Raw genomic sequence first — 57,671 nt, 5'->3', positions numbered from 1 at the left:
TAGCATGAATGTAGTGATTGGGATTGACACCGGGGGAACTTATACGGATGCAGCTGTCCTGAACGAAGAGACCAGAGAGGTTCTGGCGTCGGCAAAGGCACTGACCACAAAGGATAACCTGGAAACGGGAATTGAAAACGCGCTGGGGCAGGTACCGGAGGAATACCTCAGAGACTGTAAAATGGTGGCTTTATCCACAACGCTGGCCACAAATGCATGTGTGGAGAAGAAATATGGAAAGGCAAAACTGATTCTCTTTGGAACAGATAAGGAGTCTGCCTTAAGAATTACGGCTCAACTGGGGGCAATACCTCCGGGAGATCTGCTCTGCATTGATACGAAGACAAAGTTTTCCGGGGAGATCCCCTGCATGCCGGACTGGGAGGAATTTGCCGGGATGGTACGGGAGGAGTGCGGCGGCTGTGATGTAATAGCAGTCAGCGAAGTTTATACCGCACAGACCGGTTCGGTTCTGGAACGGAAGGCCAGGGATATCATCCAGTCAGTTCTGGGGAAAACCGTTGTCTGCGGATATGAGCTTTTCGAAGAGCTGGGATTTATAAAGCGGGGGCTGGGCGCATATCTGAACGGTAAATTAATTCCTTTGATTGACGAGTTTCTGAGGGCAGTAAAGGGTGTTATGGGAAGACTGGGGATTGACTGTCCCGTTTCCATTGTGCGCAGCGACGGGACGCTGATGTCGGTGGAGTACACCAGACTTCATCCTATTGAAACGCTTCTGTGCGGCCCTGTGGCAAGTGTAACGGGGGCTGGGGGGCTGACAAGAGAGAAGGATGCCTATGTGATTGACATGGGAGGGACAACTTCAGATATCGCAATCCTAAGAGGCGGTGCCCCGTCCATTGTGCGCGGGGGAATTACTATCGGGGACTGGAAGACGTTTGTGAAGGGCGTGTACATAGACACCTTCGGACTGGGAGGGGACAGCGAAGTCAAGTTTCAGGATAACGAGCCGGTGATCATGGATGGCAGAGTAATCCCTATCTGCATTCTGGCATCGGAATATCCCCAGATTTGTGAGGAATTGAGTGCCCTGAGAAACAGTGAGTGGCAGATATCCAATCATGCTCATGAGTATTATAAGCTTACAAAACCAGTGCAAAGCATCAGCAGCTTTCCGACTCATGAAAGAGATATAATCTGCGCACTGGAGACAAAGCCTATGTCTATGAGACAGCTTGCCAGGACGCTAAAGATGAGTGTCAGTGATCTGCGTCTTGGCAGTCTTGAAAGCAGAGGAATCATTATGAAGTCAGGGCTTACCCCTACGGATATTATGCATGTGAGAGGGGAGTTTACAGACCACGATACCCAGGCTGCTCAGAACCTGGCAGTTTATCTGGCTCATATTCACGGCTGGACGCTGGATGATCTCTGTGAAAAGATTTACGACAGGGTAAAGTTTAAAATGTACCGGAATATAGTCAGGGCGGCCATGGTGAGAAAATACAGTGAGGCGGCAAGAGATGGTCTGGGCGGGGTGCTGGAACAGATGATAGCCTGTCAGTGGGAGGAGGCAAAAGGGGAGAAAAAAGGACAGGAATGTCCCGGCGGCATGGAATTCAGAGCTCTCTTCCGGCTGGAGTATCCGCTCATAGGAATTGGCGGTCCTGTCAAGGTATTCACAGAGGATGTGGCAAAAGCACTCCAGACCCGGGCGGTGATTCCTGAGAATTTCAGAGTTGCCAATGCTATAGGGGCAGCAATCTGTAATATGGAAGTAACGGCTCAGGCTATGGTGACTTACGTGTATGACAACGGGGGCGCTGTGACCCACCTTCGGGTCAGCTCCAAAGGAGAGGCAGTTATCTTCGAACCCAAAGAGGACGAAAAGGCCTGTGCGCTGGCAGAAAAGCTTGCGGTAAGACGAGCGGAGGAGGAGGCTTTGGAGCGTGGGTATGAAAAGGAAAGACTTGAGATCCAGGTAGAACGTACGGACAAATACTTTATCGGCTTTGGAGGCATTATGGAAACTCTTTTTGTGGCATGTGCTAAATAATAAAGGCGTAAGTATTGACAAAGCCGGATATTTTTCATAAGATATATAAAATACTCTTTGCACTGCATAAATCTACAGTACAAACTGAGCAGGCGATAAATGGATATTCCATTTGTGGGGCCGGGTCGCGTGTATGCGACAGCAGATGTAAGCAGCATCTGTGGGACAGTAGTTTACTAATATTGTTCCGCAGGTGTTTTTTTATTACATAGGAAACTTCGTTCCGTATGTAATAAAAAAAACTCCGGGGGAACACACTGCGGCGGAAAGGAAGATGCTGCATGCGACAGCCCGCCGCAGGCGGAGATTGCGCTTTCGCGCAATCTTTCTTGTACCCTCGCGGTGAACAAAGCAACAGGTTTTTGCGTGGCGGCTCAGCCGCCGGTGCCATAGAGCTATCTTATTCACAAAGAGAATGGAGGTAACTATTATGGAACGAAGGAATAAGGGAAACACTAACGAAGGTTCAAAAGAAAAAGGGATAGCAATGAAAGTATCCAGGGTCAGTATCGGGGTTAATGTGATCCTGTCCCTTTTTAAATTATTGGCTGGAATTGCCGCCCACTCAGGGGCCATGATCTCAGACGCCGTGCACTCCGCATCCGATGTATTCGGAACCTTTATCGTGATGATAGGCGTTACTGTAGCAGATAAGAAATCAGACAAAGAACACCCTTACGGACATGAACGTCTGGAGTGTGTGGCATCTATTCTGCTTGCTGTGATTCTTATGCTTATAGGGCTGGGCATCGGAATCGGGGGGATACAGAAAATCATACACCGTGACAAAGGAACTCTGGTGGTGCCCGGCGTTTTGGCACTGATCGCAGCAGTGCTTTCCATTATCGTGAAAGAATGGATGTACTGGTACACCAGAGCTGCCGCCAAAAAGATTAATTCAGGGGCACTTATGGCAGAGGCCTGGCATCACAGATCCGATGCGCTCTCCTCGGTAGGCGCATTCATCGGCATACTTGGCGCCAGGCTGGGGGCACCCATTCTGGATCCCATTGTCAGCGTGGGAATTTGTATCTGTATAGGAAAGGCCGCAGTCGACATCTTCAGAGATGCCATGGATAAAATGGTAGACAAATCCTGCGACGAGGAAACCATCCGAAACATGGAGTCCGCCATCATCTCTACTCCGGGGGTAGAGGGCATCGATCTCCTCCGCACCAGAATGTTTGGCGCCAAAGTATACGTGGATATCGAGATCTCTGCCAACGGAGATATGACCCTGAACGACTCCCACAAAATTGCGGAATCTGTCCACGACACCATAGAGCAGGAATTTCCCCAGGTAAAACACTGCATGGTCCATGTAAATCCAACCAATCCCACCAATCAAATAGCAGCCATGCACTTAATCTAGTGCTGGCTGCTAATCTACAAAAGAACATTCCCTACGCCCTGCTCCACAGGATGATACCATTGGCCTTCAGCCAATACTCCTGATACTCATATTCAGGCATCATACTTTCCAATACTTCCCTTGTGGAATACATTCCCTTCAGGAGCTGTGCCAGTTCCAGAATCACCACATAATCCTGCACAGGCTCCGGCGCCAGAAGAAGCCGCCAGTTAAACTGCAATTCCCCTTTTTTGCTGCAGCTTCCCCATTTGGAACGCTTCTCCATGATCGTGATTCTGTTATATGTAACTCCCATGATTTCCGCATAATAGCTGGATTTCTCCTCAAAGAGCTCTGCCGCGGCTTCGTAGTAATAAGAACGCTCTTTTCTGGTAAAGGGCTGGGCATTGATATACCAGGCCTCTGCCTTTTTCTGCTCCGTTTTCCTGGTAATCCAGCCTTCTTTAAAACGGACAAACTGCCGGATTCTTCGTCTTGAGTATTTTTTAGGCGCTTTTACAAGGACAGTGCCTTCTTCTGTGGTCTGTATGGCCAGAGTTGTCCTGTTGCTGTAAATCAATTGGTATTCCATTTTTATTTCCCCTTTATCTAATCTTATCCTCCTTATATTGTCCAGATTCTTAGACCTGTATCTTAAGTAATAAATGGTCTGCATTTATTATACTGAAAAAGGCCGGAATTTGCCATAGAAACTTATGCAATATCATGTATAAAAGTCCCGAACCGGGTGATATTTACTATATTATATTAGTATGGACATGTCTATACTTTTTGTGTGAGACGGGGAATTCCTCTTGACGTACAGGTAAAAATGGTTATAATAATCTGAGAGCCCGAGATACTTTACAAGAAATGGACAGCACCTGCCATGAAAAGAATCATAAGTAAAAGAGAAAACAGAAGCCTATACTGGACAGGGTGGGCGTTGCTGGCGGCGTGTACCGGAATCGTTCTGGCCGCAAGATGGCTGCATATCAGCTATTCGGATTATAGTCTTCCCTGCATTTTTCACAGATATACGGGATATTACTGTCCTGGGTGCGGGGGAACAAGGGCTGCAATTGCTCTGTCTCACGGAAGGCTGGTACAGGCGTTATGGTACCATCCTCTGGTGCCTTATGCGGCAGTATTGTATGTTTGGTTTATGGTATCCAATACCATAGAGATACTGTCGGGGAACAGGTGGAAGATTGGGATGAGGTTCAGAGAGGGATATCTGTATACTGCACTGGGTATCCTTGCTGTGAACTGGATTTTTAAAAATATTCTGCTGGCTGTGTGGGGTATACAGCTGTAATACAAAAGGGAAAGGACACCGTCCTTTCCCTTTTTGAAATCACTCTATATCTCATGTTCCTTGTACTGGTGATAATACTCTTCGCCGTTATCGTAATACTCTCCGCCGTCAAAGAAGTCATCATAATAATCATAGTAGTCGTCATAGGCTCCATCCCCGTCAGGTACGCCGTAGGTATCTGGGGGAGTGGAGGATCCGCCGCCTGCTTCCGGAACCGTCCCTTTGCCATTGTTGTAGAAGTAATCGTACAGATATTGCTCCATCTCCTGCTGAGAGTCAAAGGTTAGGTCTCCGTTCATTAGCTGCTCCATAACCGTAAAGAACTTCTGACCGTCGGTGGTGGTTAAGAAGCTGGTGACAGAGACAAAAACAAGGATTAGGCAGAGACTGAAGCCGCCGATGGACAGACCAAGTCCTACTTTTGCATTGCTGGCCATGCGGGATCCGCCCCTTGAGAGCAGGGCCAGAATAATTCCCAGGGCTCCGAAGAACAGGGAACCGCCGCAGCAGGCAAATACGATAGAACATATGCCCAGAACCAATGCGGCCGTGGCCAGGCCTTCTGAATGATTTTGAAGCCCGGACATCTGCTGGCTGGAGTTGGAATAAGAAGGGCCGTTTTGAAAGCCGCCGGGCATATGATTGTAATCCATGAAAAGGACCTCTCTTTCGTTTCTAATCCCATTTATTGTATCATGTTACTTTCATTGTATCAAGCGTAACTCTAATCCCCCACACCGAAATCAGTTTTTTCATAGAGAACCTCTATCTGGGGATCACAAAGAAGGTGTCGGTATTTGTCCATAAACCATTCCACCAGTTCCGGATCCCGCTTTACCTCTGTACTGTTATTGGTAAAAATATTAATCGTGCCCCGAGGAAAGTATTTCTTCAGTATAGTAATATCATTCGTGATCATCTCCCTGGTCTGTCCCTTTATCCCCACCATAAGACAGGGTGAATCAAAATACCGGCTGACCTCTTCCGGAGAACGGAAATCGGCATGCTTGTTCAGATAGTGCTCCCTGAAATCGTAGTCGAATGTCTCTACCCCAATCTTATAGACAATAGGAATACCCATATAGTCTCTCAGCTCCTGCAGGCGGTTCCGGTACATCCAGTGGGCCTCAAAAAACAGCCGGTGAATCCCTTTCTCCCGGACAACTGTTCGGATTAGGGCGAGGGTTTCCACGGGCAGCTCAAAACAGCTGCCGGAGTTGATAACCTCCAGTACCCCGAACCCACCGGTTACCCGTGAGAGAACGCTGGCGTTCAAGGTCAGCATTTCGTTTTTATCCAGGGTATTGTCTTCAATAAAGTCACAGAAACGGCATTTTCCCCAGGCGCAGGGCCGGGATTTCAACAGGACGATTTCTCTCTTATTTTTGTTGGTGATACGGTTATAGCGTTCCACGGTGCCCATCCCCTTTCTGCAATAGATATTTCACAGAGCCGGGAAGAAGCGGGAGGACAGCCAGAGCTGCCGCCATGACAATAGCCCGGTCCGCATAATCTGTTGCTGCCTGTACCAGGAAGACTGATAGGGTGAGATTTGCGCCCATCCCATGAAGGAGCTGCACCAGCAGAGTGGATCCCGAGGAGGTAATCCCTCCGAACAGCAGAGCTGTGACAGTGGCACTCACTGCTGTTCCGGGCAGTGAGACAAACAAAGAGGCGGGCAGTATCTTCCGGCCCTTTGGCGTAAAGCGCTTGAATACAAGTCCTGCGGCAAAGCCGGTGATTAGCTGTACCGGAATATAGTATAGTGCGTAAATATCGCTGGTTATTCCGCAGAAAAGGCCGCTGATAAGCCCAGGCACCATGGCCCAGAATGGCCCGAACAGGGCAGCAGCCAGCATAGTTCCCAGAGTATCCAGATAAATAGGCAGACGCAGAACCAGGGCAACAGAGGCTCCTGCGGTATTGAGGCCGGCAGCCAAAGCCAGCAGACACAGCTGCAGTACGGTCATTTTTTTCATAAAAACCCGCCCCTTTCCTGGAAATCACAGGCAGGGTCCGGCGCCATTATCTGTGGGAGGACCGATTCCATCTGGCTTTCTTGTGCATGTATCACCCGCTGTAAGAAGAACTTTATAAAACCGAAGGCGTCTGTCTGTGTCAGGATAAAGCTGTTGTGGGGCTTTTTCCAAAAATCCATAGTATCAGACACGCTCTGCCCCATACAGATTCCCTCTGTCTCAATGGTCGTATAGCATGACAAACCGCTGCAGAGGCGGCGGTCAATAAAGTAGGCAACAGCCAGAGGATCGTTGATGACGCACCCAATGATTCCTTCCTGTTTCCAGTGAAAATCCATATAGAATCGGGTGATCGCTGCAATCCGGCTGCCCATGGAGGGATTTATGGACTGCATATACCAGAGAAGGCTGGGGGTGAGGACGATTTTCCGGGTGACATCCAGACCCACCATATGAATCCGTTTGCCTTTCAGCTGAGGCAGCCAGGCAAAGGCTTCGTATACAACCTTTGCGGCATGGGGGTCGCACCAGTAATTGTATTCAGCCACAGGGGAACAGTTTCCATGGCTTTTATAGCAGCCTCCCATCGATACGAATTCATCCAGCCCCTGCAGGCAGTCCGGGGCACAGGAAATAACTCTGGCGATATTGGTCAGAGGTCCCAGTGCAATGATAGATACTTGATCTGTTGTTTTCAGGGTTTCTGTAAGAAAAGAAACGGCTCCGGTCTTCGGGCGGGCAGCCGTTACAGAGGGGAAACCGGATTCCCCCAGACCATCCAGTCCATGGGTATCCATGGCATCTGTGTAATCCCGGGTCAGGGGCTTCTCTTCCCCCAGATACACCGGTATATCCGTACGTCCCATCCAGTCCAGGACTTTCAGGGCATTTTCGGCACCTTTTGCCGCGGGGACATTTCCGCAGACTACGGTAATCCCCAGAATATCCAGCTCCGGTGAAGCCAGTGCCAGCATCAGGGCCAGGGCATCATCGATACCGGGATCACAATCAATTATGACTCTTTTAGCATTCATTCTCCAATCTCCTTTACATTTTTAGTCTGCCGATGGCAGCAATTGAGATACTTGGTTTTTTATACTGGGAAGTTCGCGAACCAGTCCAGAAGCCGGCGGTAGATCCGCCAGTTCTGTTTGTATAAATGCACGGGTTTTATTATATCATAAAAAGTCAGGAGCGTATACGGAGAAAAATAATATACAGGTAAAACAGAGGGATTTGGATGGAACTTGACAAATGAGCCTCTCATTGCTATTGTGAAAGTTAGAGTAAAAGGAAAGGATCAGAATTGTATGGATATTATTCAGGCATTAACGGAAGAATTGCAGGTAAAAAGATGGCAGGTCGAGGCTGCTGTGAAATTAATAGATGAAGGGAATAGCATCCCATTTATTTCCAGATACCGGAAGGAGGCTACCGGTTCCCTGAACGACGAAGTACTGAGGGACCTGTTTGAACGCTTAAACTACCTCAGAAATCTGGAGGAAAAAAAGCAGCAGGTACTGTCCAGCATTGAAGAGCAGGGGAAGCTGACCGATGAGCTGAAGGCACAGATTCTGGCGGCCCAGACCCTGGTTGTGGTAGAAGATCTATATCGTCCCTACCGGCCTAAGAGAAGAACAAGAGCTACCATTGCCAAAGAAAAAGGGCTGGAGCCGCTGGCGAATATTATTCGTCTGCAGATGACAGGCCAGCCTGTAGAGAAAGAGGCCGAAGCCTTTGTGTCTGAAGAAAAAGAAGTCCGGACCGTGGAAGAGGCTATTGCAGGGGCCAGGGACATTATTGCAGAGTATATCTCCGATGAGGCCGATTACCGAATGCGTATCCGGGATATGACCTTCAAAAACGGAAGGATTCTCTCTGCTGCCAAGGATGAAAAAGAGCAGTCTGTATATGAAATGTATTATAATTTTGAAGAACCTGTAGCGAAGGTAGCTGGCCACAGAACTCTGGCGCTGAACCGGGGGGAAAAGGAAAAAATTCTCACAGTGAAGATTGCAGCCCCTGAGGAGGATATTCTTCGCTATCTGAAAAAACAGGTGATAACCAGAGATAATCCGCATACGGCTCCGGTTCTTGAGGAGGCCGTGGAAGACAGCTATAAACGGCTGATTGCCCCGGCCATTGAGCGGGAGATACGCAACGATATGACGGAAAAGGCAGAGGACGGGGCCATTAAGGTGTTTGGGAAGAACCTGGAACAGCTTCTCATGCAGCCTCCTATTGCCGGGCAGGTAGTACTGGGGTGGGATCCCGCCTTTCGTACCGGATGTAAGCTTGCGGTTGTAGATGCCACCGGGAAAGTACTGGATACTGCGGTTATCTACCCCACGGCGCCTACCTCGGAGGCGAAGATCGCAGCAGCTAAAGAAACCTTGAAAAAAATGATTAAAAGCTACCATATTACTCTGATTTCTGTGGGCAACGGCACAGCTTCCAGGGAGTCCGAGCAGATTATTGTTGAGCTCTTAAAGGAAATACCGGAAAAGGTACAGTATATTATCACCAATGAGGCCGGTGCCTCTGTGTATTCGGCCAGCAAATTGGCCACTGAGGAATTTCCCAATTTTGATGTGGGACAAAGAAGTGCCGCATCTATTGCCAGACGGTTGCAGGATCCCCTGGCCGAGCTGGTTAAGATCGATCCCAAATCCATCGGTGTAGGCCAGTATCAGCATGATATGAACCAGAAGAAGTTAGGGGAAGCCTTAACGGGTGTGGTGGAAGACTGTGTAAATAAGGTGGGTGTGGATCTAAATACAGCCTCCGCGTCCCTGCTGGAATACATCTCCGGCATTACGAAAACCATTGCGAAGAATATTGTAAGCTACCGGGAGGAAAACGGACGCTTCCAGAGCCGCAGAGAACTTCTGAAGGTAGGCAAACTGGGACCCAAAGCATTTGAACAGTGCGCAGGATTTATGAGAATTCTAGAGGGAAAAGAACCTCTGGATGCCACCAGCGTGCATCCGGAGAGCTATGAGGCCGCGAAAAAGCTGCTGGAACGGCAGGGATATACCACCAAGGATGTGGCGGGCAGAAAACTGGCCGGCCTGTCCAAAGGCATCCGGGACTATAAAAAGCTGTCCCAGGAACTGGGTGTGGGCGAGATTACGCTCCGGGATATTGTGAAGGAACTGGAAAAACCAGGCCGGGATCCCAGAGACGAGATGCCGAAACCTATCTTAAGAACAGACGTTATGGATTTGAAAGACTTAAAAGAGGGCATGATATTAAAGGGAACAGTGCGCAATGTAATTGACTTCGGCGCATTTGTGGATATTGGTGTGCATCAGGACGGACTGGTCCACATTTCTCAGCTGACAGACAGAAAATTTGTCAAGCATCCCCTGGAGGTAGTCAGTGTGGGGGATGTAGTGGAAGTAAAGGTCTTAAGTGTGGATCTGCAGAAAAAAAGAATTGCGCTGACAATGAAAGGGATTTCTTAGGGGGAGATGACAGGAAGGAGAGAGCAGAAGCTATGATAAAAGAAAGGATTCAGGCACTTAGGAGTCTTATGCTGAAACGGGGCATAGACTGTTACCTTGTGCCCACCGCAGATTACCATCAGTCTGAGTATGTTGGGGAATACTTTAAACTCCGCGCATTTCTGTCAGGCTTTACCGGGTCAGCGGGAACCCTGGTGGTAACCAGAAAAGAGGCAGCTCTCTGGACAGACGGAAGATACTTTGTTCAGGCAGCCAAGGAGCTGGAGGGGAGCGGGATCCTTCTCATGAAGATGGGGGAGGAGGGCGTACCTACCACAGAGGAATATATTGAAAAGAATATTCCTAAAGACGGATGCCTTGGCTTTGACGGACGGACAGTAAGTGCTGCTTTAGGCAAGAAAATGGAACAGTGCATAAAAAGCAAGCATGGAATAATCGCCTGGGAGGAGGATCTGGGAGACACTGTATGGGCGGATCGCCCGAGGCTGTCCTGTGAGCCTATATATCGTCTGGAGGAATGCTATGCCGGCAAATCCAGGAAGGGAAAAATAGAAGAGCTCAGAATGGAGATGGAACAGAGAGGCGCCGCTGTCCATATCCTGGCCAGCCTGGATGATATTGCCTGGCTGCTGAATCTGAGGGGGAACGATATTGTGTACAACCCAGTCTTTTTATCCTATGCGGCAGTTACAAAGGATAAGTTTGTACTGTTTGTCCAGAGGGAAGCAGTGGAGGAAAGCCTCCGCCGGGAGTTGGAGGAAGACGGAATCACCTGTCAGAGCTATTTCTCTGTCTATCAATATGCGGACAGGCTTGCAGCCAAAGAGGCTATTCTTCTGGATGAGGAGACTGTGAACTATGCCATTTATCAGGCGGTAACCGGGCGTTTCTGCAGGATTATAGATGACAGAAATCCAACCGCGTTGAAAAAGGCAGTAAAGAATGAGACTGAGATCAGAAATCTTAAGACTGCTCATATCAAAGATGCAGTAGCCCTATGCCGTTTCCTGTACTGGCTCTCTGAGAGGGTGGGAAAAGAAAGAATTACGGAATTAGACGCAGCTGCCTATATAGAGAAGCTGCGGAGGGAAGATCCAGACTGTCTGGGATTGAGCTTCTCCACCATAGCCGCCTATGGAGCGAATGCAGCAATGTGCCACTACAGTCCCACAGAGGAGTCAGACACAGAGATACGGCCGGAGGGCTTTTTTCTGCTGGATTCCGGCGGCCAATACTGGCAGGGAACCACTGATATTACCAGAACAGTGGCTGTGGGACCTTTGACCAGGGAACAAAAAAAACATTTTACCCTTGTTCTGAAAGGGAATATCCGCCTGGCAAAAGCCAGATTCCGCTATGGATGCTGCGGTGCGAATCTGGATTATCTGGCCAGAGGACCTCTTTGGGAGTGTGGACTTGATTATAATCATGGGACAGGTCACGGAGTTGGATATCTTCTAAACGTTCATGAGGGGCCTAATTCAATCCGGTGGAAGGTTTCTTCTGTCCCTGGAGAAAACGCTGTGCTGGAGGAGGGGATGCTCACCTCTGATGAACCAGGATTCTATGCAGAAGGGAAGTATGGGATCCGGACCGAGAATCTGCTTTTGTGCAGAAAAGCTGAGAAAACCGAGTACGGCCAGTTTATGGAATTTGAGCCTGTGACTTTGGTGCCCATTGATACGACTGCCGTGATCCCTGAGATGATGCGGGAAAAAGAGATTCAGTGGCTGAATGAATATCATGAGAGGGTGTACCAGACCATCGGGCCGCTGCTGCTTGAAAAAGAGCGGGAGTGGCTCCGAAAGGCGACGCTGCCATTAAAAAAGGAAGTATAAAAATAATGCTTGTTTTATAAGGTCGGTTGTTATAGACTTAAATTAGGTCTATAACAACCGACCTTATATGATTTAAAAGATAGAGGAGGAAATTGCATGGAATATTACAAACTCTGTGACAGCGATTACCGTTTTATGATGGTTGTGTGGGAACATGCGCCGGTGGGATCCGGGAGACTGGTGCAGCTGTGCCGCGAAACTCTGGGATGGAAAAAGTCAACCACTTACACTTCAATCAGGAAGCTCTGTGAAAAGGGGTACATACAGAATGTGGATGCTGTGGTCTCTGTCCTGATTCCCAGAGAAAAAGTGCAGGCAAAGGAGAGCGATTATTTTGTAGAGCGTACGTTTAACGGCTCGCTCCCATCCTTTCTCACCGCATTTCTGGGAGACAAAAAGATATCGGAACAGGAGGCGGAAGAGCTAAAGAAGTTGATTGATTCCCACAGGGAGGTGTAACGTATGGCAGAAAGATTATTTTTCAGGATCCTGGATCTGGGTGCCATGGGGGGATGCGTGATTCTGGCTGTGCTTGTGATCCGGTGTTTCCTAAGAAAGGCGCCCAAGATTTATTCCTACTGTCTTTGGAGTGCGGCGGCCTTCCGGCTGATCTGCCCGGTATCCTTGTCTTCCTGGCTGAGTCTTTTTAATCTCTCAGTCTTTGAACAGGGGGAGAGCTTGAATGACAGCGGGCTTATCACCAGGATTCCTCAGAATGCAGCGGCAAGAGGTACAGCGGAGGTTGTGCGTGGGGTGGACAATCTTACCGGAACGGGCAGCACCGCCGGGGATGTGTTACGAGTGCGGGGAAACCTGTCTCTGGGACAGATTGGTTCCGGAATATGGATAGCAGGGGTAGTGCTGCTTTTGCTCTATGGGGGGATCGCATATTTCAGAGTACAGAAGAAGATATCCAGAGCTGTCCTTATGCGGGAGAATATTTACGAGTGTGATGAGATTGCCTCGCCCTTTGTCATGGGGCTGATGTCTCCTAAAATCTATGTTCCCTTTCGGCTTCCCGAGGAGCAGATGGAGGTTATTCTGCTCCACGAACAGTATCATATCAGGCGAAGGGATTATCTGGTTAAATTATTTGCATTTGTTCTTCTGGCAGTTTACTGGTTTCATCCACTGGTCTGGGCCGCCTATTACTGTATGGAGAGGGATATGGAGATGAGCTGTGACGAATGGGTGATCAGGCATCTGGGAGAGAATGCCAAAGCAGACTACAGTATGGCTTTGCTGTGCTTTGCCGCAGGGCGAAGGTTCTCTGTGCCTCGGCCACTATCCTTTGGGGAGAGCCAAACGAAAGGCAGAATAAAAAACATTCTCAGATTCCGGAGACTGGGAGTATGGAGCACAGCAGGCCTTGTATGCCTGTGCGCTGTTCTGCTGGTAATCTGCGGGACCAATGGAACAGGGAAGAAGAATTATATACAGTTTCAGAATCTGCAGCCGTCTGTATCGGAAAGTATGCCCGGGGAGTCTTCCTCATTTTCTTACCGTCTGCAGAAAAAAATCAGATCCTTTGCCCTCTATACAGAAGTGTATCATAACGGCAGTTTACAACAGAGAGAAGTGAAGGTCTGCAAAGGAGTAGGGGAGGGGGGGATTCCTTTTGGGGGAACCGGCACAACCGGTTTTTGGGTGGAGCGCAGTCCAAAGGGAGGATACAGCGCTGCACACCTGAATCTGCAGTTTTCATCGGAAGATGCAGGTTATGAGTTGGTCAGTGAATTGCCCGGGAATACCTGCAGGGGAATCAGTCTCTCTGTGCTGGAAGCTTCGAAAGAGGCAGACAAAGCCTTTCGTAAAGTATCATTTGAACCGGAGCAGGATCTGGTGCTGACAGCTGTGAATGCGTCGGAGGGCATTCTTCATGGGTACTCCTGCAAAGACTTTATGGAGAATCCCTGGGCAGTAGGTGAGAATGACCTAGCCATTCTGTACCGGATCATTTTTTCAGAGAAAGATCAGGAAGAATTAATGGCCGGTCTTGCGATCTCACGGCAGGCAAATGCACTGTTTGAGGCCAGACATCCCTATCTGGGAGATGCTTCCGCCAATGGGAAGCTGTTAGGCATTCTCTCCGGCAATGGATATATGCCCAAGGCAGTCTACACTACGGAACTGGAGACAAGTGGAAGACCCTATGTCCTTCGGGTGGTCTATGAGGACCCGCTGTCTGATGACCGTAAACTGGAGAGGACTATGATGAGAGCCTCGGCCTTGTTGCTGGCCCTGACAGATAATCTGGATGAGGTACAGTGGCAGTATCCCTTAAAAGATGCCGGGGAGGAAACTCTGATGACAAGGTACTGGGATGAAAGCAGTCTTCCTTTTTTGGAAGATGGGAGCAGCATTAAAGAGTACGGAAGCTCAGCAAAAAGGGTGCAGGAACTGCTGGAACTGCTCCAGGCAGAGGACATCTCCGTGATAGGCGGCGCAGAGGGACCGGTGACGATTTATCTGGAATAGATAACCGTGGTGATTATTTTCCAAATCTGTGTTAAGATAGGGAGGAATGCAGGAGACACGGAGGGGAATCTATGAATCGATCAATTTTAATTGTAGAGGACGACGGAGACATAAGGGAGATGCTGGAGGAAGCGCTGGCTCTGCCGGGTTATACCACATCCTCAGCTGCAGACGGGCAGGAAGCACTGGACCTTTTTTCTGAGAACGCCGGGTATGATTTGCTTGTGCTGGATCTGATGCTTCCCAGGGTAGACGGACTGACGGTACTGAAAAAAATACGGGCAGTAAGTACAGTGCCAGTACTGATCCTTTCCGCCAGAAATGAAGAATATGAAAAAGTGCTGGGCCTGGAATATGGGGCTGATGACTATATCACCAAGCCTTTTTCCGTGGTGGAACTCCAGGCAAGGGTGAAAGCTTGTCTGAGACGAAATAAAGAATATCAGGAGAAGGAGAGCAGTGACAAAGGAATTATCCGCCTGGGGGAACTGTTGATTGATACGGAAAATCTGACGGCGTCCAAAGGCGGAAGGCTGCTGAAGCTTACGGCTAAAGAGTATGAACTTCTGAAGCTGTTTGCCCTCCATCCAAGTAAAGTATACACCAAGGTACAGCTCTATCAGGAGATATGGGATGATGAATTCCTGAACGATGAGAATGTAATCAATGTGACCATTCGCCGTCTTAGAGAAAAAATAGAAGACAATCCTTCCCAGCCCCGGTACATTAAAACGGTATGGGGGATTGGGTACAAACTGGAAAGTGAGTAAGGAGAATACGTATGGCAGTTATACTTCTGATTATGGCAGCTCTGTTTTTGGGAGTTCTGTGGCTTAGGGCCCAGAGCAGATACAGAAACCAGACAGAGCAGCTTAGGACCCTCACCAGAGAGCTGGCAGAATACGGGAGCAATGCAAAGCAGGAGCAAATCCTGCTTTTTTCTGATGAAAAAGCGATCCAGGAACTTTTGATCCAAGTCAACCTGTTTTTGGAGCATCTGTCAGATCTGGAACAGATGCAGAGACAATATGAAGAGCAAAGCAGGAAGATGCTGGCGAATATCTCCCATGATCTCAAGACCCCGCTCACTGTTATCTACGGATATTCAGAGATGATACTGAGCAGTCGGGAGAACATGGAGTCGGGGACCTATGAAAAAATAGAAAAAATCCACCGAAAAACGAAGGATGTGCTGTACATGATCAATGAGTTTTTTGACCTGGCAAAGCTGGAGGCGGGGGACATTGCCCTGGAACACATCCGGCTGGATATCTGTGAAATCTGCAGAAATGAGATTATTAATTATTATGATTCGCTGAACCGGCCCGGTTTCCGGACCGACATCCAAATCCCGGAGGCTCCGCTTTATATAGAGGGGGATAAGCAGGCCCTGCAGCGAATCTTAAATAATCTGCTTCAAAATGCCATGAAGTATGGGGCCGACGGCGGCTACCTCGGTCTTTGCGTGAGAGAGAGTCACGGCTTTGTTTTGATTGAAGTTTCCGACAAAGGAAAGGGGATTGTGGAAGAGAATCAGAACCAGGTTTTTGAGCGCCTGGTTACACTGGAAGACTCCAGAAATAAAAAATATCACGGAAGCGGTCTGGGACTTACCATTACCAAACGTCTCACAGAGGCCATGATGGGCCGAATCCGTCTGGAGAGCAGACCCTTTGTGAAAACTATCTTTACAGTGGAATTTCCCCTGGAGCGGGGGGATGGGAATTGTAAGATTCCTAACAGAAAAATGTAAGGAATTTGTTATATATAGAATTTCCTGTACGTTATAATAGTCCTCAGATAAGTAAATAAGAAAAAAGAGGGAGCTGCTATGTCAGATATAATTGTATTAGAAGGTGTGACAAAACAGTATAGGGATGCAGAAGTAGTGAGCAATGTATCCATGCATGTACAGGAGGGAGAAATATACGGTTTTCTGGGTCCTAATGGAGCCGGCAAAACCACTATTATGAAGATGATTTTGAACCTGGTAAAACCTACTATGGGTAATATCCATGTCTTTCAGGAACCAGTGCAAAATCAGTCCGTCGCTTATCTCAGACAGATTGGCAGTATCATAGAGACACCAGTCTTCTACAGCAGGCTGTCTGCCTGGGAGAATATGAAGCTCCACTGTGCATATATGGGGTATTATGATCAGAAAAAAATGGAGGAGACGCTGGAGATGGTGGGGCTGTCCTCTTGCCGGAATAAAGTGGTATCGGAGTTTTCTCTGGGTATGAAGCAGCGGCTGGGGATTGCCAGGGCAATCGTTACACGCCCCCGCCTGCTTATTCTTGATGAGCCGATTAATGGTCTGGATCCTATGGGAATCCGTCAGATGAGAGAACTGCTGGTGAGCCTGCGGGACAACTGCGGCGCAACCATATTAATCTCCAGTCATATTATTACAGAGATTGAACAGATTGCGGATGAGATAGGGGTGCTTGACAAAGGACGTCTGCTCAGGGAGGTATCTATGAAGGAGATCAGAAAAGATGCCGTACAGTATATAGAGCTGGAGTTGGATGATGTGCAGAAGGCAGCTACTGTACTGGATCACAGATTCCCTGAGCTGAACTTCAGAGTGATCTCTCCGTCCGGCCTCAGAGTTTATGGGATAGAGGACCAGACGCTGATCACCAGGGCTTTGGTGCAGGAAAACATTGGAATTCTCAACATGTCATGTAAAAATGATTCCCTGGAGGATTATTTTATGGACACTGTGATAGGAGGGGGAGAACATGCTTAAATTAATGAAACTGGAATTTGCTAAAATAAAAGTAAGCAGTATTGTGAGAGCGTTTGTGATTATTGCAGCGTCTATACTGGCTTTTACTATCCTGACAGGCTCCATTATTGACGAGGGAGAGAGGATGTTTGACAATGCTTCCCAGATGCTGGCCTTCGGAGAAATTCTCTGCCGGATTTCTTATGGCATTTTCGGCGGCGTAATGCTGGGAAATGTTGTGATTGGGGAATATAAGGAGGGTACGATTCAGAACCTTTTCTCTTACCCTATATCCAGAAAGAGAATAATGGGATGCAAGCTCTGTATTGTTTTCGGATTTACCTTTATAACTATACTGCTATCTGAAATTATTTTTGGCATAGGGATGTTTCTTGCAAATCGCTGGATTACTATTGTTACAGAGCCCATCACGCTGATGCAGATAATGGGAAGGCTTTCGGGTGCAGTGTTCAGTGCCGGAGCAACTGCGGGACTTAGCATGATTCCCCTCTATTTTGGAATGCGCAGGAAGTCAGTGACGGCTACGATTGTAGCGGGGGTGGTGATCAATTGTCTGGTGAACTCTTCCTTCGGAGGGGATCAGGGGCAGTTGTCCCTGTTTTCCATCAGTATGGTTCCTGCCGGATTGTGTATCCTAGGGCTGGCCATTGCCTACGTATCCTACCGGGATATCGATAAGAGAGATGTGATATAAAAGGCTGTAATACAGCTGCGGGATATGTTAAACGGTATGTCCGGACGTGGCGATTACTGTTTACAAGAAGGTAAAAGAAGCATAATGAAAAAAGACTTTGCGTAATAACTCTGAAATCCGTTATTATGCAAGGTCTTTTTGTTAATATTATAATAAAACAGCTCATCTGCGCTCTGCCAGTCCTTTTATGGAGGATGCATATTCAGAAGGGGTCATCCCGGCAATTTTTTTAAACTGTCTGGAAAAATAATGTACAGAGGTATACCCCAGATCATCGGATATCTGTGTAAAGTTGTGATGGTTTTCCCGTATAAGCTCCTTGGCCAGTTCGATTTTGCGGCAGGAAAAATAGTAAATAACCCCGCAGTGGTTCCGCTCCCGGAAAAGTTTCTGGAGCTGGGACCTTCCGATGAGGTTTGCCTTGCAGATCTTTTCGATGGTCATATGCTCCCGGATATGTTCATCCAGGTAATTGACCACTCTCTGATAGAGCATAGATTCATTGTGCTGGGTAACAGACTTTACCGGATGGGCGTCCCCGAGGGAACTTTGCTCTCCCCGGCGTATCATCAGAAGCAGCATCTGTTCCATATAGAGTTTGATCAACTGTTCGGCCCCGAATACCGGATCCTCCAGACGCTGCATTTTTTCCGTATATGGGTTGTCAAAGGGCGGACAGATACAATTCCTGGCTTCGGAAATGATGCTGGCCAGCAGTGTCCGTTCTGTCTCCGTAATATCCATTACCCTGTCCCTGAAAAATTCCATGCATGCGGCTTTGCAGTGAAAGGAGATCACCACCAGATTGGGTGCGGTCCGGCCGTTTGCTCTCAGGGAGTGAAACTGATTGGGTGCATGGAAAAATATCTGCCCCCGCTTTAGAATATAGGGAATTTCATCTGCCGTGATAATCACTTCTCCTTTATCTACACACACAAGCTCCCAGAAGTCATGGGACTCTCCAGGAAAATCAAAAGTATTCATATATTCAAAGTAATGAATGGTAACTATATTGTGTACAGACAGCTCTTCCCTCAGATTAAGTGCTTCGAATGGCATAAAGACCTCCCTATAGTTTTAAATATAGTATAAGTATAGTCTATCTTACTATAAAAGACAATTAAAAGGAGAACCAATCGTACAATTTTGTGAATATATCGTATAAAGCATTTTTGCGTTAAGCGTATTATACTATCTTATGCAGCGGAAGGCAGCCGGCGTCTTGGGCGGGCTTTTGTTGCGTGGTACCTATTAAATGTGATAAACTCTAGAGGATGTTCAAAAGCCGGCGCAAGACCGCAGAGTCGCTGAAGCGCACCTGTCTTGGACGTCCCGGAGCTAACAGGTATACAATAAAGGAAACAGAATCAATGGAGGTTGGAGCATATGAAAAAACCAGTATTAGTAATCATGGCAGCAGGTATGGGAAGCCGGTACGGCGGATTAAAGCAGATCGATCCGGTGGACGCCCAGGGGCATATTATCATGGACTTCTCCCTGTATGATGCCAAAAAAGCAGGATTTGACAAAGTAGTTTTTATTATAAAAAAAGAAAATGAGGCGGACTTCAGGGAAAGTATTGGGGACAGAATGGGCAAGTATATGGAGGTTTCCTATGTGTATCAGGAACTGACGAATATTCCCGGCGGATACCAGGTCCCAGAAGGAAGGGTGAAGCCTTTTGGAACCGGCCATGCAGTGCTTTCCTGTGCAGATACAGTGGATGGACCTTTTGCAGTTATCAATGCGGATGACTACTATGGACGGCATGCGTTCCAGGCTATTTTTGACTATCTCTCCACCCATGAAGATGATGATAAGTACCGTTATACCATGGTGGGATATATTCTGGAAAATACACTTACTGAGAATGGCCATGTGGCCAGGGGGGTATGTGAGACAGACGAACATGGATATTTGGTTGGGATTCGGGAACGCACCAGAATTGAAAAGAGAGACGGTCAGGCTGCTTATACAGAAGATGACGGGGCCACCTGGGTGCCGCTGCCGGAGGGAAGTACAGTATCCATGAATATGTGGGGATTTACTCAAAGTATGTTAAAAGAGTTAAAGGAACGTTTTCCAGTATTCCTGGAAAAGAATCTGAAAGAGAATCCCATGAAAGCCGAATTCTTCCTTCCATCTGTTGTGGGAGAGCTTCTGGAAGAGAAAAAAGCAACCGTTGAGGTACTGAAATCCTCTGATAAATGGTATGGAGTTACGTATAAAGAAGATAAAGAGGTAGTGGTAGAGGCTATTAAAAATATGAAAGCAAAGGGCCTTTATCCGGAGAAGCTTTGGGAGGAGTAGACGTGGATCAGGAGATTATGCAAGAGGTAATACAACATTTCCGCTTTCCGGAACATCTGAAAGAGGAGATACCCTATGGCAGCGGGCACATCAATGATACGTTCCGCCTTACCTTTGAGGGGGAGACAGGGAAACCCAGAAGGTTTATCCTGCAGAGGATGAATAAAGATATTTTTCTGAGGCCGGTAGAGCTGATGGAGAATATTGTTGGAGTGACAACCTGGCTGCGGGGGAAGATTATTGCCAATGGGGGGGATCCCGAGAGAGAGACACTGAACCTTGTACCGGCAGCAGACGGAAACTGTTATTACAGAGATTCCGCAGGAGATTACTGGCGGGCGTATCTTTTTATCGAAGATGCGGTCTGCTATAACCAGGTGGAGAAGCCGGAAGACTTTTATGAGAGTGCCCTGGCGTTCGGCCATTTTCAGAGGCTTCTTGCGGATTATCCTGCCAAGACCCTGCATGAGACAATCAAAGATTTCCATAATACAGAGGAGCGTTTTTTAACACTTCAGAAGGCAATCCGGGAAGATGTGTGCAAAAGAGCAGATAAAGTGAAAGATGAGATTGCATTTGCACTGTCCAGGGAAAGCCTTGCTCACACGCTGTGCAGAATGCAGAAAAGCAGGGAGCTCCCCCTGCGTGTTACCCATAACGATACAAAACTGAATAACATTATGATGGACAACGCTACAGGAAAAGGAATCTGTGTGATTGATCTGGATACTGTTATGCCGGGACTGGCAGTGAATGATTTTGGGGATTCTATCCGTTTTGGTGCCAGCACTGGTGCAGAGGACGAGCGGGATCTCTCGAAAATTTGGTGCAGTCTGGAGCTTTTTGAGGCTTACACCAAAGGGTTCCTGGAAGGGTGCGGAGGGAGTCTCACTCAGGAGGAGATATGCATGCTGCCGGATGGTGCTATTACCATGACTTATGAATGCGGCATCCGGTTTCTGACAGATTATCTGTCCGGGGATACGTACTTTAAGACGCACAGAGAGGGACAAAATCTGGACCGCTGCAGGACGCAGTTTAAACTGGTGGCAGATATGGAACAGAAAAAGCAGCAGATGTACGAGATTATAGCAAACTATGCAAAAATAAAAACAGTATAAATGTTTTAAAACAAATTTAATAAAATAAATATTCGGATTCAGTTGTTATTCTTACCTATCCGTGATAGAATGAGTAAGAAATTAAGAGACAATCTATAAAACTGCAGATGAAGGAGGAGTTTATTATGGCAATATTAGTAACCGGCGGTGCAGGCTATATCGGAAGTCATACTTGCGTAGAGCTGTTGAATCAGGGGTACGAAGTAGTTGTGATGGATAATCTTTATAATTCCAGTGCAAAAGCTCTTGACAGAGTGGAGCAAATCACAGGAAAAAAAGTTAAATTTTATGAAGGCGATTTGCTGAACCGCCCGGATATTGAAGCAGTTTTTGACAGTGAATCAATTGATTCTGTCATCCATTTTGCAGGACTAAAAGCGGTGGGAGAATCCGTGTCCAAGCCTCTGGAATATTATCACAATAATATTACTGGAACCCTGCTGCTGTGCGATGTAATGAGAAACCACGGCTGTAAGAATATTGTCTTCAGCTCCTCCGCTACTGTATACGGCGATCCTGCATTTGTTCCCATAACAGAAGAGTGCCCCAAGGGTAAGATCACCAATCCATACGGGCAGACCAAAGGAATGCTGGAACAAATTCTCACGGACCTGCATGTAGGCGATCCGGAATGGAATGTAATTCTGCTCCGGTATTTTAATCCGATCGGGGCCCATGAAAGCGGCCTTATCGGTGAAGATCCCAAGGGAATTCCCAACAACCTGGTACCTTACATTGCTCAGGTGGCTGTGGGCAAACTGGAATGTCTGGGTGTCTTCGGAGATGACTATCCCACACCGGACGGAACAGGGGTAAGAGACTATATTCATGTGGTTGATCTGGCAGCAGGCCATGTAAAGGCAATCCAGAAGCTGGAAACTGCTAAAGGAGTCATGATATACAATCTGGGAACCGGAATCGGGTACAGCGTACTGGATGTGGTGAAGGCTTATGAAAAAGCCTGCGGTAAGAAAATACCGTATCAGATTAAGCCAAGGCGTGCCGGCGATATTCCTACCTGCTATGCAGACGCCGCAAAAGCCAAAGAAGAACTGGGCTGGGAGGCCAAGAGAGGAATCGAAGAAATGTGCCGGGATTCCTGGAAATGGCAGTCAATGAATCCTGACGGATACAGATAAAAAGAAACTATAAGACGCCTGGGCAGAAGGTAAACTTCTGTTCCCCGGCGTCTTTTGCATATCCGGCAAAGAATATTACGGTTTCTGCTCCTTTCTGTCCACAGACGCCTCAACAAACCCGCGGAATAAGGGATGGGGCCTGTTGGGCCGGGATTTCAGTTCCGGATGAGCCTGGGTCCCGAGAAAGAAGGGGTGATCTTTCAGCTCTATCATCTCGACAATTCTGCCGTCCGGGGAGATACCGGAGAGGGTCATCCCGTATTTGGTCAATTCGCTCCGGTAATCGTTATTCACCTCATAGCGGTGGCGGTGGCGTTCATATATGGTTTCTTCCCCGTAAAGCTCAAAGGCTTTTGAGGATTTGTCCAGGACACAGGGATAAGCCCCCAGACGGAGTGTACCGCCGATGTCCTCAATCCCATTCTGATCCGGCATTAAGTCTATGACAGGATGTACTGTATTGGGATCCAGTTCTATGCTGTGTGCGTCTGAATAGCCCGCCACATTGCGGGCATATTCCACGATGGACAGCTGCATGCCCAGGCAGAGGCCCAGAAACGGTACCTTGTGTTCTCTGGCATAGCGGATTGCCGTGATTTTGCCCTCAACACCCCGGTCTCCAAAGCCCCCGGGAACCAGGATTCCGTCCGCTTCGGATAGAAAGGCTTCTGCATTTTCGGGCGTAATTTCCTCGGAATCCACCCATTTCAGATTTATGGTGGCGTGACTGGCGATTCCTCCATGCTTGAGGGCTTCTACCACACTGAGGTAGGCATCGTGGAGCTGGATGTATTTTCCCACCAGGGCGATGGTGACTTCCTTGGTGGGATGGCGCAGAGCCTCAACCATTCCTTTCCAGTCAGCGAGATCCGGCTGGGGACACTCCAGATTGAGGCACTCGCAGGCCACCTGCGCCAGATTTTCTCTTTCCATGGCAAGGGGAGCTTCGTATAGGTATTCTACATCCAGATTTTGCAGGACATGACTGCTTGGAACGTTGCAGAACAGGGCAATTTTATCTTTAATTCCCTGGTCCAGCGGACGTTCGGAGCGGCAGACGATAATGTCAGGGCGGATTCCCATACCCTGAAGCTCTTTAACACTGGCCTGCGTGGGTTTCGTTTTCATCTCGCCGGAAGCCTTCAGATACGGAATCAGAGTGACGTGGATTAGGATGGCATTCTCCCGCCCCACATCGTGCTGAAACTGCCGGATTGCCTCCAGAAAAGGCTGGCTTTCAATGTCCCCCACCGTGCCGCCCACTTCAATGATAGCAATTCTGGTCTCTTCAGAGGTATAATTGCGGTAAAACCTGCTTTTGATTTCATTGGTAATGTGGGGAATTACCTGGACCGTGCCGCCCCCGAAATCCCCCCGGCGTTCTTTCTGCAGGACGGACCAATAGATCTTACCTGTTGTCACGTTGGAATTTTTATCCAGACTCTCGTCAATAAAACGTTCGTAGTGGCCCAGATCCAAATCAGTCTCCGCACCGTCATCGGTGACAAAAACCTCCCCGTGCTGCATGGGATTCATAGTTCCCGGATCCATATTAATGTAAGGATCAAATTTCTGCATGGTGACTTTGTAGCCCCGGGCTTTCAGCAGACGTCCCAGAGATGCTGCAGTGATTCCTTTTCCCAGACCGGATACTACCCCGCCGGTTACAAATACGTACTTTACTGGCATGATTTCCCTCCTTTGGAAGACGGCCCCTTTGGGGCTTTCAATCAGAGAAGTCCCGGCAGCTGAAAAGCCTGTCATGCTGCCCTCGCAGATGAACGGCTGTTTCAGCAAATTGCCGGGACTCCATTGTCCTAGTGAATGCTTTTAAATTTTAAAATAACGGAAAAAATTATACAACACATGTGCAGGAAAAAACAAGTGCTTTTGGTAAAAAAATTAAAGTCAGACAATTACCAAAACGCTGCTGCTTTCTGGTAGTTTTAGTGGTAGATCCGTTTGTTCTCGTATTTTGCCTCTGAAGTCAGCTGCACAGACAGCTTTTTAAATTCTTTTAAATCTACATCCGACAACATAACGGAAGTATGGGCCTGGCAGTCCTTTAACTTTGGAAGCTGCTCTAATGCCAGCTCTGCATTGGAATCAGTCGCCGCACTGATGGACAGGGCGATAAGGACTTCGTCGGTATGAAGGCGGGGGTTCCGGCTTCCCAGATATTTTGTCTTAAGCTTTTGAATGGGTTCTATGGCAGCAGGGGAAATCACGTGAACCTTATGATCAATGCCGGCCAGTTCTTTTAGCACATTCAGCAGAAGAGCAGCGGAAGCCCCCAGAAGATTAGAAGTCTTACCAGTGATGATGCGTCCGTCGGCCAGCTCCAGGGCGGCAGCAGGTGCACCAGTTTCCTTTGCGTGTTCCACGGCCACAGCCACCACTTTTCTGTCATCCGTGGTAATATGGGCCTGTTTCATAAGAAGCTCGATTTTAAAGGCTTCTTCTTCCAGACGGGTGCCGTCAGCCAGACCGTTCAAAGCCTGATAATAGCGCCGGATAATTTCCTGGCAGGAGGCTTCCCTGCAGACCTCATCGTCGGAAATGCAGTTTCCGGCCATATTGACGCCCATGTCCGTGGGGGACTTGTAGGGACTGGAACCGTAAATTTTTTCAAATATGGCGTTGAGTACAGGAAAAATTTCTACATCCCTGTTATAATTAACGGCTGTTTTATTGTAAGCTTCCAGATGGAAGGGATCAATCATATTGACGTCATTGAGATCCGCAGTTGCAGCCTCATAGGCCATATTCACAGGATGCTTCAGAGGAATGTTCCAGATGGGAAAGGTCTCAAACTTGGCGTATCCTGCATGGATGCCCCGTTTGTGCTCGTGATAGAGCTGGGACAGGCAGGTCGCCATCTTACCGCTTCCCGGACCTGGGGCAGTGATGACTACCAGAGGACGGGTAGTCTCGATATATTCATTTTTGCCGTACCCGTCGTCACTTACGATTAACGGTATATTACTTGGATAGCCCTCAATAGAATAGTGGATATATACCCGAATACCCAGCTTCTCCAGACGCATCTTGAAGAGATTGGCGCTGTTCTGCCCCTGATACTGGGTGATTACAACGCTGCCCACATACAGGCCTTTTTCTTTGAAGGCATCCATCAGGCGCAGCACATCGGAATCATAGGTAATTCCTAAATCCCCCCTGATTTTATTTTTCTCAATATCCCCGGCGCTTATCACAATCACCAGTTCCGCCTGGTCTGAGAGCTGCATCAGCAGGCGGAGCTTGCTGTCAGGTGCAAAACCGGGAAGGACTCTGGCGGCATGATAGTCATCAAAAAGCTTTCCGCCGAATTCCAGATATAATTTGTTGTCAAACTGATTAATTCTTTCACGGATATGTGCAGACTGCATATCCAGGTATTTTTGGTTATCAAATCCAATTTTCATTTGCTTTTTTAACCTCTGTCTCCCTAAGATATTATAAAAGTAGCAGGCATAAATGCCTCAGATTTTAGTATACTACAGGTTAGATTGTTTTTTCTACCCATTACGGAAAAAATAGATGTCGATTTTCATTGGATTTTAGAAAAGTTTAAGAAAAGTGTCTTCTTTTTCACAATCTGGTTATTGATTTATAGCCGGTCTGTCCTTATAATAGAAGAGACAAGAATGAGGAGGAAGGAAATGGACCAAAATAATAATCAGAATCCTAAAAATAACAGGAATAACGGACCAGGCGGACCGAAGAATAGACAGACGTTGCTGATGCTCCTGATTTGTATTCTTATTAGTTTGGCATGTATGAGTTTCTTCGGCAGCATGCAGAAGGATCTCACCTCCAGAGAAATCTCATATAATGAGTTTATTTCTATGGTGGATAAAAACGAGATCAGCAAAGTACAATTGAAATCAGACACTCTGACCATCATTCCCAAGAAGCAGTCGAATCCTAACCTTGAGGTTACCTACTACACGACTTTGATGGAAGATGAAACAGCTCTTACGGAACGTCTGGCAAAATGCGATGCGGAGTTTTCCAAGAAGCCCCCGGATCCGGCATCTACCATACTGTACAGTATCCTGAGCTTTATCATTCCTTTTGTATTATTATTGCTCGTACTTAACTTCTTCATGCGCCGGATGAACAAAGGCGGCGGCATGATGGGCGGCGTAGGAAAGAGTAAAGCAAAAGCATATGTGCAGAAGGAGACAGGCGTTACGTTCAAGGATGTGGCGGGGCAGGACGAGGCGAAAGAATCTCTCCAGGAAGTAGTAGATTTTCTCCATAATCCGGGAAAATATACGGCTATCGGGGCAAAGCTTCCCAAGGGCGCCCTTCTTGTGGGACCTCCGGGTACCGGTAAGACACTGCTGGCAAAGGCAGTAGCCGGGGAGGCACACGTTCCGTTTTTCTCACTGTCAGGTTCTGACTTTGTGGAAATGTTCGTGGGAGTGGGAGCTTCCCGTGTCCGTGACTTGTTTGAGGAGGCAAAGAAGAACGCTCCCTGCATCATTTTTATTGATGAGGTGGACGCCATCGGTAAAAGCCGTGACAGCCGTTACGGAGGCGGAAATGACGAGCGGGAGCAGACCCTGAACCAGCTTTTGGCTGAGATGGATGGTTTTGACACGTCCAAAGGGCTTTTGATACTGGCTGCAACCAATCGTCCGGAGGTACTTGATCCTGCGCTTCTGCGTCCGGGACGTTTTGACCGACGAGTAATTGTAGACCGTCCGGACTTGAAAGGACGGGTTGATATCCTGAAAGTACATGCAAAGAATGTGGCATTGGATGAAACCGTAGATTTGGATGCTATTGCTCTGGCTACCTCAGGGGCGGTTGGTTCCGACCTGGCGAATATGATTAATGAGGCGGCTATTCTGGCAGTTAAAAAGGGAAGGCGTGCGGTATCTCAGAAGGATTTATTTGAAGCAGTGGAAGTGGTGCTTGTAGGAAAAGAGAAAAAGGACAGAATCCTCAGCAAGGAGGAACGAAAGATTGTCTCTTACCACGAAGTAGGTCATGCGCTTGTAAGCGCTCTGCAAAAGCATTCAGAACCGGTGCAGAAGATTACCATTGTGCCTCGTACCATGGGGGCTCTAGGGTATGTTATGCATGTACCGGAGGAGGAAAAGTATCTGAACACCAAGAAAGAGCTGGAGGCTATGCTGGTCGGATATCTGGCAGGCCGTGCCGCGGAGGAACTGGTTTTTGATACTGTGACTACCGGGGCGTCCAATGATATTGAGCAGGCCACAAAGGTGGCAAGGGCAATGATTACCCAATATGGAATGTCCGAAAGATTCGGACTTATGGGACTTGCAGACGTACAGAGCCAATATCTGGACGGAAGGGCGGTTCTGAACTGCGGAGATGCCACTGCCACGGAAATTGACCATGAGGTAATGGAGCTTCTTAAAAAGTCTTACGATGAGGCAAAAGGCCTGCTGGCGGAGAACCGGGAGGTAATGGATAAAATTGCGGAATTCCTGATTGAGAAAGAAACCATAACAGGGAAAGAGTTCATGAAGATTTTCCGGGAGGTCAAGGGTATTCCTGAACCTGAAGGGGAAGAGAATAAGGAGTACCGTATCCTCCAGAGAGAAAGTAAAGAGAACGTAGAAACACCGGATTCGGAGATAACGACAAATAAGGAGCCTGTCTTGCCAGAGCTCTTGGAGCCTGCAGAAGAAGAACAGCCAGAGGCTTCTCTGGACCAGGCGCAGGAGGTCAGACAGGAAGATATCCCGAACTCAGAGGAAAAAGAGACAATCACAGAAGACTAAAATATCATAAGAGCCGGAGCATATATGTTCCGGCTCTAAATGTCGGTAGCAGTACCGCCCAGGCGTCAAGATGAGATAAAAGTAAGGCACCGGGCAGAGGAGAAAGGACTTAAGAGAGAGTCAAAATGAAGAAAAAGTGGATAAAGAGAATAGGAATAGTATTTGCGGTTCTCCTTGTATTACTTTTTGCGGCAGCGTATATACTTGTGGATGTGGCTCTGGTGCCGGCTTCTATGGAAAAGACCCAGGCGTTTGAGGATATTACGGAAGAGAGTGTAGCGGCACTGGTGCACACAGATGATATACAGGAAAACCGCTCCAAAGCTTCCGGTAAAACGGAGGTGTGGCTGTCGGCTGCACCCCAGGCAGAGCTAGAGGCAGAGTCGGCGGACGGCTATAAACTGAAGGCCAGAGTATTTTATCAAAAGGAGAAGAGCCATAAGTGGGTGCTCCTGCTTCATGGGTACACCGGCTGGAAAGAGGAGATGAATCCCATAGCCTGCGAATATGCCTTAAAAGGATATCAGGTACTCACGCCGGATATGCGATGCCATGGAGAGAGCGAAGGTGATTTTATCGGTATGGGATGGACGGACAGGGCGGATAATATGATATGGATCCGTTACATATTGAGTCAGGATCCTCAGGCAGAGATAGTGATTCACGGACAGTCTATGGGGGCCTCCTGTGCACTGATGATGGCGGGGGAGAAGATGCCCGACAATGTAAAGGCAGTGGTCTCTGACTGTGCATACACGGATGTGTACAGCATCTTTAAGAAACAGCTCAGGGAATGGTTTCACCTTCCGCCGTTTCCCCTTCTGGATGCAGCCAATGTGGTTCTGCAGATGCGGGGAGGCTACAACATAAAGGAAGCGTCTGCTCTGGAGCAGGTCAAAAAAACCAGCCTGCCGGTGTTGTTTATACACGGGAACGAAGATGCATTTATACCTGCAGAAATGGCGGAAGAGCTGTATCAGGCTGCTGGAGGGGAAAAAGAATTGTTAATCGTAGAGGGTGCAGGGCATGCCCAGTCTCAGGACAAGGATCCGGAGGCATATTACGGAACCGTATTTTCATTTACAGATAAATATATTTCGGCAGGAGAATAACCTGGTTCCCCGGGCAGTGTCCTCCGGGAAGCAGGCCTTTCAGGCAGATAGAGGAGAGCAGTATGGATTTGGAAGAGGAATTAAAAAAACTGCCGGCAAAGCCCGGCGTCTATATCATGCATGATAAGAAAGATGCAATTATATATGTGGGAAAAGCCATCAGTCTGAAAAACCGGGTGCGGCAGTATTTTCAGTCAAGCAGGAACAAAGGCGCTAAAATTGAGCGTATGGTCACGCAGATTGAGCGTTTTGAGTATATTATTACAGATTCAGAGCTGGAGGCGCTGGTCCTGGAGTGTAATCTCATCAAAGAGCACCGGCCTAAATATAACACTATGCTTAAGGATGATAAGGGATATCCCTTTATCAAGGTGACCGTGAACGAAGAGTTTCCCCGGGTACTTTTCTCTCACCAGATGAAAAAGGATAAATGCCGGTATTATGGCCCCTATACCAGTGCAGGTGCGGTGAAGGATGCAGTGGAGCTTTCCAGAAAGCTTTATCATCTGAGGTCCTGCAACCGGAATCTCCCCAAGGATATCGGAAAGGAACGTCCCTGCCTGTATTACCATATTAAACAGTGCAAAGCCCCCTGCCAGGGCTATATTTCTAAGGAGGAATATCATAAACAGGTAGAGAAGCTTCTGGATTTTCTGGGAGGGAACAGTAAGCCGGTAATCCGGGAGCTGGAAGAAAAGATGAAGCAGGCGGCAGAAGAGATGAACTTTGAGGACGCTGCCCAGTACCGTGATCTGATCCAAAGCGTAGGAAGGATTCAGGAGCGTCAGAAGATTACGGATCAGCATGGAGACGACAAGGATGTAATCGCTGTGGCTATGGACGGAGAGGACGCGGTGGCCCAGGTATTCTTTGTCAGGGACGGACGTCTAATCGGAAGAGATCACTTTTATATTAAAGTGGCAGAAGGTGACGGCAGAGCTTTGGTGGTCTCCAGCTTTCTGAAACAGTTTTATGCAGGTACGCCATATATTCCGAAGGAAATTATGCTTCAGGAAGAGATAGAGGATCAGGAAATCATAGAAGAATGGCTCGGCAAACGGAGGGGCCAGAAGGTAAGACTGAAAGTGCCCAAAAAGGGGACAAAGGAAAAGTTGGTGGAGCTGGCGGCCCAGAATGCCCAGCTTGTTTTAAGCCAGGATCGGGAAAAGATAAAGCGGGAAGAGGGAAGAACCATAGGGGCAGTCAAAGAGATCTCCCAATGGCTGGGACTTCAGGATGTAAACCGGATAGAAGCTTTTGATATCTCTAATATCAGCGGATTTCAGTCTGTGGGCTCTATGATTGTCTATGAAAAAGGAAAACCAAAACGCAGTGATTACAGGAAATTTAAAATCAAATGGGTGAAGGGCGCCAACGATTATGCCAGTATGGAAGAGGTACTTACCCGCCGGTTTACCCATGGGATGGATGAACAGGAAGAACAGAGGGAGAAAAATCTGGAACGGGAATACGGAAGCTTTACTAAATTTCCGGATTTGCTTATGATGGACGGGGGAAAAGGACAGGTAAATATTGCCCTGGATGTTCTGAACCGCCTGGGTCTGGAGATCCCGGTATGCGGAATGGTAAAAGATGACAAACACAGGACAAGGGGGCTGTATTTCAATAATGCAGAGATTCCAATTGACCGGTCCAGCGAAGGGTTCAAACTGATTACCAGAATCCAGGATGAAGCCCATCGGTTCGCCATTGAATATCACCGGTCGCTGAGAAGCAAGGGGCAGGTTCACTCTGTCTTGGATGATATTGAGGGAGTAGGGCCTGCCCGCAGAAAGGCGCTGATGAAGTATTTCAAGGGGCTGGAACCTATCAGGGAGGCATCCTTAGAGGAGCTGGAAAAGGTGCCGTCTATGAATGCAAGAAGTGCACGCCAGGTGTATGCATTTTTTCATGAAGGGGAAGATTAGCAGATGGATTTGTTGAAGTGAAAGATCGTATGTGGTAGAATAAAATCTAAGAAATCGCAAAGGAGAGCACATATGAAAGGTGTAGAACTTAAGAAAATGGTGCAGGAGCTGGGGCTTTATAATGCAACCCCTGATATTGATATGTCTGAGATAAGGATTACCCTTCCGGATATTAACCGGCCGGCACTTCAGCTGACAGGTTATCTGGAGCATTTTGAGAATGAAAGGGTACAGATTATCGGATACGTGGAATACACATATCTTCAGCATCTTACCCGGGAAGAAAAAGTCGCCGCCTATGAAAGGTTTGTGTCCAGCAAAATTCCCTGTGTGGTTTTCAGCACGATGACACATCCGGATGAGGATATGCTCCGGCTGGCTGAAAAGTATCAGGTACCTACCTTAACGGTAGATAAGACAACCTCTAATTTTATGGCGGAGATTATCCGCTGGCTGAATGTTCAGCTTGCGCCTTGTATCTCTGTCCACGGTGTGCTTGTAGATGTGTACGGAGAGGGCGTTCTCATCATGGGTGAGAGCGGGATAGGTAAGAGCGAGGCTGCTCTGGAGCTGATTAAAAGAGGACACCGTCTGGTAAGTGACGATGTTGTGGAGATTCGGCGTGTCAGCGATGTGACACTGGTAGGTTCGGCTCCGGATATTACCAGGCATTTTATTGAGCTGAGGGGAATTGGAATTATAGATGTAAAAACCCTGTTCGGCGTAGAGAGTGTAAAGGATACCCAGGCCATTGATCTGGTAATTAAGCTGGAGGAATGGAGTAAGGATAAAGAGTATGACAGACTCGGGCTGGAGGAAGAATATACAGAATTCCTGGGCAATAAGGTAGTGTGCCATTCTCTTCCTATCCGTCCGGGAAGAAATCTCGCTGTGATAGTTGAATCTGCTGCAGTAAACCACAGACAGAAAAAGATGGGATATAATGCGGCAAAGGAACTGTACAAGCGGGTACAGGAGAATATTGCGAAAAAGAGGGAGGATTAATGTATGGCACAGTATTGCTTTGGAATTGACGTAGGCGGTACTACAATAAAGTGCGGCCTATTTGACACCAGTGGGAAGGTACTGGACAAATGGGAGATTAAGACCCGTGTAGAGGAAGGGGGAATGCACATACTGCCCGATGTGGCAGAGTCCATTCTTCGAAAGGCAAAGGATGCTTCCATCCCTGCAAAGGATGTGGCTGGTATAGGAATCGGTGTCCCCGGACCGGTGAATGAAAAAGGGGAGATTCCCTGTGCGGTTAATCTCCATTGGGGACAAAAGTGTATAGAGGAAGAATTGAGGACTCTTTCCGGATACCCTGTCAAAGCGGCAAATGATGCCAATGTGGCTGCCCTGGGAGAGATGTGGAAGGGCGGCGGTGAAGGAGCCAGAAACATGATTCTGGTTACTCTCGGAACTGGTGTTGGCGGAGGAATTATCGTAAACGGCAGGATCGTGGCAGGTGCCCACGGTGCAGGAGGGGAGATTGGGCATGCCTGTGTGGATCCCAACGAAGAAGAAGCGTGCAACTGCGGCGGCCACGGGTGTCTGGAACAGACCGCGTCGGCTACGGGAATCGCCAGGATCGCCCGCAGGATGCTTGCCCAATCAGAAAAAATGTCTGTACTTCGGGGACAAGAGATTACTGCCAAAGCAGTCTTTGACGCCTATAAAGAGGGAGACCAGCTGGCGGCAGATATAGTCTCTGTCTTTGCCGACTGCCTGGGACGGGCACTGGGTAATTTTTCCTGTGTAGTAGACCCTGAGGTCATTGTTATCGGGGGAGGTGTTTCAAAGGCAGGGGATGTATTGATACAGGCTGTTGAAAAGAGTTATAAAAAATATGCCTTCAGTGCCTGCAGGGACACTCCGCTGGTTTTGGCAAAGCTGGGAAATGATGCGGGTATTGTGGGAGCCGCAAAGCTGATACTGGATGCTGTGGGGAGCTGATTGTGATATCTACCCGGCCCCAATTTCTCTCTGGATTTGTATCCTGCAATTTGGGCGTCTTGCAGCCCCATGCGGGGGATACGAGAAAACAAAGGACATTGCGCTTGTAAGCGCAATGTCCTTATGTGATCTTATGCTCTGTCAGGTGCCCGGCTGTGGGGTATCCCCGCCTGGCTGATCCCCGGTATTGCCTCCGGGCTGATCTCCGCCTTCTACGGGCGGTGTGGGCGTTGTCGGCTCTTCCGGAGTACCCGGCTGTCCGGTGTTGCCTCCGGGCTGATCCCCGGTATTGCCGTTAGGATTTTCCGGCTGGTTATTGTTTGTATTATTGCCGTTAGGATTCTCTCCGGTGGTTGGAGGAGTGGTGTTATTCGTGTTTTCCTCCCTCTGATTGCTGCCGGAAGATTCATTATTGGATTCTGAGTCGTCGCTTCTCCGGTAATTGCTGTGCTTGTTGCACCGCTTGGTGGGAAGTGTTGTCTTATCGAAATATTCTGTGATAGTCGGGCATCCGGCATTTGGACGAAGCCCGGTAGTAGCACATACCGTTTCTTTCTCCACCGTGGAGGGCATCTCAAAATCTTTTTCTTTCAGATCCTCATGAATTCTGCCCATAATTTTTTTCCATAAAGTCTGGTGATAGGACCTGTAGATTCCGGATTTCGGAAGCTTCTCATTATCATCATAGCCTGCCCATACCGCGCAGGTATAGTAAGGCGTATAGCCTGCAAACCAAACATCGTTATAACCGGAGGTGGTACCTGTTTTACCTGCTACAGGCATACCGGATAATTTTAAACGCGTACCTGTACCCTCTTTGACCACGTCTTCCATCGCACTTGTGAGAAGATAAGCAGTGCTTGGCTTGATTACAGATGTGGTCTCAGGTGTATTGTCAATGACGGTATTTCCGTCGCTGTCCAGAATCTTAGTGTAGAAAATTGGTTTGGTATAGGTACCCTCGTTGGCAATGGCGGCGTAGGCAGCGGTCAGCTCAAGATTGCTCACACCAAGGGTGATACCTCCAAGTGCCAGAGGCTGCCGGACATCGCTGTATATCTTGCCGTTAATTTCCTTGTAGTCATAAATAGTAGTAAATCCGAATTTTTTCAGATACTCATAACCCAGTTCCGGGGTGATTTCTGTTAGACATTTGACTGCCACCACGTTGACAGAATTAATGATAGCATCCCGTATGGTAGTGGTTCCCCCGTAGGAATTGGTCAGCCAGTTCTTGACCGGACGGCCTCCCTCATATTCAAACGGTTCATCCTCATAAGTGCTCGCCAGTGTCTTGTCACAGACGTCCAGAGCAGGGGCATAGGTGGATACTATTTTGAAGGTAGAACCTGGCTGCCTAAGTGTATTAGTGGCCCGGTTCAGTGTCAGGCTGGCAGTTTTCTCCCCTCTGCCTCCAACCAGTGCTTTTACATATCCTGTATGCTGATCCATTACTACCAGCGAAGACTGGGGCTGGGGTGTGTAGATTGCCTTTTCAGCTACCACTGTACTGCCATCGGCCATAAGATGCTCTTTGTATGAGTCAATATAGGGCTGGGCATCTTCTTCGCTGTCAAAGAGGAGTGTAAAGTCAGAATCTGATTCCTGGAAGTAGGCTTTCATCATTTCTTTGCTGTAATTCTCCTCTTCTCCGTTAGGATGCTTGAGGGTAAGGGCATAGTCCAGACTCACCTGTGACCCGGACGGGAAATTATCAGGGTCCTGGTATTCCTCATCGCAGATCTGCTGTATATTCTGGTCCTGTGTACAGTAGATCTGAAGACCGCCGCTGTACAGAGCATTGTATGCCTGCTGGGAGGTATAACCCTTCTGATCCTGCAGATCCTGGATCACCTGCTTGGTCAATTCATCGATATAATAGCTGTATACAGAGTTATCGTCTGCTGTCTCTGCCTCTGTCTGCTGAATTCTCTCGTAAACATTGTCAGCCAGTACCTCATCGTGCTGTTCCTGGGTGATATAACCCTGTTCCAGCATGTTTTTCAGTACTTTTTGCCGGCGCTCTGCATTGTCCTCAGGATGCGTGATTGGATTGTACTTGGTCGGATTTTGTGTAATACCTGCCAAAACCGTGCATTCAGACAAGGTCAGGTCTTGTACATCTTTATCAAAATATCGGTGAGATGCCGCCTGTACCCCGTAGGTACCAGCGCCCAGGTTAATTGTGTTTAAATAGTTTTCCAGAATTACATTTTTATCCTTCAGCTGTTTCTCAAGCTGGATGGCAAGGTACTGTTCCTGGAATTTTCTTTTGAATCTTTCTACCGTTGACTCGTGTGTCCAGCCGGTGAATACGTTATTCTTTAATAACTGCTGGGTAATTGTACTGGCGCCCTCAGAAAAGTGGCCTGTAGTGATACCCTTAACACCTGCACGGATAATACCGCGGATATCGATTCCGTTATGCTCATAAAACCGTTCATCCTCAATAGCAACTACGGCGTGTTGCAGATCCAGAGGAATCTGGTCAATGGTCACAGGCATACGATTCGAATTGGGTGCAGTTAATTTCTGAATCTGATTGCCCTCTGTATCATACACGAAGGTAGCAGCACCAATGGGCATAATATTTACATCGGAAATCTCAGGGGCATTGTCAATCAGACCCCTCACAGCACCGAAGCCTGTACAGGCGCACAGGACAAAAACTGCAATCAGAGATGCAAATATAACCCGAAGGAAAGAAACGTGTGCTTTGTTACCTACCATAGTGGAACGGGAGGTTAGGGCATTGCGTTTCTTGGAAGTCGCTCTTTTTCCAAAGTTCATGAATGTTGCCTCCTTTTCCCATCCATTATAACAAAAGAGAATTGTGAAATAAAGCCCCAATTAAAAACTTCACAATTGCTTCCCAAATCCTTAAGAAACATGTTAAAATAAAGGCGAAGATACTACAAAACTATAAAGAGGATACGAATATTATGCGAAACGAATATAAAATCGTGGAAATTGGGGGAGAGGGAGAGATTGTAGAGAAAAAATCAAGATTTATAGCTACAGTTCGCCCGGTGAAATCAGAAGAAGAAGCGCTGTCTTTTCTTGAGGAGATGAGAAAAAAATACTGGAATGCCTCCCACAATTGTTATGCTTATGTCATCGGAGCGCACGGGGAAACTATGCGCTGCAGCGATGACGGGGAGCCCAGCCAGACTGCTGGAAAGCCTATGCTGGATGTGCTTCTGGGGGAGGAGCTTCACGATACGGCAGTGGTAGTCACCAGATACTTTGGGGGAACCCTGCTGGGTACCGGCGGCCTGGTAAGAGCATATTCCAAAGCAGTGCAGGAGGGATTGAAAAACAGCAGTGTGGTGATAAAGCGTCATGTCATACTTCTGGAGATTGCGACGGACTACAATGGGATCGGGAAAATTCAATACCTGCTGGGGCAGAGAGGACTGCCTGTGAAGGATGCTGAATATACGGAACAGGTGCGGCTTCAGGTACAGGTCCCCTTTGAAATGGCTGAGGAACTGAAGTATGAGATTACAGAGGCTACCAGCGGGCAGGCCAGAATGGAAAAGATCTGGGAGGGGATGGCGTAGCCCGCCTTCTTCCGGAATAGGATATTTTTTTTTGAGAAATGATTGACAACGGATGGACTCATGATTATAATGAAACCAATTGAATAGCGATGCAGGGGAACTAAGTGTAGTTGAGAATGACAGAAGAGGCTGTCTAACCCTTTGAACCTGACAGTTAACACTGTGGTAGGGAGCATTCGGAATTTAGTAAAAGGCAGAATGTTCACAGTTATTAGTGAACTTTTTTTATTTTATAAAGACCCAATGGACTGGCAGGTAGTAATATACCTGCCTTTTTTGTGTCCGTTTGGAAACGTGTTCTGGCGCATTTGCTATTCAAGAAATACATAAAGGAGGATAGGATAATGCGCGAATATTACACGCAGATGGAAGCGGCGAAAAAAGGAATTGTAACTCCGCAGATGAAAGCAGTGGCTGAAAAAGAACAAATGGATCTGAGGGAGCTTATGGGAAAAATGGCGTCTGGGGAGGTGGCAGTGCCTTCTAATATCCACCATACTTCTCTGTCTCCGGAAGGGGTTGGCGCCGGACTCCGGACAAAGATTAATGTTAATCTGGGAATCTCAGGAGACAGCAAGGACTATGAGCGGGAGATGAAGAAGGTGGATATGGCGCTGGATTTTGGCGTGGAATCCATTATGGATCTGAGCAATTACGGAAAAACCCATGATTTCAGAGAAAAACTCATCGAAAAATCTACTGCCATGATAGGGACGGTGCCTATGTATGATGCCATCGGGTATCTGGACAAAGATTTGCTGGAGATCTCAGCACAGGATTTTCTGAGCGTGGTGGAGGCCCATGCCAGAGAGGGCGTGGACTTTGTCACCATTCATGCGGGCCTGAACCGCAGGGCTGTGGAGAGTTTCCGCCGGGAGGGCAGAAAGATGAATATTGTTTCCAGGGGAGGTTCTCTTCTCTTTGCATGGATGGAGATGACAGGCAATGAAAATCCTTTCTTTGAGTATTATGACCAGGTGCTGGAGATTTTGAGAGAACATGATGTCACCATCAGCCTTGGGGATGCTCTCCGGCCGGGATGTCTGGAGGACGGATCGGATGCGGGACAGATTGCAGAGTTGATTGAAATCGGGGATCTCACCAGAAGGGCCTGGGAAAAGGATGTACAGGTACTGGTAGAGGGGCCCGGACATATGGCTATGGATGAGATTGCCGCGAATATGAAGATACAAAAACGTCTGTGTCACAATGCTCCTTTCTATGTGCTTGGTCCTCTGGTGACGGATATTGCACCAGGGTATGATCACATTACTTCCGCCATCGGGGGAGCTATAGCAGCCGCCAGCGGTGCGGACTTCCTCTGTTATGTAACTCCTGCAGAGCACCTGCGTCTGCCGGATGTAAATGATGTGAGAGAAGGAATTGTGGCGAGCAGGATCGCAGCACATGCAGCAGATATTGCAAAGGGGATAAAAGGGGCCAGAACCGCGGATGACAAGATGGCAGCGGCAAGACATAAGATGGACTGGGAAGAGATGTTTGCCCTGGCAATTGACAAAGAGAAGGCCAGAGAGTACTTTGAGAGCACCCCCCCTGCAGACAGACATACCTGTTCCATGTGCGGGAAGATGTGTGCTGTACGCACCACTAACATGATACTGGAAGGCAAAAAAGTGGAATTCTGTTCTGAGAGATAGGAGAGAGGCCGGATGAGAGTGAACGGAAAAGACGTAGCCCTTGAGGAGAGGATAACACTGGAAATGTTCTTACGGGAACACAAATATCCATTGGATAGAATTGCGGTAGAGAGAAACCATGAAATCATATCCAAGAGCAGATACGGTGAGGTAGTGCTCACCGAAGCTGACACTCTTGAGATTGTAAGCTTTGTGGGCGGAGGTTGATCCATGAGAGTGGTTCTGAATGGGGAAGAGAGAGAGCTTCCCGCCTGTACGCTGGAGCAGCTTCAAAAGGAGTTGGGCAGAGCGGATGACATAACCATTGTAAATGGATACTGCACCTCGGGGGTGTACTCTGTGCAGCCCGGGGATGAGATTTTTTTTGTCTCCAGAGGCAGTATGCCAAAGCCCGGGGAGCTTGAGACCATGATGGCGGCCCGGCATACCCCGGGAGTCCACCGAAAGGTGAAAAAAGGAAGAGTGGGAATCGCAGGTCTTGGAGGATTGGGTTCCCATATTGCAGTTATGCTGGCCCGCACCGGGGTGGGACATCTTCTGCTGGTGGATTTTGATGTGGTGGAACCCAGCAATCTGAACCGGCAGAATTACATGATATCCCATCTGGGAATGAAAAAGACAGAGGCTTTGAAAATGCAGATTGGGCAGATAAATCCATATATAGAGGTGGAGACAATAGACGTGAAGATCGATGCTGAAAATGCAAAAGGCATATTTCAGGGATGTCAGGTTATCTGTGAGGCCTTTGATGCCCCGGAGACAAAAGCAGAGTTTACCGCAGCCATCTTAGAAAAACTTCCCGGCACCTATTTGGTCGGGGCTTCGGGTATGGCAGGATACGCCAGCGCCAATGCCATACATACAGAAAAAAGGATGGAGCGTTATTTTCTCTGCGGGGATCAGACAAGCGGGGCAGCCCCCGGCCAGGGACTTATGGCCCCAAGAGTACAGATATGTGCGGGTCATCAGGCAAATATGGTCCTGCGGCTGCTGTTGGAATTACATGAGGAATAGGAGAAAGGTAAGATGATTGACAAGTTAATAATAGGAGGACATGAATTTCGGTCCAGATTTATACTGGGATCCGGAAAGTTCTCACTGGAGATGACAGATGCAGTAATAAAAAACGGAGGTGTGGAAATGGCTACCCTGGCCATCCGCAGAGCCAATGTGGGGGGAGAAGAGAATATACTGGACTATATGCCCCAGGGAATCACCCTTCTTCCCAATACCTCCGGCGCCCGGAATGCACAGGAGGCTGTCCGGATCGCCAGACTGGCCAGAGAACTGGGGTGCGGGGATTTTGTAAAGATTGAAGTTGTGCACGACAGCAAATACCTTTTGCCGGATAATTACGAAACAATTAAAGCAACAGAAATCCTGGCAAAGGAAGGATTTGTGGTTATGCCTTATATGTATCCGGACCTGAATGCGGCAAGAGATATGGTAAACGCCGGGGCAGCGGCTATTATGCCTCTGGGAGCACCTATTGGAAGCAATAAGGGGCTCTGTACCAGAGAGTTTATCAAGATTCTGGTGGAGGAAATCCAGCTTCCTATTATTGTGGACGCCGGTATTGGGCGCCCCTCCCAGGCATGTGAGGCTATGGAGCTGGGAGTTGCCGCAATTATGGCCAATACGGCTATCGCCACTGCCAGCGATGCTGCGCTGATGGCGTCTGCATTTAAACTAGCCATAGAATCTGGCCGTATGGCCTACCTGGCAGGACTGGGAAGAGTAGTAGAACACAAAGCCGTAGCATCCAGCCCTCTGACCGGCTTTCTGGAGGATTAAATATGATAACAGAACAGACCTGTCATATGGAATATCAGGAGGGTATGGAAGCTACAGACCATCAGCTTATGGACAGAGTACTGAAAAAAACGGCAGCATATGATTACAACCGTTATACACCTGCCCAGGTGAAGGCCGCGCTGAGAAAAGAGTCTCTGGATACAGAAGATTTTGCAGCCCTGCTTTCTCCGGCGGCGGCTCCATACCTGGAAGAGATGGCGCAAAGAGGCAAAGAAGAGACGGCAAAGCATTTTGGTAATTCCGTTTCCCTGTTCACCCCTCTGTACATAGCCAATTACTGTGAAAATAACTGTGTTTACTGTGGGTTTAACTGCAAAAACAGAATTCACAGAGGGAAACTGTCCATGGAGGAGATCGAACGGGAGCTGAAGAACATTGCAGCCACCGGGCTGCAGGACATTCTGATTCTCACAGGGGAGTCAAGATATGCCTCCGGCGTAGATTATATCGGAGAGGCGGTCAGACTGGCGGCCAAATATTTTGCTCTGGTGGGAATTGAGATTTATCCTCTCAATAGTGACGAATATGCATATCTCCATGCATGCGGGGCCGACTATGTCTGCGTTTACCAGGAGACGTATCAGCCCGAAAAGTACGAACGACTCCATCTGAGCGGTCCCAAGAGGATCTTTCCCTATCGCTTCAATGCTCAGGAGAGGGCATTAAAAGGTGGAATGCGCGGGGTAGCCTTCGGTGCCCTTCTGGGATTGGATGACTTTAGAAAAGACGCCTTTGCCACCGGGCTGCACGCCTGCTATATCCAGCAGAAGTATCCTCACGGGGAGATTTCATTCTCTCCCCCCAGACTTCGCCCTATCATAAATAATGACAAGGTAAATCCTAAAGATGTCCACGAAACACAGCTTCTCCAGGTAATGCTGGCGTACCGGCTATTCATGCCGTTTGCCGGAATTACCATATCTACCAGGGAACGGGCAGGTTTTCGGGATCATGTCATCGGTATGTGTGCCACAAAGATATCAGCCGGGGTTAAAGTGAGTGTGGGCGGTCACGGGGAAGAGGCAAAGGGGGACGAACAATTCGAGATTTCAGACCCCAGAAATGTGGAGGAAGTGAACCAGGCCATCCTTGACCGGGGACTGCAGCCGGTTTATGTGGACTATGTCAGAGTATAAATCCATGATTTGCATTACCAACAGACATCTGTGCGGGGAGGATTTTCTTCAGAGGATCCACAGTCTTGCAGGGATTCCGGAGATAGAAAGAATTATTCTCAGGGAAAAGGATATGGCTCAGGAGGACTATGAGAGTCTGGCAGAACAGTGCCGGGACATCTGCCGTCATGCAGGAAAGCCCTTTGCGGTGAATCATTTTATCCAGGCTGCCCGGAGGCTTAAAATCCCGGACATTCAGATAGCATTTGCCCAAATGGAGAAAAACAGGGAGTATCTGGGGGATTTCTCCTCAGTGGGAGTATCTGTGCATTCTTCGGAGGAAGCCCGGCAGGCGGAAGCGCTGGGCGCTTCCTATATCATTGCGGGACATATCTATGCAACGAACTGCAAAGAAGGGATCCCTCCCAGAGGTCTGCGCTATCTAAAAGAGGTCTGTGACTCCACCGGCCTGCCGGTGTACGCCATCGGCGGGATTACCCCGCGCAATATGGCAGAGGTACTGGCAGCCGGGGCGGCCGGAGGATGTATGATGTCAGGGTTTATGAAATACTGAAAAACGCTTCCGGGGAACCATCATCAGTTGGTTTCCCGGAAGCGTTTTTCAGTCTCTGACTGAGAGATTAGCACTTTTCAGGTTCTGGATAGTCGACGCCAAAGGTTTCCACTGTCATACTCTGAATGACCTGGGGCTCTCTCGGCTTGTCGCTGTAATCGGTATCTGTCTCTGCAATCTTATCTACAATATCAAGGCCTTCTGTCACCTTTCCAAATGCGGCATACGCCCCGTCCAGATGCGGGGAAGTCTTGTGCATCAGAAAGAACTGGGAACCGGCGGAGTCCGGATGCATGGCGCGGGCCATGGAGAGGACTCCGGGTATATGCTTCAGATCATTGGAGAATCCATTCTGGGCAAACTCTCCTTTTATGGTATAGCCGGGACCTCCCATGCCGTTGCCGTCCGGGCATCCGCCCTGGATCATAAAACCTTTGATGACCCGGTGAAAAATCAGACCGTCATAGAACCCTTTCTTTACAAGGCTGATAAAATTATTTACTGTATTGGGTGCGAGTTCCGGGTATAGCTCTGCCTTCATCACATCCCCGTTTTCCATGGTAATAGTTACTACTGGATTTGCCATAAGATAGTACTCCTTTTCCTTTACGTATTTGGCATACTGCCGTAAAACTTATTATAATATGGGATGGAGAAAGGTGCAAGTACTGATTCACCAGGTGTGCGGGAGGCCTCCTGTAGAAATGTGAGATTGCAGTGTGGTGCAGCCTTGTGCTATAATTGTACAGAATCACATGATTCAGACAGGATTCTAAGTGAAAACGGATAGGAATAGGATAATTATGATATATGAAACAAACAGCCCAGAGGAAACCTTCCGGCTGGGGGAAACCATTGGACAGAGAGCCCGTCCGGGAGAAATTTACACATTGATGGGTGATCTTGGTGTGGGAAAAACAGTATTCACACAGGGAGTGGCAAAGGGTCTGGGAATTACAGAGCCTATCAGCAGTCCTACTTTTACCATCATTCAGGAATATGAAGACGGAAGGCTGCCCTTTTATCATTTTGACGTCTACCGCATCGGGGATGTGGAGGAGATGGAAGAGATTGGATATGATGACTACTTTTTCGGAAACGGAATCTGTCTCATAGAATGGGCGAATCTGATTGAAGAGATTCTTCCTGAGGATGTCAGGCAGATTACGATAGAGAAAGATCTGGAAAAAGGCTTTGATTACCGCCGCATTATAATAGAAGGGATGGATTCATTATGAAACTTTTAGCTCTTGACAGTTCCGGGCTGGTGGCCTCTGTGGCTGTACTGGAAGATGACAGGCTCTTGGCAGAGTACACCATAAACTATAAAAAAACACATTCTCAGACACTGCTTCCTATGCTGGATGAGATTGGTAAAATGATCGAACTGGATCTTAACTCCCTGGATGCCATTGCCGTGGCTGCAGGACCAGGGTCCTTTACGGGACTGCGCATAGGCGCCGCCACTGCCAAAGGGCTGGGGCTTGCTCTGGATAAACCGTTAATCGGGGTTCCCACAGTGGATGCGCTGGCTTATAATCTCTACGATGCCAGACAGCTAATCTGCCCTATGATGGATGCCAGAAGAAGTCAGGTGTATACAGGGATATACAGATTCGAAGATGGGAAGATGAACATTATCACAGGACAGAAGGCAGTAAAGGTTGAGGAACTAATGGGGGAGCTGAATGCACTTGGGCAGGAAGTAATCTTTTTAGGGGACGGTGTCCCGGTCTACGCAGATCTGATACGGGAAAAGATAAAGGTTCCCTATTCCTTCGCGCCGGCGCATGTGAATAAGCAGCGGGCCGGATCTGTGGGGGCACTGGGAATGGTGCTGTATCAGAGTGGACAGGTACAGTCCGCAGCAGAGCACCAGCCGGAATATCTGCGGGTATCACAGGCGGAAAGAGAACGGGCGGCAAGGTTAAAGGGACAGAAACAGGTATGATACGGATTCGCAGAATGGAGCCCAGAGACACTTGTACGGCTGCAGACATAGAAAAGGAGAATTTTTCCCGCCCCTGGAGCAGAGAGAGCTTTGACTCCAGCGCTTTTCGAAAAGATACCTTGTATCTTGCCGCGGAAAAGGATGGACGCCTCGTAGGATATGCGGGAATGTGGATCTCTCTGGACGAAGGCGAGATTACCAATGTGTCAGTTGCGCAGTGTGAACAGGGAAGGGGCATTGGACGGATGCTCCTGGAGCAGCTTCTCACAGAGGCAGAACAGGCAGGGGTTGCCTCCTGCTTTCTGGAGGTCAGAAAGAGTAATGTACGGGCACTCGCACTCTACGAAAGTATGGGGTTCCAAAGGGTGGGAACCCGCAGGAATTTTTATGAAGCCCCTGTGGAGGACGGAATTGTAATGATCAGGAGATGAGAAAAATGTAATCTTTTGCTAAATTTGAAAACCGTTCCCACTATATTTATGTATTTTTTTTCGATATAATACATTTGTAAACGCAGAAGGGGATTCTAAAGGGAGGATACAGATGAGGAAATACAAAAACCAACAGGCCAAACAGCTGGAGCAGGTGTCCTGCAACATGTGTGGAAGAGAACTGAAGGTGGAAAACGGAATTGTGATGGAAGGGGTTTTCCCTGTAGATATTGTATGGGGATATTTTTCCAGTCGTGACGGGGAGCGTCATTCCTTTGACTTATGTGAATCCTGCTATGAACGGTGGACTGCAGGCTTTCAGATTCCTGTGGCCAAAGGGCAGGAAAAGGAGTTAATTTAGTACCTCCCTGATAGATAAGCGCTGGTGATACAGCTATAGGTTTGACAAAAAGAGTGCCGCAGTGAGATTTTATACACTGCGGCATTTTTTTTGCGTAAACGGACGGAACCTGGGGATATTGCGCTTACTAAAACAAAATAAGAAAATATGTCCATTTTCAGCAGAAAATAATACAGGTGTACCTTTCGTGTATGCTATCGGACAAAACTTCCAATTTTGAGGTTTGAAGGGAAGAATGGTACATGATATTATCTTTCTAGAGGGAGTGCCCCGGATAAACGAAAACGGGATGAGGCAATTCAAATATGGAATAGCCTTAAGAATAATTGGAATTGTGCACAAAAAAGTACAATGTTATAATAAATATAACGTGAAAATACATAAAGACTATGATAAAATATAGACAAAGTCTGGAAAATATGTAAATATTTTGCCTTGTTCTCTTGCTCCGCTCGGAGTGAAACTGAAAGAATCCCTAATTTATTTGTGTACCGCATTTACTTTCTGGTAATGCAGTACAGCGCTGGAATGAAACGAATCATAATTTCTCTATAGTCAAGGAGGTGTATCATTGCTACTTATATTTATTTTATTCTGGATTGTGTTAAACGGGAAGATAACCGGAGAAATTATTGGAGCGGGAATCGTCATTTCTCTGCTGGTATTTATTTTCGCCTGCAGGTATCTGGGTTACAGCTTAAAAAGGGATGTCCGGTTTTTGAAAAAAATCCCAGTTGTGTGCTGGTATCTGGGTAATCTTATCCTGGAGGTAATAAAGGCAACAGCCAGTGTCATGAGATTTATTTTTTCTTTTAAATATGAGGTGGAACCTGTGCTGGTGCATTTTACAGTGGACTTTAAGACGGATATAGGACGGGTTATGATGGCTAACTATATCACGCTGACACCAGGGACCATTACGGTAGATGTGGACGGGAATGATTTTACTGTACATTGTCTGGACAAAGACTTTTCTCAGGGGATAGACGAATGTCTTATGATCAGGATTATTAAAAAAGTGGAGGAATAAGTATGGAACAGTATTACAGAGGTCTTTTTATCCTGTGCCTGATTATCCTGGCAGTTATTATTCTGATTTATGTCATTCGTTCCATTATAGGGCCGAAGCTCACAGATCGGATTATAGCGGTCAATGCAATCGGTACTCTTACAATTGTGGCAATAGCGATTCTGGCGATGCTTCTAAAAGAGTCTTATCTGCTGGATGTGTGTCTCATCTATGCTATGCTGAGCTTTTTGGCTGTGGTTGTTCTGGTACAGTTATATTTAAAGGTGTATGCAGAAAAACAGAAGGAGGACGAGGAAGAACATGATTGGGGAGAAAATTAGATTTGTACTGTGCGCTGCATTTATGCTGAGCGGCCTGGTGATTATGCTTGGGGCAGCCATCGGCAATTTTCGTTTCCGCACGGCTCTTAACCGGATGCATGCGGCTGCCATGGGGGATTCGCTGGGGAAACTCTGCCTTTTGATTGGCCTCATGCTGTATCAGTGGGGCGGCACTGTTGAAGTAAAGCTGCTGTTCATACTTGCTTTTTTCTGGATGGCAGGTCCTGTGTGCAGCCATATGCTCTGCGAATTCGAGGTGACAACCAATGCGCTGATGAAAAAAGAGGAAGAGGTGAAGAAGGATGTTGACGGCGTTTAAATTTGTAATGTTTTTCGGATTAATTGTATGTGCCCTTTCCGCCTGCCTGGCCAGGCGTCTCCTGATATCTGTAGCTATTTTTATGTCATACAGCGTTATTATGTCCATTTTATGGGTGGTGCTCAAGTCCCCGGATCTTGCCATCACGGAGGCTGCGGTCGGCGCCGGGGTAACCAGCGTCTTATTTTTTGTAACCCTCAAACGAATTCGGGCAATTGGAGAGGACGAAAAGCATGAGTAAGATTAAGAAAGATTACGAGCATACCTTTTTCGGAAAACTAGAGCGTTGGATTGCCGGGGAAAATGATGTTTTTTACGAAGAGCCTGAACCCATTGCCCTGGAAGAACGGGAAAAGAAAGCAGGACATAATTATCTCGCATATCTGGAACAGATCCCGGATGTTGGATATTCCTATGAAAAAGCAAAGGCCTATCATTATATATACCGGATTCTGACAGTGCTAATGGGGGTGTTTATAGTAGGAACTCTGCTTTATGTGGTATATTTTCTCCCTCCCTTTGGGGCAGCAGACAATCCGGTAAACAATGAGGTGTCCCGGCGCTACATAGAAAAAGGGATGGAAGAGACAGGCGCTGTGAACATTGTTGCAGGAATGATCCTGGACTACAGGGCATTCGATACATTTGGGGAATCCAATGTTTTATTTATCGCCGCTTCTGCGGTGCTCCTCCTTCTTAAGGCCGGCGACGGCGCGAAGACGGCGAAGTCCCAGAAAGAGATAGGAATGAAGGAAGATGTTATCCTGCAGAGAGTAACGTTTATCCTGTCGCCTATGCTGTTTCTCTTTGGAATCTATGTGATTCTCAACGGCCATCTTTCACCGGGAGGGGGATTTTCGGGAGGCGCAATCATAGGAGGAAGTCTGATCCTTTTCAGGAATTCCTATGGCTATGAAGCCATCGAACAGTTTTTTACAGAAAAGACGTTTCAGAACTGTACCCTGATTGCCCTTGGGTTTTACTGTCTTGCCAAAAGCTACTCCTTTTTTACAGGTGCGAACCATCTGAACAGCCATATTCCGCTGGGAACACCCGGTGAAATCTTCAGCGCAGGGCTAATCCTGCCTCTGAATATTGCAGTAGGCATTGTTGTGGCTTGTACCATGTATTCGTTCTATGCACTTTTCAGCAAAGGAGGGATCTGAGATGCTGGAGCACTTTCTGGAAAATGGAGAGGTTGTTACCTCTGTGATTCTCTTCGGCATCGGGCTGGCTGCTCTTCTGCTGCACAAAAATCTAATAAAAAAGATCATTGGGCTTAATATTATGGACACGGCTGCTTACCTGTTTCTGGCGGCGCAGGGATACATCGAAGGCAGGGGGGCACCCATTGTTACAGACGGGGTCACCAGCATGGATGCCTACATTAATCCCATCCCCAGCGGCCTGGTACTCACTGGAATTGTGGTGTCTGTGAGCGTGACAGCGCTGATGCTTGCTCTGACGGTCTGTCTGTATCAGAAATACCATTCCCTTAATATGGACTATATCATTATGAAGATGAGGAAGGAGGAGGAGTAATTGGAATTTGTGTGCAACTTTCCGTTTTTTTCCATCATGGTTTCCATGTTCTCCGGTGTCATTTCATCTGTCTTAAAAGGGAAAAAGGCCAGGAATCTGGGAATTGCGGTAAATGGGATTGTGATTGTGCTCTCTGCCGCAACTCTAGCTTATGTGATGTCTACAGGAGAAAGCTTTGTCTATACCATGGGGCATTATACCGCCCCCTGGGGAAATGAGATACGCGTAGGTGTTCTGGAAGCTTTAACAGCTACCTTTTTTAGCTTTGTGATGCTGCTGTCAGTCCTGGGAGGGATGAGACATCTTAGCCGGGAGCTGGAGGACAGGAGCCTGGGCATGTATTTTTTGTTCCTGAATCTGATGCTTGGGGCGATTCTGGCATTGATCTATACAAATGATATTTTTACCGCCTATGTGTTTATAGAAATTAATACAATAGCCGCCTGCGGTCTGATTATGGTGAGGAAAACAGGTCCTGTGTATGTGGCGGCTACCAGATATATGATTATGAGTTTGATGGGGTCCGGACTTTTTCTCATCGGAGTATGTATTCTGTATACAGTTACCGGACATCTGCTAATGCCCAATATCCAGGAAAGCGTAAAGATACTGATGCAGAGAGGAGAGTATCATATCCCCCTGCTTATGGTAATTATTCTTATCACGGCTGGTCTGGCTATTAAGAGCGGCCTGTATCCCTTTCATTCCTGGATGCCGGCTGCCTATGGTTTTTCCCTGCCCTCCTCCAGTGCCATTTTGTCTGGGCTGGTGTCAAAGAGTTATATATTTCTCCTGATAAAGATCATCTACCGGGTGGTGGGCAAGGATACAATTCTGGGCAGCGATATCATTAAAGTACTCTTTGCGTTCAGCGTGTTTGCTATTATTCTGGGTTCTGTGGGAGCCATACGGGAAAAGGACATCCGGTATATGAATGCTTATTCCTCGGTAGCTCAAATTGGTTATGTGTATATGGGAATTGGACTGGGAAGCCGGGCGGGAATGGTAGCGGCAATGTTTCATATCCTGGTGCATGCAGCTACGAAATCGCTCCTTTTTATCAGCGCAGAGGGTCTGAGTCAGGCCTCCGGCCATACCTACCGTATACAGGAATTAAAGGGTGCGGGATACAGGAGCCGGCTGGCAGGAATCGGCTTTACCGTAGGCGCGTTTTCCCTGGTAGGAATTCCTTTGTTCGGCGGATTTATATCTAAGATCTCTTTTGCAGTGGCAGCCACAGAGGATCCCAGAAAGGTCGTCCTTGTATTTATTGTTATTGCAATCAGCACATTGCTGAACGCTATTTATTTTGTCCGCACAGTTATTATTATCTATACACCGGTGGCTGCATCTGAAAAGACAAGAAGAGTAAAGCTGGGGGCGGCCGGTTGTACCGCCATTACCGTATTTGCAGCCGTCAATTTTATCCTGGGCCTGTTTTCAGGACCTTTTATAGGGGCCATTAAACAGGGGATTGCCATGTTCCAGTAGAAAAGGAGGAGACTTATGGGTGAAAATACTTTTTTAGTACTGCCTGTTTTGCTGCCCGTACTTGCAGGGGGGCTTCTTCTGGCGGTACAAAAGTATCTGGGAAGCAGAAGAGCTCTACTGGGATACTTTTTGACATTTTTAGTCCTCCACGGGGGGCTTACGATACTACTGGGAATCCGATGTCTCGGGGAGGGGGAATATCGATACCTGCAGCTGTGGCAGCTGATGGACGGTGTATCCATTGCCCTTCACACGGATGGGCTTTCTCTGCTGTTTGCTTTATTCATGGCCGCGGTATGGACACTGGCAGGAATATTTGCAGTGGGCTATATGAGAAAGGAAGAGAGGGAGGGAACCTTTTATGCCTGGTACCTCATGGCAGGTGGAGTACTTACCGGACTGGATCTCTCTGCCAATATGGTCACCCTATACATATTTTATGAGATGATGTCGCTGTCCACCCTGCCCTTAGTCCTTCATACTCTCAGGAAAGAGGCCATAATGGCGGGGCTAAAATACTTATTTTATTCTGCGGGGGGAGCTTTCGCCGGCCTGTTCGGAATTATCTATCTGTTTGGAAAGGGGATACTCTGTGACTTTTCCCCTGACAGGACGCAGAATATTCAGGCGGCGGCCCAGTCAGACCCTGTGTTTTATGTGGTAATCTTTCTTATGATTCTGGGCTTCGGTGTAAAGGCCGGCATGTTTCCGTTTCACGGATGGCTGCCCACTGCCCACCCGGTAGCACCGGCGCCAGCCAGTGCTGTACTGTCCGGTGTGATTACAAAGGCCGGAGTGCTGGCCATTGTCCGGCTGATCTATTTTGTTGTGGGAGCTGAGGTGATCAAAGGAACCTGGGTGCAGTATGCCTGGCTGATCCTGGCGCTCATTACTGTGTTTATGGGGTCTATGATGGCGTACAGAGAACCGCTGATGAAGAAGCGGTTTGCATATTCAACAGTTAGCCAGCTTTCTTATATTATGGCAGGGCTTTCTCTGCTTAATTTTTACGGGCTGGCGGGTGCCCTTTCCCATGTGGTTTTTCATTCTCTGATTAAAAATGCTCTTTTTGCCGTTGCCGGGGCAATTATCTGCCAGACTGGGAAGACGAAGGTTTCTGAGCTTAAAGGAATTGGAAAAGAGATGCCTGTGACCATATGGTGCTTTACACTGGCTGCTCTAGGGCTCATAGGAATTCCTCCGTTTGCAGGCTTTATCAGCAAATGGTATCTGGCGGCGGGGGCTTTGCAGGCTGAGATAGGTGTCCTGCGCTGGATAGCACCTGCGGTTCTGCTGCTCAGCGCTCTGCTGACTGCGGGGTATCTGCTTCCCATCACCATTCACGGGTTCCTGCCGGGAAAAGCGTATGACTACGGAAGTCTGAAGAAACGGGAGCCCTCTCTGTGGATGGTACTCCCCATTGTAATCCTGACTGCCGGAATTGCATATTTCGGTATATGGCCGGGAGGACTTATGGAACTGCTCACTGCCATCGGCAAGAGCATATTATAGGAGGTGCGGCATGGAAAATATCTATATCATTATACCTATTCTGCTTCCTATCCTCGCCGGGGCCCTGTTATTTTTCTTTCCTATAAAGGATAGAAAGAGAAGGAACATTGCAGTGGAAAGCCTTGTCATTGTAAATTCTGCAATTTCCCTTGGGATTTTGTGGGCGGGCAGTAAGGAGAGCCTAATCCTTTTTGAACTATATAAAAATGTAAGCCTGCTCTTTCGCATCGACGGTCTGGGAATGCTGTTCGGGACCATCGTTTCCACACTCTGGCCCTTGGCTACTCTGTATGCCTTTGAGTACATGACCCATGAGACCAGAGAAAATACATTTTTTGCTTTTTATACCATGACCTATGGGGTGAGCCTTGGGATTGCCTATGCGGGCAATATGATGACCATGTATCTTTTCTATGAGCTGCTTACCCTGGTTACCATTCCTCTTGTGATGCATACCATGATTCCCCGGGCCAGGCGTGCCGGCAGGCAGTATGCCTATTATTCTATCGGAGGGGCTGCTTTTGCCTTTACCAGCCTGATTTTTATTACTGTGTACGGGGAAGGGGCTTCCTTTGCCATCGGAGGAGTGATGGATCACACGCTGGTGGACGATAACATTCTACGCCTTATCTATGTGATGGCTTTTCTGGGGTTTGGAGTGAAGGCTGCGGTATTCCCGCTTCATGGATGGCTGATCTCTGCTTCTGTGGCCCCCACCCCGGTCACCGCTCTGCTCCATGCGGTTGCGGTGGTAAAGGCCGGAGTCTTCGCGGTACTCCGCCTTACGTATTACTGTTACGGGACAGAGATACTCAAAGGAAGCTGGGCCCAGGACATTGTGATGGGAATTGCCATGTTTACTGTGGTATACGGCAGTACCATGGCTGTGAAAGAGGTACATTTTAAACGGCGGCTGGCCTACTCTACCATCAGCAATCTGTCCTATATTCTGATGGCCGCAACACTTATGAGCCCTCTGGGGATGATTGCAGCTATGTGTCATATGGTTGCTCATGCCATCGGCAAGATTTGTGCGTTCTTTGTATCAGGCTCTGTTATGTTTAAAACAGGATATCATTTTATTCCGGCTCTGGACGGTGTGGGCCATCAGATGAAAAAGACATTTTTGACCTTTACGGTATCCGCCATGTCACTTACGGGAATACCTCTCACCATTGGATTTATCAGTAAGTGGCGGATTGCAAAGGCAGCCTTTGCGGGAGAAACTCTTTTGAGCTACGGAGTGGTTATTGTTCTGTTCTATGCCGCGCTGATGGCCGCCATTTACATGTTTACTGTGGTCATACGTGCATTTTGCCCGGAAAGAGGGAAGGAAAGGCTGATCGGCGGGGACACAGCGGATCCCACCTGGCGGATGCTGATTCCTCTGGGCGTGTTTGCTGCTGCGATGATCGGACTGGGAGTACACAGCGGGCCGCTTCTGGATTTTCTGGAACAGGTGGCAGCCGGTACTATATAGGAGGTGAAAAGATGCAGGGAAATATTTTACTTGGACTTACGGTGGGCTGGCCCTTTGCAGCTGCACTGCTGGGGTATCTGGCCGGGCGGTTCAGCAAAAGAATGCGGAATTATGCGGTAGATCTTTCGATCCTTCTTGAGCTTTTTCTGATCGCATCTCTTGCAGTGCAGGTGTGGCAGGGAGAGACGGTGATATTTGAAGCGGCAGGAATCTGCAGCCTGGGGCTTTGCTTTGTACTGGACGGGTTTCGGGCTCTGTTCGGACTCTTGTCTGGGTTTTTGTGGCTGATGTCAGCGCTGATGTCAAATGAATATATGAAGCATGAGAGAAACAGAAACCGATATTATATGTTCCTTTTGTTTACCCTTGGGGCCACCATGGGGGTATTTCTTTCCGCAGATCTCTATACAACCTTTATCTTTTTTGAGATTATGTCTTTTACCTCTTATGTGTGGGTGGCCCAAAACGAAACGCCCCAGGCGCTGGAAGCGGCGTCTACCTATCTGGGCATTGCAGTGGTGGGAGGGCTGATCCTTCTCATGGGACTCTTTATGCTGCATCATCTGCTGGGAACGCTGCGGATAGATGAATTGTATGAAGCAGGCAGAAAAGCCTGGACAGAGAACTCCGGACAGATCTACACAGCAGGGGCGCTGATCCTCTTGGGATTCGGTGCAAAGGCCGGAATGTTTCCCCTACATGTATGGATGCCAAAAGCACATACGGTATCTCCTGCGCCGGCCAGTGTGCTCCTGTCGGGGATACTTACAAAGGTAGGTCTGTTTGGAATTCTTTCAGTTTCCTGCAATATCTTCCGATATGATCCCCGCTGGGGAACTGTGGTCCTTCTGCTGGGGATGGTTACCATGACGCTGGGGGCAGTCCTGGCAGTATTTGCAGTGAATCTGAAGCGGACCCTTGCCTGCTCTTCTATGTCCCAGATTGGGTTTGTGCTAATCGGATTGGGAATGGCAGGACTTCTGGGGGAAGAAAATCAGTTGGCAGTGCGCGGCATTGTGCTTCACATGATGAATCATTCTCTGTTTAAACTGGTACTGTTTTTGGCTGCCGGAGTGGTGTTTATGAACCTGGAGGAATTGGAACTGAACGAGGTAAGAGGCTTCGGGCGCAGAAAACCCTTTTTGCAGTTGGCATTTTTGTCCGGGGCACTGGGAATCGGAGGAATTCCTCTATTCAGCGGATATGTAAGCAAGACACTTCTTCATGAAAGTATCGTAGAATATATCCATGAAGGCGGTACCGTATTGGGAAGCGCCGGTTTTACATCCTTTGTAGAACTTTTGTTTCTGTTCTGTGGGGGACTGACAGTTGCTTATATGATAAAACTCTATTATGCACTGTTTAGAAACCGCCATCCGGTGAGGCAGAAAGAATTTGAGGAGCAGTACCGAAACTATGCAAATCCCGTGACAAAATTAACCCTCCTTCTTTCCGGCACTGCAATTCCTGTATTGGGAATACTGCCGGGGGCAACCATGGATCGGATTGCAGACAGCACGGAAACATTTTTTGCTGTCCATCCTCTGGAGCATGAAATAGCCTATTTTTCTCTCGTGAATCTGAAGGGCGCGGTAATATCTGTTGCGGTAGGATGCTTCGTCTATTTCTTTTTTATCAAAAAGGCTGTTATGGTCAGGGAGGCGCCCGGCTGTTATGGATATAAGAACTTATGGCCCGATTGGCTTGATTTGGAAAAGAAGGTCTATGTCCCGGCACTTACAAAGTGGCTGCCCTCTGTATGTTCCGGAATCTTTCGCATACCTGACCGTTTGGTTGACTTCATCATTCTCACGCTGAAAGAAACACTTTACCGGCCGCTGCGTCTTCAGACAGAATCAGAGGAGGCAGCCAGGATTTCCAGGGCGGAGAGGCTCAGGGGAAGGATGGAATCCCACAAGTGGATGACCATAAGCTTGTCTTTTGGATTCCTTATGTGCTGTATCGGGATTGTGATTATGGTATTGTGCGTACTTTAGAGCTGCCTGTCAAATATCCTTAAAATGGCCCCTCATTGCCAATCGCTGGGAGTTGTGATAGAATAAGAACACTGAAAATGAAATGAGGAAATAGCATGTTAGATATATGTTTGCTGGGAACCGGGGGTATGATGCCTCTTCCCAGGAGGTGGCTGACCTCTTTGATGACCCGTTATAATGGAAGCAATTTGATGATTGACTGTGGAGAAGGCACCCAAGTGGCGGTAAAGGAAAAGGGCTGGAGTTTTAAACCTATTGATACCATTTGTTTTACGCATTACCATGCAGATCATATCAGCGGTCTGCCGGGGATGCTTCTGACAATGGGAAACGCAGAGCGCACGGAGCCGCTGACACTCATAGGCCCAAAGGGACTTAACCGTGTGGTATCTGCGCTGAGAGTGATCGCCCCTGAACTTCCTTTTGAGATCCAGTGTATAGAACTTACCGAGTCTGTGGAGCATCTGAAAAGCCATGGGTATGAGATCACAGCCTTTCGCGTAAACCACAATGTGGTTTGCTACGGATATACTTTGGAGATAAAAAGAGGCGGGAAATTTCTTCCCGAAAAGGCCGGAGCGCTGGGGATCCCCCTGAAGTGCTGGAATCCTCTTCAAAAGGGAGAGACAGTAACCTGGGAGGGGAACACATATACTCCGGATATGGTTCTGGGGTCCCCCAGAAAAGGGATAAAGCTTACGTATACGACCGATACGCGTCCCACTGCTTCTATCAGAGAGAATGCCAGGGAGTCTGATCTTTTTATCTGCGAGGGAATGTACGGGGAGAAGGAGAAAGAGGCAAAAGCCCGTGAGTATAAGCATATGACATTTAAAGAGGCTGCATGTCTGGCAAAAGAAGCTGAGGTTAAGGAATTGTGGCTGACACACTACAGCCCCTCTCTGGTCCGTCCTGAGGAATTTATGGATGAGGTTAGAGCGATTTTTCCCCGTTCTTATCCGGGAAAAGACGGGCAATCAACAGATTTGCAATTTGAAGAATAAGGATGAAGAAAATGGATAAAAATATAGATGATGTAGTGATACTGGCGATAGAGAGTTCCTGTGATGAGACGGCGGCAGCAGTTGTAAAAAACGGAAGGCAGATCCTCTCCAATGTTATTTCTTCCCAGATAGAACTCCATAAGCTGTATGGCGGAGTGGTGCCCGAGATAGCATCCAGAAAGCATATAGAGAAAATTAACCAGGTAATCGAGGAGGCACTGGATCAGGCAGGGGCTGCCCTGGATGATATGGATGCCATTGGAGTAACTTACGGACCCGGTCTGGTAGGGGCTTTGTTGGTTGGCGTGGCAGAGGCAAAGGCAATCAGCTACGCCAAAAACCTGCCGTTGGTAGGGGTACACCATATAGAGGGACATATTTCTGCTAATTACATTGAACATCCTGAACTGGAGCCTCCGTTTTTGTGTCTTGTAGTTTCGGGCGGTCACACGCATCTGGTGATAGTGAAAGAATATGGAGAATTCCAGATCCTGGGAAGAACAAGAGACGATGCGGCAGGGGAAGCATTTGATAAAGTGGCAAGAGCCATAGGACTTGGCTATCCGGGGGGACCGAAGATAGACAAGTTGTCAGGTGAGGGAAATCCCTATGCCATTGATTTCCCAAAGGGTAAAATCGAAGATGCCCCTTACGATTTTAGCTTCAGCGGTGTAAAATCTGCGGTGCTGAATCATCTCAACCGTTGCAGAATGCAGGGGCAGGAGATTGTGGCAGCAGATATAGCGGCTTCCTTCCAGCGCTCTGTAGTAGAAGTCCTTGTGGAGCATGCGATTGCGGCAGCAAAGGATTACCATATGGACAAATTGGCCATCGCAGGGGGCGTGGCATCCAACGGGGCACTGCGCAGAGGGATGGAGAAAGCCTGCCAGGAGAATGGAATTCATTTTTATTACCCATCACCCATCCTCTGTACGGACAACGCAGCTATGATCGGCACGGCTGCTTACTACGAGTATAAAAAAGGAACCCGTCACGGATGGGATTTGAATGCAGTGCCGAACCTGAAGCTGGGGGAACGGTAATGAAGAGAGAAAAATGTACGGCAATTGTGCTGGCAGCCGGACAGGGAAAACGTATGAGGAGTAAAATACAAAAGCAGTTTCTTCTAATTAAAGGGAATCCTGTTTTGTATTATTCTCTGGCCTGTTTTCAGAAAACAGACTGGGTGGATGACATTATCCTGGTTGCTTCCGTGGATTCCATAGAATTTTGCAGGAGGGATATTGTTCAGAAATATGGGCTTACAAAGGTCTCCAAGATCATTGCCGGGGGAAAAGAAAGATATGATTCTGTCTATCAGGGACTGCTGGCATGTGAAGGCTGCGATTATGTATTTATCCACGATGGAGCCCGTCCCTTTATCACTGAAGAGATACTGAACCGTGCTCTGAATGGAGCCAGGTGTTTTCAGGCATGCGTGGTGGGTATGCCCTCAAAAGATACCATTAAGATATCAGATGAAGAAGGAATGATCGCTGCTACTCCTGACAGAAGGTATGTGTGGACAATACAGACCCCACAGGTATTTCGCTATTCTCTGATTCGTGAAGCCCACGAGGAGCTGCGGAAAGGAGACATGCAGGGGATTACAGATGACGCTATGGTCGTTGAAAAGACAAAAGGATGCAGAATAAAACTGGTGGAAGGCTCTTATGAAAACATCAAAATCACAACACCGGAAGACCTGATGATTGCTGAAAATTTTGTTGAAAAAATATGAAAATAACATATTGACAACATTAAACATTAATGGTAAAATATCACTTGTCGCTGACGGAAAGCGACACCATGGAGAGGTATCGAAGTGGTCATAACGAGGCGGTCTTGAAAACCGTTTGTCCGCAAGGGCGCGTGGGTTCGAATCCCACCCTCTCCGTTGAACCGTTGGATTCACTGAGGAACGGTTTTTATATAGCAGCATTAAGATATCAGTGGTTTTGGAGAAGTACCCAAGCTGGCTGAAGGGGCTCCCCTGGAAAGGGAGTAGGTCGTTAATAGCGGCGCGAGGGTTCAAATCCCTCCTTCTCCGTTCTTGATTATCTGAAAAACACCGGGAAAAAGATGTAAAAGGTTGTTGACAAACGTTGAAAAACGTGATAAGATAATTGAGCTGACTGAGAAAAACAGTCAAAATTTAACAGTTTTTGACGAAGAATTATAGCATTCATTGTCAAACTGTACAAAGCACTTTGATAACTAAACAGTGAAACACATTAACCTGAAAATTCTAAAAAAGTAACATTTTTGGGATGAGTAAAA

Annotated in this window: 53 protein-coding genes, 2 tRNA genes and 3 riboswitches; of the genes, 45 read left to right on the top strand and 10 right to left on the bottom strand. The window is 47.8% G+C overall.

Annotation, left to right across the window (positions count from 1 at the left end):
- Window positions 1-4 precede the first annotated feature (4 nt).
- Together GKG41_RS17780 and GKG41_RS17775 are read left to right on the top strand one after the other, a co-directional pair.
- The gene (locus GKG41_RS17780) at window positions 5-2,020 is read left to right on the top strand and encodes a hydantoinase/oxoprolinase family protein (protein ID WP_154261112.1); all 2,016 of its coding nucleotides are present in this window, start codon (window positions 5-7) and stop codon (window positions 2,018-2,020) included.
- 74 nt (window positions 2,021-2,094) lie between these two features.
- Window positions 2,095-2,191: riboswitch (NiCo riboswitch) on the top strand.
- Between the two features lie 259 nt (window positions 2,192-2,450).
- On the top strand, window positions 2,451-3,392 hold the full coding sequence (locus GKG41_RS17775; protein WP_154261110.1) for a cation diffusion facilitator family transporter: 942 nt from the start codon (window positions 2,451-2,453) through the stop codon (window positions 3,390-3,392).
- Window positions 3,393-3,423: 31 nt separating this feature from the next.
- Here the strand turns inward: GKG41_RS17775 and GKG41_RS17770 are convergent, their stop codons facing one another.
- On the bottom strand, window positions 3,424-3,963 hold the full coding sequence (locus tag GKG41_RS17770; protein ID WP_173015587.1) for a M48 family metallopeptidase: 540 nt from the start codon (window positions 3,961-3,963) through the stop codon (window positions 3,424-3,426).
- A gap of 297 nt (window positions 3,964-4,260) precedes the next feature.
- Between GKG41_RS17770 and GKG41_RS17765 the strand changes: the two genes are divergently transcribed.
- Window positions 4,261-4,689 carry a DUF2752 domain-containing protein gene (locus tag GKG41_RS17765; protein WP_154261106.1) on the top strand — a complete coding sequence of 143 codons (429 nt, stop codon included), beginning with the start codon at window positions 4,261-4,263 and terminating at the stop codon, window positions 4,687-4,689.
- A gap of 44 nt (window positions 4,690-4,733) precedes the next feature.
- On the opposite strand, the gene GKG41_RS17760 is transcribed toward GKG41_RS17765, so the two are convergent.
- The 4 genes from GKG41_RS17760 to GKG41_RS17745 all read right to left on the bottom strand — a co-directional run bounded on the left by GKG41_RS17760 (window position 4,734) and on the right by GKG41_RS17745 (window position 7,702).
- A complete protein-coding gene (locus GKG41_RS17760) occupies window positions 4,734-5,342 on the bottom strand; it encodes a DUF4190 domain-containing protein (RefSeq protein WP_154261104.1) in 609 nt (202 codons plus the stop codon).
- A gap of 71 nt (window positions 5,343-5,413) precedes the next feature.
- Window positions 5,414-6,103, bottom strand: coding sequence for a radical SAM protein (locus GKG41_RS17755; RefSeq protein WP_347563342.1), 690 nt, complete (start codon window positions 6,101-6,103; stop codon window positions 5,414-5,416).
- Window positions 6,090-6,668, bottom strand: a complete 579-nt coding sequence (locus tag GKG41_RS17750) for an ECF transporter S component (RefSeq protein WP_154261100.1) — start codon at window positions 6,666-6,668, stop codon at window positions 6,090-6,092. The genes GKG41_RS17755 and GKG41_RS17750 overlap by 14 nt, the downstream gene beginning before the upstream one ends.
- Entirely contained in the window at window positions 6,665-7,702 is a 1,038-nt protein-coding gene (locus GKG41_RS17745) for a nucleoside hydrolase (protein ID WP_154261098.1), read from the bottom strand. The genes GKG41_RS17750 and GKG41_RS17745 overlap by 4 nt, the downstream gene beginning before the upstream one ends.
- Window positions 7,703-7,747: 45 nt before the next feature.
- Window positions 7,748-7,792: riboswitch (PreQ1 riboswitch) on the bottom strand.
- 186 nt (window positions 7,793-7,978) lie between these two features.
- Between GKG41_RS17745 and GKG41_RS17740 the strand changes: the two genes are divergently transcribed.
- The 8 genes from GKG41_RS17740 (at window position 7,979) to GKG41_RS17705 (ending at window position 17,897) form a co-directional block, all read left to right on the top strand.
- The gene (locus tag GKG41_RS17740; RefSeq protein ID WP_154261096.1) at window positions 7,979-10,135 is read left to right on the top strand and encodes a Tex family protein; all 2,157 of its coding nucleotides are present in this window, start codon (window positions 7,979-7,981) and stop codon (window positions 10,133-10,135) included.
- A gap of 32 nt (window positions 10,136-10,167) precedes the next feature.
- Entirely contained in the window at window positions 10,168-11,973 is a 1,806-nt protein-coding gene (locus GKG41_RS17735; protein ID WP_154261094.1) for an aminopeptidase P family protein, read from the top strand.
- 96 nt (window positions 11,974-12,069) lie between these two features.
- Window positions 12,070-12,432: a BlaI/MecI/CopY family transcriptional regulator gene (locus GKG41_RS17730; protein ID WP_154261092.1), complete on the top strand. Its 363-nt coding sequence runs from the start codon at window positions 12,070-12,072 to the stop codon at window positions 12,430-12,432.
- Window positions 12,433-12,435: 3 nt separating this feature from the next.
- Window positions 12,436-14,451, top strand: coding sequence for a M56 family metallopeptidase (locus GKG41_RS17725; protein WP_154261090.1), 2,016 nt, complete (start codon window positions 12,436-12,438; stop codon window positions 14,449-14,451).
- Between the two features lie 71 nt (window positions 14,452-14,522).
- Complete coding sequence (locus tag GKG41_RS17720; protein ID WP_154261088.1) at window positions 14,523-15,221, top strand: response regulator transcription factor; 699 nt, start codon at window positions 14,523-14,525, stop codon at window positions 15,219-15,221.
- An 11-nt stretch (window positions 15,222-15,232) separates the two neighbouring features.
- The gene (locus tag GKG41_RS17715; RefSeq protein WP_154261086.1) at window positions 15,233-16,204 is read left to right on the top strand and encodes a sensor histidine kinase; all 972 of its coding nucleotides are present in this window, start codon (window positions 15,233-15,235) and stop codon (window positions 16,202-16,204) included.
- A gap of 78 nt (window positions 16,205-16,282) precedes the next feature.
- Window positions 16,283-17,203: an ABC transporter ATP-binding protein gene (locus GKG41_RS17710; RefSeq protein WP_154261084.1), complete on the top strand. Its 921-nt coding sequence runs from the start codon at window positions 16,283-16,285 to the stop codon at window positions 17,201-17,203.
- A complete protein-coding gene (locus GKG41_RS17705) occupies window positions 17,196-17,897 on the top strand; it encodes an ABC transporter permease (RefSeq protein ID WP_154261082.1) in 702 nt (233 codons plus the stop codon). The genes GKG41_RS17710 and GKG41_RS17705 overlap by 8 nt, the downstream gene beginning before the upstream one ends.
- A 162-nt stretch (window positions 17,898-18,059) precedes the next feature.
- Here the strand turns inward: GKG41_RS17705 and GKG41_RS17700 are convergent, their stop codons facing one another.
- Window positions 18,060-18,956: an AraC family transcriptional regulator gene (locus GKG41_RS17700; protein ID WP_154261080.1), complete on the bottom strand. Its 897-nt coding sequence runs from the start codon at window positions 18,954-18,956 to the stop codon at window positions 18,060-18,062.
- A gap of 327 nt (window positions 18,957-19,283) precedes the next feature.
- On the opposite strand from GKG41_RS17700, the gene GKG41_RS17695 reads away from it, so the two are divergent.
- The 3 genes from GKG41_RS17695 (at window position 19,284) to galE (ending at window position 22,467) form a co-directional block, all read left to right on the top strand.
- Window positions 19,284-20,207 (top strand): sugar phosphate nucleotidyltransferase, encoded by a 924-nt coding sequence (locus GKG41_RS17695; RefSeq protein WP_154261078.1) that lies wholly within the window; start codon window positions 19,284-19,286, stop codon window positions 20,205-20,207.
- 17 nt (window positions 20,208-20,224) lie between these two features.
- Window positions 20,225-21,328 carry an aminoglycoside phosphotransferase family protein gene (locus tag GKG41_RS17690; protein ID WP_154261132.1) on the top strand — a complete coding sequence of 368 codons (1,104 nt, stop codon included), beginning with the start codon at window positions 20,225-20,227 and terminating at the stop codon, window positions 21,326-21,328.
- 125 nt (window positions 21,329-21,453) lie between these two features.
- A complete protein-coding gene (gene galE / locus GKG41_RS17685; protein ID WP_154261076.1) occupies window positions 21,454-22,467 on the top strand; it encodes a UDP-glucose 4-epimerase GalE in 1,014 nt (337 codons plus the stop codon).
- Between the two features lie 75 nt (window positions 22,468-22,542).
- Here galE and GKG41_RS17680 read toward each other — a convergent pair whose 3' ends face one another.
- Entirely contained in the window at window positions 22,543-24,156 is a 1,614-nt protein-coding gene (locus GKG41_RS17680; RefSeq protein ID WP_154261074.1) for a CTP synthase, read from the bottom strand.
- Between the two features lie 257 nt (window positions 24,157-24,413).
- Entirely contained in the window at window positions 24,414-25,892 is a 1,479-nt protein-coding gene (locus tag GKG41_RS17675) for a DUF1846 domain-containing protein (RefSeq protein WP_072854053.1), read from the bottom strand.
- Window positions 25,893-26,129: 237 nt separating this feature from the next.
- On the opposite strand from GKG41_RS17675, the gene ftsH reads away from it, so the two are divergent.
- The 5 genes from ftsH (at window position 26,130) to GKG41_RS17650 (ending at window position 33,228) form a co-directional block, all read left to right on the top strand.
- On the top strand, window positions 26,130-28,232 hold the full coding sequence (gene ftsH, locus GKG41_RS17670) for an ATP-dependent zinc metalloprotease FtsH (protein ID WP_154261072.1): 2,103 nt from the start codon (window positions 26,130-26,132) through the stop codon (window positions 28,230-28,232).
- Between the two features lie 125 nt (window positions 28,233-28,357).
- Window positions 28,358-29,344 (top strand): alpha/beta hydrolase, encoded by a 987-nt coding sequence (locus tag GKG41_RS17665; protein WP_084068066.1) that lies wholly within the window; start codon window positions 28,358-28,360, stop codon window positions 29,342-29,344.
- Window positions 29,345-29,406: 62 nt separating this feature from the next.
- The gene (uvrC, locus tag GKG41_RS17660) at window positions 29,407-31,272 is read left to right on the top strand and encodes an excinuclease ABC subunit UvrC (RefSeq protein ID WP_154261070.1); all 1,866 of its coding nucleotides are present in this window, start codon (window positions 29,407-29,409) and stop codon (window positions 31,270-31,272) included.
- A 72-nt stretch (window positions 31,273-31,344) separates the two neighbouring features.
- On the top strand, window positions 31,345-32,277 hold the full coding sequence (gene hprK, locus GKG41_RS17655; RefSeq protein WP_072854059.1) for an HPr(Ser) kinase/phosphatase: 933 nt from the start codon (window positions 31,345-31,347) through the stop codon (window positions 32,275-32,277).
- Between the two features lie 3 nt (window positions 32,278-32,280).
- The gene (locus tag GKG41_RS17650) at window positions 32,281-33,228 is read left to right on the top strand and encodes an ROK family glucokinase (protein ID WP_154261068.1); all 948 of its coding nucleotides are present in this window, start codon (window positions 32,281-32,283) and stop codon (window positions 33,226-33,228) included.
- Window positions 33,229-33,369: 141 nt separating this feature from the next.
- Here GKG41_RS17650 and GKG41_RS17645 read toward each other — a convergent pair whose 3' ends face one another.
- Window positions 33,370-36,018 (bottom strand): PBP1A family penicillin-binding protein, encoded by a 2,649-nt coding sequence (locus GKG41_RS17645; RefSeq protein ID WP_154261066.1) that lies wholly within the window; start codon window positions 36,016-36,018, stop codon window positions 33,370-33,372.
- 152 nt (window positions 36,019-36,170) lie between these two features.
- On the opposite strand from GKG41_RS17645, the gene GKG41_RS17640 reads away from it, so the two are divergent.
- The 7 genes from GKG41_RS17640 to GKG41_RS17610 all read left to right on the top strand — a co-directional run bounded on the left by GKG41_RS17640 (window position 36,171) and on the right by GKG41_RS17610 (window position 41,953).
- Window positions 36,171-36,791 (top strand): YigZ family protein, encoded by a 621-nt coding sequence (locus GKG41_RS17640; RefSeq protein WP_154261064.1) that lies wholly within the window; start codon window positions 36,171-36,173, stop codon window positions 36,789-36,791.
- Between the two features lie 83 nt (window positions 36,792-36,874).
- A riboswitch (TPP riboswitch) is annotated at window positions 36,875-36,980 on the top strand.
- A 155-nt stretch (window positions 36,981-37,135) separates the two neighbouring features.
- Window positions 37,136-38,449 carry a phosphomethylpyrimidine synthase ThiC gene (thiC, locus tag GKG41_RS17635; RefSeq protein WP_154261062.1) on the top strand — a complete coding sequence of 438 codons (1,314 nt, stop codon included), beginning with the start codon at window positions 37,136-37,138 and terminating at the stop codon, window positions 38,447-38,449.
- Between the two features lie 12 nt (window positions 38,450-38,461).
- Window positions 38,462-38,656, top strand: a complete 195-nt coding sequence (thiS, locus tag GKG41_RS17630; protein WP_072854069.1) for a sulfur carrier protein ThiS — start codon at window positions 38,462-38,464, stop codon at window positions 38,654-38,656.
- A gap of 3 nt (window positions 38,657-38,659) precedes the next feature.
- Complete coding sequence (thiF, locus tag GKG41_RS17625; RefSeq protein ID WP_154261060.1) at window positions 38,660-39,463, top strand: sulfur carrier protein ThiS adenylyltransferase ThiF; 804 nt, start codon at window positions 38,660-38,662, stop codon at window positions 39,461-39,463.
- Window positions 39,464-39,475: 12 nt separating this feature from the next.
- Window positions 39,476-40,243 carry a thiazole synthase gene (locus GKG41_RS17620; protein WP_154261058.1) on the top strand — a complete coding sequence of 256 codons (768 nt, stop codon included), beginning with the start codon at window positions 39,476-39,478 and terminating at the stop codon, window positions 40,241-40,243.
- A 2-nt stretch (window positions 40,244-40,245) separates the two neighbouring features.
- On the top strand, window positions 40,246-41,400 hold the full coding sequence (thiH, locus tag GKG41_RS17615; protein WP_154261056.1) for a 2-iminoacetate synthase ThiH: 1,155 nt from the start codon (window positions 40,246-40,248) through the stop codon (window positions 41,398-41,400).
- Window positions 41,387-41,953 carry a thiamine phosphate synthase gene (locus tag GKG41_RS17610; RefSeq protein ID WP_199884604.1) on the top strand — a complete coding sequence of 189 codons (567 nt, stop codon included), beginning with the start codon at window positions 41,387-41,389 and terminating at the stop codon, window positions 41,951-41,953. The genes thiH and GKG41_RS17610 overlap by 14 nt, the downstream gene beginning before the upstream one ends.
- Before the next feature lie 67 nt (window positions 41,954-42,020).
- Here the strand turns inward: GKG41_RS17610 and GKG41_RS17605 are convergent, their stop codons facing one another.
- Window positions 42,021-42,539, bottom strand: a complete 519-nt coding sequence (locus tag GKG41_RS17605; protein WP_154261054.1) for a peptidylprolyl isomerase — start codon at window positions 42,537-42,539, stop codon at window positions 42,021-42,023.
- Window positions 42,540-42,756: 217 nt separating this feature from the next.
- On the opposite strand from GKG41_RS17605, the gene tsaE reads away from it, so the two are divergent.
- The 19 genes from tsaE (at window position 42,757) to GKG41_RS17510 (ending at window position 57,441) form a co-directional block, all read left to right on the top strand.
- Window positions 42,757-43,191: a tRNA (adenosine(37)-N6)-threonylcarbamoyltransferase complex ATPase subunit type 1 TsaE gene (tsaE, locus tag GKG41_RS17600; protein WP_154261052.1), complete on the top strand. Its 435-nt coding sequence runs from the start codon at window positions 42,757-42,759 to the stop codon at window positions 43,189-43,191.
- Window positions 43,188-43,904 carry a tRNA (adenosine(37)-N6)-threonylcarbamoyltransferase complex dimerization subunit type 1 TsaB gene (tsaB, locus tag GKG41_RS17595; RefSeq protein WP_072854081.1) on the top strand — a complete coding sequence of 239 codons (717 nt, stop codon included), beginning with the start codon at window positions 43,188-43,190 and terminating at the stop codon, window positions 43,902-43,904. The genes tsaE and tsaB overlap by 4 nt, the downstream gene beginning before the upstream one ends.
- Complete coding sequence (gene rimI, locus GKG41_RS17590) at window positions 43,901-44,335, top strand: ribosomal protein S18-alanine N-acetyltransferase (protein WP_154261050.1); 435 nt, start codon at window positions 43,901-43,903, stop codon at window positions 44,333-44,335. Before tsaB ends, rimI begins: the two co-directional genes overlap by 4 nt.
- A 112-nt stretch (window positions 44,336-44,447) precedes the next feature.
- On the top strand, window positions 44,448-44,696 hold the full coding sequence (locus tag GKG41_RS17585) for a hypothetical protein (RefSeq protein WP_072854085.1): 249 nt from the start codon (window positions 44,448-44,450) through the stop codon (window positions 44,694-44,696).
- Between the two features lie 571 nt (window positions 44,697-45,267).
- The gene (locus GKG41_RS17580; protein WP_072854086.1) at window positions 45,268-45,726 is read left to right on the top strand and encodes a Na+/H+ antiporter subunit E; all 459 of its coding nucleotides are present in this window, start codon (window positions 45,268-45,270) and stop codon (window positions 45,724-45,726) included.
- Between the two features lie 2 nt (window positions 45,727-45,728).
- Entirely contained in the window at window positions 45,729-46,046 is a 318-nt protein-coding gene (locus GKG41_RS17575) for a monovalent cation/H+ antiporter complex subunit F (RefSeq protein WP_072854087.1), read from the top strand.
- Window positions 46,027-46,365: a monovalent cation/H(+) antiporter subunit G gene (locus GKG41_RS17570; protein ID WP_173015588.1), complete on the top strand. Its 339-nt coding sequence runs from the start codon at window positions 46,027-46,029 to the stop codon at window positions 46,363-46,365. Before GKG41_RS17575 ends, GKG41_RS17570 begins: the two co-directional genes overlap by 20 nt.
- Window positions 46,352-46,606, top strand: coding sequence for a hydrogenase subunit MbhD domain-containing protein (locus tag GKG41_RS17565; protein WP_103710932.1), 255 nt, complete (start codon window positions 46,352-46,354; stop codon window positions 46,604-46,606). The genes GKG41_RS17570 and GKG41_RS17565 overlap by 14 nt, the downstream gene beginning before the upstream one ends.
- Window positions 46,599-47,531, top strand: coding sequence for a hydrogen gas-evolving membrane-bound hydrogenase subunit E (gene mbhE, locus GKG41_RS17560; RefSeq protein WP_154261046.1), 933 nt, complete (start codon window positions 46,599-46,601; stop codon window positions 47,529-47,531). The genes GKG41_RS17565 and mbhE overlap by 8 nt, the downstream gene beginning before the upstream one ends.
- Window position 47,532: 1 nt before the next feature.
- Window positions 47,533-47,907 carry a sodium:proton antiporter gene (locus GKG41_RS17555; RefSeq protein ID WP_154261044.1) on the top strand — a complete coding sequence of 125 codons (375 nt, stop codon included), beginning with the start codon at window positions 47,533-47,535 and terminating at the stop codon, window positions 47,905-47,907.
- 9 nt (window positions 47,908-47,916) lie between these two features.
- The gene (locus GKG41_RS17550; protein ID WP_319018949.1) at window positions 47,917-49,398 is read left to right on the top strand and encodes a proton-conducting transporter membrane subunit; all 1,482 of its coding nucleotides are present in this window, start codon (window positions 47,917-47,919) and stop codon (window positions 49,396-49,398) included.
- 15 nt (window positions 49,399-49,413) lie between these two features.
- Window positions 49,414-50,910 (top strand): proton-conducting transporter membrane subunit, encoded by a 1,497-nt coding sequence (locus tag GKG41_RS17545; RefSeq protein WP_154261040.1) that lies wholly within the window; start codon window positions 49,414-49,416, stop codon window positions 50,908-50,910.
- Window positions 50,911-50,920: 10 nt separating this feature from the next.
- The gene (locus tag GKG41_RS17540) at window positions 50,921-52,390 is read left to right on the top strand and encodes a proton-conducting transporter membrane subunit (protein ID WP_154261038.1); all 1,470 of its coding nucleotides are present in this window, start codon (window positions 50,921-50,923) and stop codon (window positions 52,388-52,390) included.
- Between the two features lie 11 nt (window positions 52,391-52,401).
- Entirely contained in the window at window positions 52,402-54,387 is a 1,986-nt protein-coding gene (locus GKG41_RS17535; protein WP_154261036.1) for a proton-conducting transporter membrane subunit, read from the top strand.
- Between the two features lie 95 nt (window positions 54,388-54,482).
- On the top strand, window positions 54,483-55,391 hold the full coding sequence (locus GKG41_RS17530) for a ribonuclease Z (RefSeq protein ID WP_154261034.1): 909 nt from the start codon (window positions 54,483-54,485) through the stop codon (window positions 55,389-55,391).
- A gap of 2 nt (window positions 55,392-55,393) precedes the next feature.
- Window positions 55,394-56,434 carry a tRNA (adenosine(37)-N6)-threonylcarbamoyltransferase complex transferase subunit TsaD gene (gene tsaD, locus GKG41_RS17525; RefSeq protein ID WP_154261032.1) on the top strand — a complete coding sequence of 347 codons (1,041 nt, stop codon included), beginning with the start codon at window positions 55,394-55,396 and terminating at the stop codon, window positions 56,432-56,434.
- Window positions 56,434-57,132, top strand: a complete 699-nt coding sequence (gene ispD, locus GKG41_RS17520) for a 2-C-methyl-D-erythritol 4-phosphate cytidylyltransferase (protein ID WP_154261030.1) — start codon at window positions 56,434-56,436, stop codon at window positions 57,130-57,132. The genes tsaD and ispD overlap by 1 nt, the downstream gene beginning before the upstream one ends.
- Window positions 57,133-57,202: 70 nt before the next feature.
- Window positions 57,203-57,288 (top strand) — tRNA-Ser (locus tag GKG41_RS17515).
- Between the two features lie 63 nt (window positions 57,289-57,351).
- Window positions 57,352-57,441 (top strand) — tRNA-Ser (locus tag GKG41_RS17510).
- Window positions 57,442-57,671: the final 230 nt, after the last annotated feature.

The sequence above is a fragment of the Lactonifactor sp. BIOML-A5 genome, from assembly GCF_009677585.1.
In the GTDB taxonomy this organism is placed as follows: Bacteria; Bacillota; Clostridia; order Lachnospirales; family Lachnospiraceae; genus Lactonifactor.
This window is presented reverse-complemented; position numbering and strand designations above follow the sequence as displayed.

Bases quoted from the DNA above. Each gene is read 5' to 3' on its own strand.
- GKG41_RS17780 (WP_154261112.1), top strand. From the start codon at position 5: ATGAATGTAGTGATTGGGATTGACACCGGGGGAACTTATACGGATGCA.
- GKG41_RS17775 (WP_154261110.1), top strand. From the start codon at position 2,451: ATGGAACGAAGGAATAAGGGAAACACTAACGAAGGTTCAAAAGAAAAA.
- GKG41_RS17770 (WP_173015587.1), bottom strand. From the start codon at position 3,963: ATGGAATACCAATTGATTTACAGCAACAGGACAACTCTGGCCATACAG.
- GKG41_RS17765 (WP_154261106.1), top strand. From the start codon at position 4,261: ATGAAAAGAATCATAAGTAAAAGAGAAAACAGAAGCCTATACTGGACA.
- GKG41_RS17760 (WP_154261104.1), bottom strand. From the start codon at position 5,342: ATGGATTACAATCATATGCCCGGCGGCTTTCAAAACGGCCCTTCTTAT.
- GKG41_RS17750 (WP_154261100.1), bottom strand. From the start codon at position 6,668: ATGAAAAAAATGACCGTACTGCAGCTGTGTCTGCTGGCTTTGGCTGCC.
- GKG41_RS17745 (WP_154261098.1), bottom strand. From the start codon at position 7,702: ATGAATGCTAAAAGAGTCATAATTGATTGTGATCCCGGTATCGATGAT.
- GKG41_RS17740 (WP_154261096.1), top strand. From the start codon at position 7,979: ATGGATATTATTCAGGCATTAACGGAAGAATTGCAGGTAAAAAGATGG.
- GKG41_RS17735 (WP_154261094.1), top strand. From the start codon at position 10,168: ATGATAAAAGAAAGGATTCAGGCACTTAGGAGTCTTATGCTGAAACGG.
- GKG41_RS17730 (WP_154261092.1), top strand. From the start codon at position 12,070: ATGGAATATTACAAACTCTGTGACAGCGATTACCGTTTTATGATGGTT.
- GKG41_RS17725 (WP_154261090.1), top strand. From the start codon at position 12,436: ATGGCAGAAAGATTATTTTTCAGGATCCTGGATCTGGGTGCCATGGGG.
- GKG41_RS17720 (WP_154261088.1), top strand. From the start codon at position 14,523: ATGAATCGATCAATTTTAATTGTAGAGGACGACGGAGACATAAGGGAG.
- GKG41_RS17715 (WP_154261086.1), top strand. From the start codon at position 15,233: ATGGCAGTTATACTTCTGATTATGGCAGCTCTGTTTTTGGGAGTTCTG.
- GKG41_RS17710 (WP_154261084.1), top strand. From the start codon at position 16,283: ATGTCAGATATAATTGTATTAGAAGGTGTGACAAAACAGTATAGGGAT.
- GKG41_RS17705 (WP_154261082.1), top strand. From the start codon at position 17,196: ATGCTTAAATTAATGAAACTGGAATTTGCTAAAATAAAAGTAAGCAGT.
- GKG41_RS17700 (WP_154261080.1), bottom strand. From the start codon at position 18,956: ATGCCATTCGAAGCACTTAATCTGAGGGAAGAGCTGTCTGTACACAAT.
- GKG41_RS17695 (WP_154261078.1), top strand. From the start codon at position 19,284: ATGAAAAAACCAGTATTAGTAATCATGGCAGCAGGTATGGGAAGCCGG.
- GKG41_RS17690 (WP_154261132.1), top strand. From the start codon at position 20,225: ATGCAAGAGGTAATACAACATTTCCGCTTTCCGGAACATCTGAAAGAG.
- galE (WP_154261076.1), top strand. From the start codon at position 21,454: ATGGCAATATTAGTAACCGGCGGTGCAGGCTATATCGGAAGTCATACT.
- GKG41_RS17680 (WP_154261074.1), bottom strand. From the start codon at position 24,156: ATGCCAGTAAAGTACGTATTTGTAACCGGCGGGGTAGTATCCGGTCTG.
- GKG41_RS17675 (WP_072854053.1), bottom strand. From the start codon at position 25,892: ATGAAAATTGGATTTGATAACCAAAAATACCTGGATATGCAGTCTGCA.
- ftsH (WP_154261072.1), top strand. From the start codon at position 26,130: ATGGACCAAAATAATAATCAGAATCCTAAAAATAACAGGAATAACGGA.
- GKG41_RS17665 (WP_084068066.1), top strand. From the start codon at position 28,358: ATGAAGAAAAAGTGGATAAAGAGAATAGGAATAGTATTTGCGGTTCTC.
- uvrC (WP_154261070.1), top strand. From the start codon at position 29,407: ATGGATTTGGAAGAGGAATTAAAAAAACTGCCGGCAAAGCCCGGCGTC.
- hprK (WP_072854059.1), top strand. From the start codon at position 31,345: ATGAAAGGTGTAGAACTTAAGAAAATGGTGCAGGAGCTGGGGCTTTAT.
- GKG41_RS17650 (WP_154261068.1), top strand. From the start codon at position 32,281: ATGGCACAGTATTGCTTTGGAATTGACGTAGGCGGTACTACAATAAAG.
- GKG41_RS17645 (WP_154261066.1), bottom strand. From the start codon at position 36,018: ATGAACTTTGGAAAAAGAGCGACTTCCAAGAAACGCAATGCCCTAACC.
- GKG41_RS17640 (WP_154261064.1), top strand. From the start codon at position 36,171: ATGCGAAACGAATATAAAATCGTGGAAATTGGGGGAGAGGGAGAGATT.
- thiC (WP_154261062.1), top strand. From the start codon at position 37,136: ATGCGCGAATATTACACGCAGATGGAAGCGGCGAAAAAAGGAATTGTA.
- thiS (WP_072854069.1), top strand. From the start codon at position 38,462: ATGAGAGTGAACGGAAAAGACGTAGCCCTTGAGGAGAGGATAACACTG.
- thiF (WP_154261060.1), top strand. From the start codon at position 38,660: ATGAGAGTGGTTCTGAATGGGGAAGAGAGAGAGCTTCCCGCCTGTACG.
- GKG41_RS17620 (WP_154261058.1), top strand. From the start codon at position 39,476: ATGATTGACAAGTTAATAATAGGAGGACATGAATTTCGGTCCAGATTT.
- thiH (WP_154261056.1), top strand. From the start codon at position 40,246: ATGATAACAGAACAGACCTGTCATATGGAATATCAGGAGGGTATGGAA.
- GKG41_RS17610 (WP_199884604.1), top strand. From the start codon at position 41,387: ATGTCAGAGTATAAATCCATGATTTGCATTACCAACAGACATCTGTGC.
- GKG41_RS17605 (WP_154261054.1), bottom strand. From the start codon at position 42,539: ATGGCAAATCCAGTAGTAACTATTACCATGGAAAACGGGGATGTGATG.
- tsaE (WP_154261052.1), top strand. From the start codon at position 42,757: ATGATATATGAAACAAACAGCCCAGAGGAAACCTTCCGGCTGGGGGAA.
- tsaB (WP_072854081.1), top strand. From the start codon at position 43,188: ATGAAACTTTTAGCTCTTGACAGTTCCGGGCTGGTGGCCTCTGTGGCT.
- rimI (WP_154261050.1), top strand. From the start codon at position 43,901: ATGATACGGATTCGCAGAATGGAGCCCAGAGACACTTGTACGGCTGCA.
- GKG41_RS17585 (WP_072854085.1), top strand. From the start codon at position 44,448: ATGAGGAAATACAAAAACCAACAGGCCAAACAGCTGGAGCAGGTGTCC.
- GKG41_RS17575 (WP_072854087.1), top strand. From the start codon at position 45,729: ATGGAACAGTATTACAGAGGTCTTTTTATCCTGTGCCTGATTATCCTG.
- GKG41_RS17570 (WP_173015588.1), top strand. From the start codon at position 46,027: ATGATTGGGGAGAAAATTAGATTTGTACTGTGCGCTGCATTTATGCTG.
- mbhE (WP_154261046.1), top strand. From the start codon at position 46,599: ATGAGTAAGATTAAGAAAGATTACGAGCATACCTTTTTCGGAAAACTA.
- GKG41_RS17555 (WP_154261044.1), top strand. From the start codon at position 47,533: ATGCTGGAGCACTTTCTGGAAAATGGAGAGGTTGTTACCTCTGTGATT.
- GKG41_RS17545 (WP_154261040.1), top strand. From the start codon at position 49,414: ATGGGTGAAAATACTTTTTTAGTACTGCCTGTTTTGCTGCCCGTACTT.
- GKG41_RS17540 (WP_154261038.1), top strand. From the start codon at position 50,921: ATGGAAAATATCTATATCATTATACCTATTCTGCTTCCTATCCTCGCC.
- GKG41_RS17535 (WP_154261036.1), top strand. From the start codon at position 52,402: ATGCAGGGAAATATTTTACTTGGACTTACGGTGGGCTGGCCCTTTGCA.
- GKG41_RS17530 (WP_154261034.1), top strand. From the start codon at position 54,483: ATGTTAGATATATGTTTGCTGGGAACCGGGGGTATGATGCCTCTTCCC.
- tsaD (WP_154261032.1), top strand. From the start codon at position 55,394: ATGAAGAAAATGGATAAAAATATAGATGATGTAGTGATACTGGCGATA.
- ispD (WP_154261030.1), top strand. From the start codon at position 56,434: ATGAAGAGAGAAAAATGTACGGCAATTGTGCTGGCAGCCGGACAGGGA.